The sequence below is a fragment of the Algoriella sp. genome (genome assembly GCF_036647415.1).
GTDB lineage: Bacteria > Bacteroidota > Bacteroidia > Flavobacteriales > Weeksellaceae > Empedobacter.
This window is the reverse complement of record NZ_JAVXKG010000011.1, coordinates 11,860-69,530: the sequence shown is the minus strand read 5'-3', so window position 1 is coordinate 69,530 and position 57,671 is coordinate 11,860. Positions and strand designations below refer to the sequence as shown.

Here is a 57,671-nt window from a genome sequence, read left to right as displayed (position 1 = left end):
CTCAGGCGAAGACAATAAAAACATTGATACGGTAACTAATCTTTGGCTTGCTTTGAGTGATTTGGGTGCTGATCGACACGCATTAGTTATAAATGTTGGTGGTGGCGTTTTGACAGATATGGGAGGTTTTATGGCTTCAACTTTTAAACGTGGTATTAAATTCATCAATATTCCCACAACTTTATTATCTATGGTTGACGCGTCTGCTGGTGGTAAAAACGGAATTGATTTAGAAGGAATGAAAAATATGGTTGGTACATTTAATCAACCAGAAATGGTTTTGGTTGATCCAAAATTTTTATTAACCTTAGAACAGCGTCAAGTAAAATCTGGTCTAGCAGAAATGCTAAAACATGGTTTAATCAAAAATCGTGATCATTGGGATAATTTAGTACAATTACCTTCTCATGATGCAGAAGCATTGGCGCCATTTATTATGGATTCTATTCATCTAAAAGAAAATGTGGTAGAAAATGATCCGTATGAAAAAGGTGAACGTAAAATATTAAATTTTGGTCATACAATTGGTCATGCAATAGAAAGTGAGTCATTAGAAACTGATTTTCCTCTTTTACATGGTGAAGCAATTGTTATCGGAATGATTATCGAAACTTTTTTGAGTTACGAACAAGAATTAATTTCGAAAGCCGATGTAGAAGAAGTTTGTGAAAGTTTTGCCTCTATGTATGTTTTAAATACAATTGATATGCAAATTTTCCCTAACTTAATGCAATGGATGAAACACGACAAAAAGAACCAAAATAATTCGATCAACTTTAGCTTAATCAATAAAATTGGATCATGTCGTTATGATGTAGTTTGCACCGAAGAAGAGATTAGACAAGCTTTTGATAAATATAACCAATGGATTGGGTAACAAGAAAGTGTTCATTTTTAATAAATATTGTGATTATGAGTTTTTTTCTTAACTCTTGTACATCACTTTTTAAAAAAGATGAACCTATAAAAGTAACAACAAATACAATTACAATGGATAATAACCCTAAGTTTAACGTAAACAAAAGTGACGAAGAATGGCAAAAAGAACTTTCTCCAGAACAATATTATGTGATGCGAGAAGCGGGAACAGAACGCCCATTTACAGGAAAATTTAACATGCATTTCGAAGATGGTGTTTATACTTGCGGCGCTTGTGGCGAAGAATTATTTACATCTTCATCAAAATTTGATGGACATTGTGGTTGGCCAAGTTTTGACAAAGAAATTGTAGAAGGTAAAATTGTAGAACACGTAGATACTTCACACGGAATGAAGCGTACAGAAATTCTTTGTGGAAACTGCGGAAGTCATTTAGGACACGTTTTCGACGATGGACCAACAGAAACTGGTTTACGTTATTGTGTGAACTCTTTATCATTAGATTTTAAACCAGAAGAAAAATAATCACAAGCTGTTTTATAACAGCTTTTTTTAGCATTCAGAAATAAATCTGAATAATTAATTTTAATAAAAAATAATATGAAAATCCTTCGATATCTTATCATTCTTATCCTTCTACTATTAATTTACAACGGTACATACAATTATAATTTAATGGTTAATTTTAGTACTACAGATCGCCCTGTTAACCCATTACGTTATGCTTTTTTTGGATTTTATTTTGTTTTGATTTTAATTAATCTTATCCAATTTATTCGAGGAAAATTCAATTATGGATCTTTCAAAAAAATGTTTTATTACTTGATTTTTGCAGGATATTTAGCATGTATTTTCATGTTCAAATACAATGATTATCACATTCCAGGATTACCGCTTTTAGGTTATTTCACTCTTGTAGGAATTACAATTTTCATGTTGAGTTTGATGCTTAAAAACAAACCAGCTTATAAAAGAGTTGAGAAAAAATAACATTTCATAAAATTAAAAAGTCGCTAATTAGCGACTTTTTTTTATCTTAATATCTTCTAATCCTATGGTGTAGAAACAGAAGCTTGTTGTACTTTTCCATTAAAATATTTCCAACCATTCAATCCAAAATCAACTAAATATTCAGCAATTTCATTTGGTTGTGTTGGTGCAATATAACCAGGAAACGCCTCTTCTAACATTTCTGTTTGTACGGCTCCTAAAGCAACTGCGTTAATTCTTGGTCCATTTTCTTTCAATTCTTCCGCCAACAATTCTGTTAAATTAACTGTCGCAGATTTTGATGAAGAGTAAACCGATAATCCAGGAAATTTTACTGATCCTTGTACCGCTCCCATTGTCGAAATATTAACAACATGTGAAGTTATATCAAATTTCGGCATCAAAAGTTGTATCAATCTATATGGTGCCATAAAATTTACTTGCCAAGAATTTAGTAAATCCTCTTGTAACATTTCCTCAAACGGTTTATTAATACACAAACCAGCATTATTGTACAATATATCTACTTTTTCCCAAGATTTTACTTCTTCTAATACTTTTGTAATCTCATCAAAATTTGATAAATCAATTCCTAAATATGAAAACTGGTTTTCTTTAGCAAAAGCTTCCAACTCCATCAATCTCTCTACATTACGAGAAATTGTCAATACACGGTTTCCTAATTGCAAATGTTGTTTTGCTAATTCAAAACCAATTCCTCTACTCGCTCCTGTTATAATTATATTTTTCATTTTGCTGTATAAAGTTTATAATTGCTTGTATATTTTCAAAATTTTGATTGTCAAAGATGATATTATTTTCTGTTATTTCGATATGATTTTCAGCATTATTTTCAACAGAAATTCCATTACGGATTAGTGCATTTTTTACCCAATATGCTAATTCAGAATTACCTTTAACATTAATTGATTTTATATGTTTTTGACTGATTGAAAATCGATTCGTTACATTATTATAATACAAATTTTGATCAGATAATTTTTGCATAATCTGATGTTCAAAAGCGACTTGTTCGGGAATATTTTCTACTAATTTTCCGTTTTCAATCCACCAAATTTTATCTGCATTCTCTAACGCAAAGTCAACTTCATGTGTAATCATCAAAAAAGATTTATTCGTTTTTGTTTTTAATTCATTCAATAAATTAAAAATTTTATATTGATTCGCTAAATCCAAATTTGATGTTGGTTCATCTAAAATAACCAATTTCGCATCTTGACAAAGCGCGCGCGCAATCATTACCAATTGCAGTTGACCTTCGCTAATTTCATTCGCAAATTTATTCGCCAAATCTGTAATTCCAACCAAATGTAAAACCTCATCAATCATCAATTTTTCTTCATTAGAAATAGATTTCAGAACTTTGTGATAAGGCAAACGTCCCATCGCAACTAATTCTTCAACTTTTATTTTCGGAACAATGGATAAACGTGGTAAAACAACGGCAATTTGTTGTGCTATTTCTTGAGATGATATTTTATTTAAAGATTTATTTTCGATAAAAATTTCACCTTTTATTACTTTCTGAAATCCTAAAATCGAATTAATCAACGTTGATTTTCCTGCTCCATTTTTTCCTAAAACAGCAACCAATTCATTTGTAAAAACGGATGCATTTATTTCAGAAATTATTTCTTTTGAATGATATCCAACCGAAATATTTTCTAATTTTAAAATTAAATCTTTCATCGTGCTTCGTTTTTATTATTCAACAAAATACTAATGACAATCGGCGCTCCAAACAAGGCTGTAATAATATTTATAGGTAAAGTTCCGAACGGAAAAACTTCTGTCAATATCGAAAATAAAAGCATAAAAAATATTCCCGAAACAAAAATCCAACGATATAGAACGCGCATATTTCCTGTTTTTAATAATGTTCTACAAATATGTGGAATTGCTAATCCTATAAACCCAATTGGACCAGCGAAAGCGGTTGCAGAAGCGGTTAACAGAGCGGTTGAAATTAATATGACGAAACGTAATTTTTTGATATTAATTCCTAACGATTGTGCATATTTCTCGCCCAATAATAAAGCTGTAATTCCACGTAAAGAGAACAATGAAACGATGATTCCTCCAGAAACAAATAAAGTAAAAACGCCAATTTGTTCCCACGATAATCCACTCAAAGAGCCAAATCCCCAAATCAGAAAAGATTTAATTTTATCTGATGGCGCAAAATATTGCATCATTCCGATTAAAGCGCCCGATAAACCTGCTAACATAAATCCTAAAATAACTAATGATGAAGCAGATTTTACACGAAATGAAAAGGCGACTACAATCAACAAAGCGACTACAGCACCGATAAATGAAGCGATAATTGTAATCCACGGATTATTCAAATATTGATCTAAACCTATTATTGAAAATAGAAAAATTACAATTCCTACACCCAAGCTCGCCATAGAAGTTATTCCCAAAACGGATGGATCTGCCAAAGGATTTTTAAATAATTCTTGCATTAAAAAACCGGAAATCGGCAAAGAAATTCCGACTAAAAGTGCCGTAATAGATTTTGGAAGTCTAAAATTTAGCACTAAATTATTCGTCATTTCATCAGAATTTCCTAAAAAAACATGAACTATTTCCGCGAAAGAAATCGAGACTTTTCCAACACTTAAACTTAAAATAAAAAGTAAAAATGTTAGAATTATGAGTGCAAAAAATAGTGGTTTTTCTTTCATCAAGACAAAGATAGAAAATCTAATAATTTCTTAAAGTTTATTTGCAATTCTATTTAATCTCAGAAAATAGTCTTAGTTTCGCTTTGATGAATTTTAAAAGCTTAGTATTAATCATAACTTCACTGTTCATGTTACTTTCTCCATGTAGTATGAAGGCTTCTATTCATCATATTTTGGAGGTTGAGCAAAGCCAACATCAAAGTAAAAATCAAGCAAAAACAATACATAGTAAATCGACTTCTTGCAGTGTTGTAAAATTTGAAACAGTCAAAAAGTCAATCAAACAAATTGGAGATTTTTATACAGATTTTGAACCAATCAAGTTAAATTTTATTCAATTTGCGCGTTCTTCTATTGTAGATGAACATTCGACTTCTGTTGAAATTGGTTCAACAAAAATTCCTTTTTATCTTTTATATAAGCAATTGAAATACTCGTTGTTATCTTAATTATCTCTCAACTATTTAGATAATAATTATTCAATCACTTATATCATAATTTATGCAAAAAACATCTGTTTTATCAATGGGTAATGCTGTTTTGGCATTACGTTTAGTCATTGGTTGGACGTATTTTTCGGCTTTTTGGAGACGATTAATTTTAGAAAATAAACTTGATCCTGAAGCAACAGGTTATATTGGCGAAAAATTCAATCATTTTTTACCAAACGCCCTTTTCATCAAACCTCTTATTCAATATTTAGTCGAAAATCCCGAAGCTTTACTTTGGAATATGTGGATTTTTACCATCGTAGAAGGCGTTGTAGGATTACTTTTAATGCTCGGTTACAAAACACGTATCATGAGTATTGTAGTTTTCTTTTTGGCAATGGGAATTTTACTTGGTTCGGGCTGGATTGGGACAACTTGTTTGGACGAATGGCAAATCGGCGTTCTTGGATTAGCTGGAGGTTTTACTCTATTTCAGGCTGGTTCGGGAAAAATATCGTTGGATTATTTATTCAATAAAAATCAATTTATTCAACAAGAAAACAATTGGAATTCTATTTCTTACAAAAAATTATCACCTTATTTTATCGGTTTTAGTTTTTTCATTTTATTCATTACACTTTTTACCAATCAAGTTTTTCATGGTGGTGTTTACGGAACTTTACACAACAAATCTGTAAAACCAAAGGTGGAAATATCTAATCTGAAACAACATCAAAACAAGGTTTCTTTTGACGTAATGCGTATAGAAGGCGCTGACGTTTATGGTTCTTTTTTGATTAAAATTGATTTTCATAATCATCAAAATGAAATCGTAGAATCTTTGGATATGAAAGATTTATCAAATTTAAATAAAGCTCAAATTAATAATTATTATGTAGCAAAAGTTACACCGCATAAGCACAGTTTGGTGTTACCTTTGGGTGCAAAAGCTAATTTAAATTTTGAAATTGATGACAAAATAAATAAAGTAGTTTTAACGGATATAAGCGGCTTACAATGGGAACAAACAATAACAAATTTATAACAATGATAAAAAGAAATTATTCTACAATAATTGTAGGAGCATTAGCTTTGGTTTTACTTTTTGTGCCAGAAGCAAAAGCAATGATGCAACAAGGTTTAATGAAAATAGGTTTATTTCAACCAAAATTAGAAAAAATAGATTCACTAAATAATCAACCAAAAACTGTTGCAGAGGCAAATTATAAATTCGACATGGTAGATGCTGACGGAAAAGCTGTTTCGCTGGATGATTTGAAAGGTAAAGTTGTTTTTATGAACTTTTGGGCAACTTGGTGTCCTCCTTGTATTGCAGAAATGCCTACAATACAGGTTTTATATGATAAATTTAAAGACGATAAAGATGTCGTTATTTTGACCGTAGAAGTTGAAGGAAAACGTGAAAAAGTGGCAAAATTTATGGCTCGTAAAAAATTATCGTTGCCAGTTGTTTATCCAAATTCTGATATTCCAAAAGATTTTTTTAATGGTTCTTTACCTACAACCGTAATCTTAGATAAAGAAGGAAATATTGCGCATACAACAGTAGGAATGGCAGATTATTCTGGAAAAGATGTTGAAGATTTTATCAATGAATTGAAAATTAATAAATAACAGAACAATTTTATGACAGCATTTTTAGTTAAATCTAAAAATTGCTGTCTTTTTCATATATTTGCTCTTATACAATATTATATATGAAAAACATTTTATTTTTTATTTTATTAATGACTATACCTCTATATGGTCAAGTAACATTTAGTGAAGGAACTTATATCGATAATAAAGATACTTCACATCAAGTCCTTATTAAAGATTTAGATTGGCTAAATTCTCCCTCAGAAATTATAATAAAAGTTGATAATATCGAAAAGGCTTTACCTATAAAAGATGTTAAAGAATTTAGTGTAAATGATAAAAAATATATTCGCTATACAGGAAATTTAGAAGTTTCTTCTCAAAAAATAAATAATATATCAAAAGACCCAAACTTTATTTTTGACAATAGAACTGTTTTCTTGAAAGAAGAATATGATGGAGAAGTTAAATTGTACAGCTATAAATCTGATGATTTCAATAATTACTTTTATTCTATCAACAATTCTCCATTAGAACTGTTATTATACAAAAGATATTATATTGATTCGTCTGGAAAAACTATTTATAAAAATACTTACCAAAATACACTTTCTAAGAATTTCTCATGTGGAAATTTAAAATATAGTGTTAATTATACTACAAATGAATTAACACGATTTATTGACAAATATTCTTCATGTAAAAATTTTGTCAAAAAAGACACCAAGGATAGTAAAATTAGAAATACTAAGAAATTTAGAATTACAGCTGGTATTGCAATGAACACACCTGATTTTAGTATTGAAACTAGAGATTATAATGTATCTAGCACAAACGATGGATCTTCATTTGGCGCTACTTTAGGATTAGAATATTTTTTACCTATCAATAACAATAAATGGTCATTAAACGCTGATTTAAATTATATTAATATAGAATCTCATTCAACTGGAACTGTATACAATAATGTTAATATTAAGCTTTCTGAAATACAAGTTCTTCTTAATGCCAGACATTATATGTATATAAACGATGGGTCTCGATTTTTTGTAAGTTTAGGAATTAATACTTCTATAATTAACCCTGTTTTAACAGAAGATTTTACTCAAAATTATGCCAATTATTCTGATACATACGAAAGAAATGTTGCTGCGAATTTTGTATATGGTATAGGATATAAATACAATAATTTGGGTTTTGATGTAAGGTATTTCACAAACAATAGATTCATCTCTGGTCAAAATTTAAGAGGTAATTTTAATCTTTTTAGTTTAAGATTAACGTATGATATTTTTAAATTCTAAACAATATAAATTCTAATAATATAAAATAGCATTTCTTACAGAAATGCTATTTTTGTTTTATTTAATGTTAATAAATACCTCTTTTTGACGAAGTAATTCATCTTTTTAATCAAAGTCAAACATAATTGCAATTTCTATTTGTACCTTTCCACTTTAAATAAAATGTATGTCGAAAGAAACGAAAGAAGGAATTTATAGAGGTGTAATTGAGAAGGATGAAAATGGTAATTATTTTTGTGGTCCTTATTTATTAGATTACAAATTAACTGTTGCAAAATTTAAGGTTGGCGATACAGTGCTTATCAATTCTATCATTAATAATCGTAGTGATATTAGTTTGACTCAATATCCAAAAAAGTCGATGAAATTTACACTTGTTGTAGACGAAATCTCTGAAGAAGATACTGTAAAAGAATAAATATAACGCACAAAAAAACGGATAAAAATTTATCCGTTTTTTTATTCTTAATATACTAATCGCAAACCAACACCGAATCCCATATCGCTGTCGTAATGCGTTCTGATGTGCATATTTTTATTCAGAATATAGCTCAATTCGCCCATATATTCTTTGTCTGTATTCCACATAACTCCGGCACGAACACGTTTCGAAATTGGAATATCTTCGCGCATAAACTGCAAACGAACTTTTCCTGTGTGATAAACCTCTGCTTGAAAATCGACCAACATTGGCAATTTGTACACAAAACCTGCACTAAATAAGCCTTTGTTTCTTTCGGTATCTTGTCCAAAAATATTTTTTTCGACATTTCCATGTTCATTGTCCATTTTATGCTGATTCCAATCGAAACCAATAAATGCCTGAAACCATTGATTTCTTCCGAAATAACGTCCCAAATGTGTTTCAACTTCGTAACCATGCATTGGTTTATAACCCAAACTCCACTCCGAAGTCAATGCCCAACGCGCATCTTGTACCATCAACATACCATCATTACCATTTGTTGCAAAATCATTTTCTATCATAAAATGTTTCATATTACTTTCCATTTGTAACATTTTGTAAGCATGTTTTTTATTTGGTAACAACGGATTTTTGTAATCGCCTACTTCAAAAACGCGGTTCATTCCTCCCATCATATGATACAAAATATGGCAATGAAAAAACCAATCACCTTCTGCATTTGCTTCAAATTCTATCACATTTGTTTCCATTGGCATAATATCTAACACGTTTTTCAGCGGCGAATATTCTCCATTTTTATTGATGACACGGAAATCGAAACCATGTAAATGCATCGGATGACGCATCATCGAATTATTGTACAACGTAATGCGTAAAACTTCGCCTTTTTTGACTGGAATTTTATCCGATTCTGAGAAAACTTTATTGTCCATACTCCACACATAACGACTCATATTTCCTGTCAATTCAAAACGCATTTCTTTTACAGGAGCATCTTTTGGAAGTTCTGTATTATCTGGCGATTTTAACATTCCATAATTCAATGTTACAATATCAGAAGTTGAATTTGAATGATTTGAATGATCCATTTCTTGATTATTTTCAGTAGAATCTTTCTTTGATTTGTTCGATTTCTTTTTCGATTCGCCTGTAATTTCTGGATACATCACGGTGTTCATATCCATTTGTTGCAAGCTCATTTTCATTCCCATATCATTCATCGAACCATCTAAATTCATCATATCATTCATCATTTTCATTCCTTCAAAATATTTCAATTTAGGAAGTGGCTCTATCAATTGCTTTTTTCCATTCCCAATAAATAAAGAAGCTGAAGCTGTTCTATCTTCTGGAGTTGCTTGAAATTCGTAAGAAAAACCATCTTCGGGAATTGTTACCACCACATCATACGTTTCGGAAACACCGATTATTAAACGATCAACTTCCAAAGGCTCTACATCATTTCCATCATTTGCAACAACGGTCATTTTTCCACCTGCAAAACGCAACCAAAAATAAGACGACGCACCACCATTTGAAATTCGTAAACGTACTTTATCGCCCGCTTTATATTGTTTTAATTGACTTTCATTCGCCCCATTTATCAAGAATTTATCATAATAAACATCACTCACATCCATTGCCAACATACGTTTCCATTCGTTAGTTAACTTTGTTTTAAAATGACCTTCTCGTATCGCTTCTGCATAACTTTGCGTAGAACCTTTTTTGATTCCCGCCCAATCGTTTGCATTATGCAACATTCGCTGAATATTTTCAGGTTTTAAATTCGTCCATTCGCTCAACATCACTGTTTCAAAGGGAATATCGTCTATTCCTTTTCGGAAAGTTGGATCATTTTTTCGTTTCTTAAAAATCATCGAACCATACATCCCAATCTGCTCCTGATAACCTGAATGACTGTGATACCAATGCGTACCATTTTGAATAATCGGAAAAGTATAGGTATATATTGTACCTGGTTTTATTCCCATTTGCGTTAACATCGGTACACCATCTTCCTTGTTCGGCAACCACACGCCATGCCAATGCAAAGACGTATCTTCTTTCAACTCATTATGCACACGAATCACAGCGGTATCGCCTTCTGTAAACTCTAACGTTGGCATCGGAATTTGTCCATTTACCGAAATTGCACGTTTTTCTTTACCCGCAAAATTTACAATTGTATCACGAACATACAAATCATATTCTACTCGTTTCTGAGCGAAAACAACAAATGTTGATAGTACAAATGTTAAACACAAAAATTTCCTCATCTTCAATGAATTATTGTTGATTATATTTTTTATAATTTGCTTCATTCTCAAAATAATCTACATTACCAGCCTTATCTTTCAAAACGATATATGCTTCAGATTTATCCACACTTTTACCAGAAAATGGATCTTTAGCTGTTCGTGCAGTTTCATCATTCGGAATTCTTTCTACACACATATTGCAGCAACCATAATAAGTTTTACCATCATGTGGTACTTCTAATTGGTCTTTTCCCATGTACGCATTATTCACCATGCAAACCTGTTTATTAGGAACTTTATCTCCAATATTATATACTAATTCTGATATAGAATTAATATTATTTGGTTGATTAATTTCTATGTGAGAAATTTCTTTGGTTGATTCTTTTTCTTTATTTTGACAAGAAATCAATACTAAAGATGATAAAATTGTAATTCCTAAAATCAATCTTACATTTTTCATTATTTCAATTTTTATTTTTTATTAACATCACTTTTATACTAAATCTAAATCTTTGCTCTATTCAATCGAGCGGCGTTTAAAATCACCGATACCGAACTCAAGCTCATCGCAGCGGCAGCCAACATTGGCGATAATAAAATCCCAAAGAATGGATATAATAATCCTGCTGCAACCGGAATTCCTAATACATTATAAATGAAAGCGAAAACTAAATTTTCTTTAATATTTTGCATCATTTTATGACTCAATACAATACTTTTATACACGCCAATCAAATCACCTTTCAACAAGGTAATATCAGCACTTTCTATGGCAACATCAGTTCCTGTTCCCATCGCAATCGAAACATCAGCTTGAGCCAATGCAGGCGCATCATTAATTCCATCGCCAGCCATCGCTACCACTTGTTCTTTGATTTGAAAATCTTTGATGGTATTTAGTTTATCTTGTGGTAAAACTTTCGCTTTATAATGTTCGATACCGACTTCTTTTGCAACTTTCTGAGCAGTTTGCTCGTTGTCACCTGTCAGCATTATCACATCTACTTTTTGGTCTTTAATTTTTTGAATTGCTTCTTTAGACGATGCTTTTATTTCGTCAGAAATTTCAAAAGCAGCCAACACTTTACCGTTAACACCCAAGAAAGACAAAGTATTCGTACTATCAACTTTCGGCACTTCCATTGCCGCAAACGTCATCAATCCTTCATTACCCAAATACACTTCTTTTCCATCAACTTGACCTTTTACACCTTTACCTGCAACATCTTCAAAATTTTGAATAGAATGTAAATTCAAGTTCTCTTTTTCTGCCGCATGAACAAAAGATTGTGCCAATGGATGTCCACTGTTTTGATTCATACTCGCTGCCAATAACAATACTTCATTTTTATTCGCACCTTCAAACGGAATAATGTTTACCACCGCAGGTTTTCCTTCGGTAATCGTACCTGTTTTATCAATAGTCAAAGTTGTTACTTTGTTCAAACGTTCTAAAGCTTCAGCATTTTTCACTAAAACACCATTTTTTGCACCTTTACCAACAGCCACCATTACCGACATCGGCGTAGCTAAACCAAGAGCACATGGACAAGCCACAATCAATACCGCTAAAGCATTAGCAATTGCAAAAGCTATACGATTTTCATTACCAAAAATCCACCATGCGAAGAAGGTTACCAAAGCAATAATCATTACAGTTGGAACAAATATTTTTGAAATTTTATCGACTACTTTTTGAATCGGGGCTTGACTTCTACTTGCTTGGTTCACCATATCGATGATTTGAGCCAATAAAGTTTCGCCACCTACTTTGGTTGCTTTCATCAAAAACGTTTTACTTCCGTTAATCGTTCCTGCTACCACTTCATCATCAATCGTTTTTGAGACAGGAATCGGCTCTCCCGAAATCATACTTTCGTCAATATCTGCAAAACCTTCGGCAATAATTCCATCAACAGGAACTTTATCTCCTGGTTTTACACGTAAAATATCTTCTAATTGAATTTGATCAATACTTACTTTTTCTTCTTTTCCATCAACAATTCTAAAAGCTTCATTCGGAGATAATTTAATCAACTCTTTTAAGGCAGAATTGGTTTTGGAATGCGCCTTCGCCTCCAACATTTGTCCCAACATCACCAAAGTTAAAATCACCGCTACCGACTCAAAATACAAAGCCACTTGACCGTGATGCGTTTTGAATTCTGCAGGAAATAAATCCGGAAAAAACAAACCTACTACTGAATACAAAAAACCAGCACCAGCACCCAATCCGATTAAACTAAACATGTTAAGATTCCACGTTTTGAAAGAAACCCAAGCACGTTGAAAAAATGACCAACAGGTATAAAAAACAATTGGTAAACACAGTACGAACTGAATATAAGCCGATATTTGCGGGCTTACGATTTTACCAATTGGGTTACCAGGAAGCATTTCTCCCATTGCTAAAATAAAAATGGGAACGGTTAATATTACCGAAATCCAGAACATTTTTCGGGTGTGATAATAAACATTATCCGCCGAATCGGTTTGTACAATAGGAATTAAATCCATTCCACAAATCGGACAAAAACCAGGTTGATCTTCGATGATTTCTGGGTGCATTGGACACGTATATTGATTTGTCAAACTCAGTTTTTCTTCCTTAATCAAATGCATACCACAAACTGGGCAATTGCCTGGTTCATCGTAAGTTTTGTCACCTTCGCAATGCATCGGGCAATAATATACATCGCCAGAATTCGCTTTTTTAGAAGCTGTTGCAGATACAGTTTCACTTGCATTGTGTTGCTCATGCGAACAATTCGCGTGATTGTGTTTTACTGTTTCTTTAATTTCTTGTTTTTTATGCGAACATGAAGTATGATCGTCAGTAGATTTAATTTCGGAATTTTCTTTTTTCATCAAATGCATACCACAAACTGGACAATTACCTGGTTTATCGTAAGTTTTATCTCCTTCGCAATGCATCGGACAATAGTATTCATCCGAAATAACTTCCGCTTTTTTGTGCGAACATGAAGCGTTATCATCTATTGATTTAGATTCATTAGACGACGTTTCAGAATTTGCATTTTCGGATACTTCTACCAAAAACATACCGCATTTTGGACATTTTTCTCCTTCGTCACCTATCACTTCTGGGTGCATTGGACAACTATAAACAGGAGAATGTTGGTGCATTTGATGATTTTCCATTTATGATTTTTTTATAGAATTAATTTATAATTTTTCAACAGTGCTTCCACATGTCAACATCATATTTCCATAAAATGGATTTTTAATATTTTCTTCTTTACTCAACCAATTAGAACCACCATTAAACATCGGACAATTTTGATAATAAACGGTATAATCTAACTGTGCAACTTTGGCTAATTTGTACATCGGTTCTGAAAATTTAGCAAATAATTCGCGTTGTTTTTCTATATTTTTTTCAGTAGAAATTTGTTTAGAAATTGTTTCTAAATCAGTCAAAACATTCATCCAAACTATATGAGATTCATGCGAAAGTTTTCCCATTTCTACCTTAGAAACCGAAGATGAAAAATTATTAATTTGTTTCGAAACCTCACTTTCATTTGCTTTTACAAACGCATCTTTCAAAGAAAAATAAGCATCAAAAACATGGGATAATTGGTTGACTTGTGAAGTCTTTACCGAATTGTGCTGCGAATGATCCATTCCTTGATGATTCGTTGGCATTTTTTTATCACGTGGATATTGACAATCCTTTCCCAACTTAGCATAAGTTTCGTCTGGTGCCAAATATTCAGCATTATCAAAACCTGCAAGAGCAATTTTCTTTAAAATTTCGCTTTGAGAAGTTTTGGTTTTATCATACGAAATTGTTGCAGTTTGTGAAGCTAAATTATACTCAACCTTGGAAACTCTTTTTTGATTTCCAGCCAATTCTATACTATTTTTAGCTGAATTACAATTTGCGTTTACCTGAACTTGCTGTGTTTCTTGATTTTTTATTTGTGCATTTGCAGAAAACGCAAAAAGACTTGCAAAAAAAACTAATTTATATTTTTTCATCTGTTTATGTTTTTAGATTTTATCTATTGATTTACGTGTATGGCGATTTAATTGTTTGAAAACCGATGGCGTCAAACCTGTTACTTTTTTGAACTGCGCACTAAGATGTGCCACACTAGAATAATTCATTTGAAAAGCAATTTCACTCAACGATAATTCATCATAAACCATCAATTCTTTTACTTTTTCTATCTTTTGTTGAATAAAATATTTCTCAATCGTTTGCCCTTCCATTTCCGAAAAAAGATTTGAAATATATTTATAATCCATCTTCGTTTGATTGGATAAATAATCGGACAAATTCACTTTAAGCTCGTTATTTTCTTGATGAACAATCTGAATAATCAAGGTTTTTATTTGCTCTATCAGTTTGCTACGTTTATCATCAATCAATTCAAAACCTAGCTCTTCTAGTTCATTCCTAACTATCTCTAACTGATCTGTATCAATTGGATTTTTAAGCTCAACTTCACCTAATTCGATATGATTTGTTTCGATGTTATTCATTTTCAAAATTCGTCCAACCATAATTTTACAACGATGACAAACCATATTTTTAATGAATAATTTAGCTATTTTTTCCATATATTTTGAATGAGTGAATGTAAGTTACGAATTTAATTTTCGTATATTTATGTTAACTACAAATTTCTAAAATATCAATAAAAATTAGTTATACAATTAGAAGATTGTTTGTTATAATTTACAGATTAATGGTAGATAAGTAGAATTGACAAGTAGAATTATGCCAATATTTTATTGTAAAAAAAAAATGGTTTTATTTAATTTATAGAAACAAAAAAAAGCAAATTTTTCTACTTTTAAATAATCTATCATTTTACTTATTCGCAGTTTTTAGAAAATATGACTTGACATTATTCTTCACAAAGTAAAATTATATCTCAAGGAATTAAATACGAATATAATTATTTTGGTGTAATTTAGATATTTACGAATAATATATGTCAAGAAATAAGCCATTAACGAAAGAACAGGAAACTGAATTAATCTCAATCTTAAAAAAACGTTTTGAGAAGAATAGTTCTCGTCATCCGAATTTGGATTGGAAAATTGTTGAAGAAAAATTAATTCATCAACCCGAAAAACTTTGGTCGATAAACGAAATGGAAGTTTCTGGTGGAGAACCTGATGTTGTTTATTTAGACGAAAATCTGTCTATTTATTTTGTTGATTGTTCGCCAGAAAGCCCAAAAGAAAGACGAAGTTTGGCATATGATTATGAAGGACAAACTTCTCGAAAAGAGCATCAGCCAAAAAATAATGTAATTGATCTGGCAAAATCAATGAAAATAAATTTGTTGACTGAACAAGATTATCGCGCTTTACAAAAAGTAGTTATTGTGGATCAAAAAACGTCAAGTTGGTTAGAAACACCCGAAAATATTAGAGGATTAGGTGGCGCAATTTTTGGCGATTATCGTTATGGCTCTGTTTTTATTTATCACAACGGTGCGCAATCTTATTATGCAGCGAGAGGTTTTCGAGGAAAAGTGAAACTATCAGAATTTTAGTTTGAATAATTTATAATAAAACAAAAAACCTAAGCAAAAGCCTAGGTTTTTATGTTATATAATAGATTGAGATTATTACTCTACGTTTAGAATTTGATATTTTTTGTCACCTTCTGCAGTTGGCCAATTAATAATATCTCCTGTTTTGTAACCAACAGTCGCCAATCCTTCATCCATTAAAATAGAATGTCTATTTTTTTTAGGTTTCGCTTGATCTGGTCCTACAAAATTATATTCCATTTCTTGATTTGTAGACAAATCTTTTAGTGTTACTTTTTTACCTATAGTTACTATTTCTTCTGGTAAATCTTTGCGTAAAACTTGTTTTGCATTTCTTAACTCTGTTAATAAAATTTCTTCTTGAACTTGAGTTACCTTTTTTCTTCTTAAATGATCTTTTACTAAATCGTAAACACCTGTTGTCAATAAAATATTTGTTGTCATAATGATAAATTCTTGGTTCATTCTTGAAAAAAGTTTAGCGCAGACCCAAACATTAAAATAGGTAAAAATAAATCACACTTATTTTATGTAAAACTTGTTTCAAAAAATTGAACGATTAATAAATATAAAAGTAAATGGAGTTTCCCTGTTTTGGATCGTAACAGGGATTAGTTTATAAACTCTTTAGAACTTCTTAAGAAAGTATCATCATGTAAATAAGCCAACGACAACTGCAAGCTAGATAAACTAAAAGCTAATATGATATATAATTTTGTTGTCATTAAATCTTATATGATGTAAAAATCAAATTTACAACAATGTTTTAGATAAAACAATCTTTAATCGTCAAATAACAACTTTCAAAGAATTTGCGCGCCCTTTTTGTTGTTTTTAAAATAATATTATTAACTATTTGATAAGAATTAATAAAAGGAAAGAATCAAAATCAATGATATAAAAGAAATCAAAATCCATAAGATCGTTGCGAAAGATAAAGTTCTGAAACCTGCTTGTTTTATTGCTTCAAAATTAATCATAGAACCAATCATAAATAATGAAACGACCATCAATTGTTTTGAGATAACTTGCAAGATTTTATAAACTGATTCTCCTTCTGGAAAATATGTTGCGATTAACATAGTTGCTATAAATCCAAAAATAAAATAGGGAAACTTGAATGATGAATCTTCTTGTTTACTAAAATAATTGATGATTATTGCTAAAGGAAAAATCCATAATGTTCGGCTTAATTTTACTGTAGTTGCTACATGTAAAGCCTCGTCGCCAAAGATTTTTGCAGCTCCAACAACAGAGCTTGTGTCGTGAATTGCAATGGCAGACCAAAGTCCGAATTGATATTGATTTAATTGAAAAAAATGTCCAATGTACGGAAATATAAGAAGTGCAATTGCATTTAGAATAAAAACGGCTGCTAATGCAATGGTTATTTCGTTTGATTTTGGTTTCAAGACAGATGAAATTGCGGCAATCGCGCTACCACCACAAATTGCTGTTCCTGAAGTAATCAATAATGATATATTTTTATTGGTTTTTAGTACTCTAAAAAATATAAAACCCAGTATAAAAACACTTATTACTGAGGTTAAAGTTAACATAAAACCATCTTTGCTTACCGAAACGGCTTCGTGAAGATTCAATCCTAAACCTAAACCTATTATTGCTGTATTTAATATCTTTTTCGAATATTTTTTAGAAAATTCTGCAAACGAATTTTGGAAAATTAATCCGTAAATAATTCCTAAAACTAAAGCTATAGAAGAATTAATAAAAGGAAAAAAGGTAAGTAGTAATAAGCCAAAATAAAATAGTCGTGCAATCATTATTCAAAATACACAACAAAGATATAATGGATGATTCAATTAAAGTGTAACTTTTGTTACAGAAGATGAAAAAACAACCAAAAAATCTCAATCATTACTGATTGAGATTTTGTATAAAAATTATTATTAAACCGTTGTTCATTTAGCTAATTTTAGCAATTAAACCGTCAATTCGAGTGGAATTCTGTAAGAATTTTATATCGAGAATAAGGTTTTAGAAGATAAAATTCTATTCTCGATACAATTTTTATTCATTCTTGTACTGAGTTTATCGAAGTGTCATTTCTAAAAATCACTCGAACTGACGAATTTTAATTCAAAATGCACAACGAATATTATTAATTAATTGTAATCACATTTCGATTCAGTTGTAAAAAACCTTCCTTCTCTAAGGCTTTCAACAAACGAGAAATCACCACACGCGAAGTATTTAATTCGTACGCAATTTCTTGATGTGTTTTGTTTACAACATTACCTTTGTTGATACTTGCAACATCAAGCAGATATTTTTTGAGACGCTCGTTCATATCATTAAATGCAAGATTATCTATCGCCACTAACATTTCGTCTAAACGATTGTTGTAACTATCAAAAATAAATTTGCGCCACGTAGGATATTTCGCCAGCCATTCGTCCATTTTATCTATCGGAATCATGACTAATTCGCCATCGGTTTCGGCAATTGCTTTTATTTTACTTTGCTTATTACCCAAACAACAAGCCATTGTCATGGCACAAGTATCGCCTTTTTCAAGAAAATATAACAACAATTCTCCTTCGTCAAAATCTTCGCGCATAATCTTTATTGCACCACTTAATAAAATCGGCATTCCTTTGATATATTGATTCAAATCAATTAATATATCATTAGCTTTAAATTCTACTAATGTTCCTAAATTATCAATTTCATTTAATAATTCGTCCTCAAATTCTGACGGGTATGTTGCTTCTATTTTCTCTCTTATCATATTAATGTGGTATTTTATTTTTAATAATTCCGTACAAATATGTTCCTAATAATGCACCAACAATTACAATAATCATAGGTAAAACTCCTGCTCCTAATAACACGAAAATTGGTCCTGGACAAGCACCAACTAATGCCCAACCTAATCCGAAAAATATTCCGCCAATTAGATAACGTACAATTGATTTTGTTTTTGGTTGAATAACAATTGGTTTTCCATCAACATCTTTTGCTTCTTTCTTTTTCATGATTTGTATTCCAATCAAACCAATAACCAATGCAGATCCGATAAATCCATACATGTGGAAGGATTGAAAATTGAACATTTCATAAATTCTGAACCAAGATGCCGTTTCGGCTTTGTACATTGTTACACCAAATATAACGCCTAAAAAGATATAAACTAAACTTCTCATTTTTTAAAAAATTAAAGGAAATAAAACGTGAACCATAATTAATCCACCAATAAAAAAACCGATTACTGCAATAAGTGATGGCATTTGTAAATCGCTAAGACCAGAAATCGCATGACCAGATGTACAACCGCCTGCATAGCGTGTTCCGAAACCAATCAATAATCCTCCGACTAATAGCAAAACAATGTTTTTAACAGACATTATTTCGAATATTTCTGTTGGCGAATATGCTTTTCCTGCACTTTCAAAACCTAATGTTTGTAGTTTAGTTATAGTTGCATCTGAAATTGCTGGAATTTGATTTTCTGATAAAAAATGTACTGATAGAAAACCTCCGATAACTGCGCCAACCAAAAATAATAAGTTCCATTTTTGAGATTTCCAATCATAATCAAAAAAGCTACATGTGTTTCCTGCTCCAAAAGCGGAACATATTGTTCTGAAATTAGATGAAAAACCAAAACTTTTTCCGAAATAAATCAATAATAACATCACAATTGCGATTATTGGTCCGCCAATATACCATGGCCAAGGTTGTAAGATAAATTCCATTATATATACTTTTCTAGTTTCTTTTACAAAAATGAGAATTCTATTTCATTTGCAAAGTTACTTATGTTACACATCTTATTAATAATTAAATCTATCCTTACAATTTTAACTAAAATACAAGAAAATATAACGTCAAGAACTTATACGTTTTAATTACTTTTGACCTGAAATGAAAAAAATCAATAAACAAAAATTTTTAAAACGAATGCTTTACATCCTACTTTCTATAATTTTACTACTTTCTATTGTTACATTTTTTGTATTACAAAAAGATGATTTTGGTGCCGAACCATCTGGAAAAAGATTGGAACGAATGCAACAATCAAAACTTTATAAAGATGGACAATTTCAGAATATACACCATACACCAGCAATAACAGAAGGTTATTCGATGACAAAAGTTTCAATGGATTTTTTGTTTGGTAAAAGTGATTCAAAATTAAAACCTAAAGATAGCATTCCACATCTTCAAACTGATTTAAAGAAAATTCCAAAATCAGAAAATGTTTTTATTTGGTTAGGACATTCTTCTTATTATATTCAATTAGATGGTGTTAATTTTTTGATTGATCCAGTTTTTAGTAAATACGGTTCTCCTTTACCTATTTTCAATAAAGCATTTGAAGGTTCGGATACCTATCAGCCAAAAGACTTTCCTGCAATTGATTATTTAATTATTACACATGATCATTACGATCATTTGGATTATAAGACTGTAAAAGAATTGCGAACTAAAGTAGACAAAGTTATTTTACCGTTGGGTGTTGGTGCGCATTTCGAGAAATGGAATTATAAACCAGAACAACTTATTGAAGAAGAATGGAATACCGAAGTTGAGTTGAAAAATGGTTTGAAAATAATTTATACACCAGCAAGACATTTTTCTGGACGAAAATTTAAACGAAATACGACACTTTGGACTTCTTATGTCTTAACTTCTCCTACACAAAAAATATTTTTGGGTGGTGATAGCGGATACGACACACATTTTAAAGAAATTGGAGATAAATATGGTCCATTTGATTTTGCAATTCTTGAAAATGGTCAATATAACGATGCTTGGAAATACATACACGCTTTGCCCGAAGATTTACCGAAAATAATTACAGATTTGAAAGTAAAACATATTGTTCCTGTCCATTCTGGTAAATTTGCTTTGGCAAGACATGCTTGGGACGAGCCATTAAATAAAATTATAGCCAACGGAAAGAAGGAAAATTTTGATATTTTGACACCAATGATAGGTGAACCTCTACTTTTGAAAGATTCTGTTTTCAATTTTAAAGAATGGTGGCATAAATAAAATCAATACTTTAGAATATAATTCGAAAATAACCTTTTTTAAATTAATAATATTCACATTTATTAATTTAAGATAAGTTTAAAATGAATTATCGTCAGAAAATGAATAATAATATGTAATTTCGCTAACTGAAAATTTAACTTTAAACAAAAATTTAAACAAATGGAACTGAATAGAGAACGTCTATTAGAATTGGTGCAAAAATATGGTGCGCCATTGTATGTATATGATGCGAATAAAATAAAATCGCAATATGAAAAGATGACAAATGCATTTTCTACAGTAAAACGTTTAAAGTTAAATTATGCATGTAAGGCAAACACAAATATTAATATTCTTAAATATTTCAAATCGCTTGGTGCTGGCTTAGATACGGTTTCTATACAAGAAGTAGAATTGGGATTATTAGCGGGTTTCAAACCAAAAGAGATTATTTATACGCCAAATGGTGTTTCTTATTCGGAAATAAAAAGCGCTATTGCATTAGGTGTTCGTATCAATATTGATAATTTATCGGTATTAGAAACTTTTGGACAAGATTTCCCTAAATATCCTGTTTGTGTGCGTATCAATCCACATATTATGGCTGGAGGAAATGCAAATATTTCGGTAGGACATATCGATTCTAAATTCGGAATATCTATTCATCAATTACCACATATCAAACGTGTTGTAGAAAATACAGGTTTACATTTAGACGGTGTTCACATGCATACGGGTTCTGATATTTTAGATATTGATGTTTTCTTACAAGGAGCAGAAATTTTATTTGAAGTTGCAGCAGAATTTAAAGATTTAACATACATTGATTTCGGATCTGGATTTAAAGTACCTTATTATCCTGGAGCTGATGAAACTGATCTTGATTATTTGGGAGAGCGTTTAGCAGCTCGTTTCAATGAGTTTGAAAAAGCTTATGGCAAGCCATTAACATTAATGTTTGAACCAGGTAAATATATGGTTTCTGAAGCAGGGTCTTTTTTGGCAACTGTAAATGTTATAAAACAAACAACTTCTACCGTTTTTGCTGGTATAGATACAGGTTTTAATCACTTGATTCGTCCAATGTTTTATAGTGCTCATCACGAAATAGAAAATATTTCTAACACAGAAGGACGTTCTCGTTATTATACTGTTGTTGGATATATTTGCGAAACGGATACTTTTGGTACAAATCGTAAAATAAACGAGATTAGCGAAGGAGATGTTTTATTATTCCATAACGCTGGAGCATATTGCTTCTCGATGGCTTCTAACTACAATTCTCGCCTAAAACCAGCAGAAGTTTTATTGATTGATGATAAGGATTATTTAATTCGTCGTCGCGAAAATTTACAAGATATTTTAGCTACAACAGAGGAAATAAAATTCTAAGTTAAGAATTTTCATATATTTCATAGTATTTTAAAAGCCCAATCCGTTATGGATTGAGCTTTTTTTATTTCCCTAATTTCAGTGGTTTACTCAAAAATAATTCGTGAACAACACTTCTTATAAAATTTTCTCTATTCGTCATTGTGTCATCATATCTATAAGTAATTTTTTCTTCAATAGGATTTAAAGGATAAATACTTATCGGTTGATTAACGTAATTTTTTACATAATTCTGCAACAATTCATTATTCTTTTCAAGGGATAAATCTTGTAAATATTTAGAATCAAAATAACCCGATTTCTGACCAAAATTTATCGATAATTTATTTTTTAAATTAACAAGTTGAACATCTTCTTGTGCAAAAAGAAATGTCGGAAAAAGTAAATAGATAAAAAATTTCATTTTCAATTATTTATTTAAAACTAATAAAAAAAAATCACAATTGATCTTATCTTATTTTAAAAACTTTACAATGATATTCGTTTCATTCTATTCTAAATGAAACAAATACTTTTGTACAAAAGCTGAATGATGGAAGAAAATAAAGACAAACGAAGTACAACTCAAAAATTAATAGATGACGCTTTTTTTCTATTTCTAATGATTCTTGGAGCTTTTTGTATTTTGATTATTTTACTTGTTGTATAATAATGAAATTATTCGATCCTTATTTTTGTTTCTATTTATTGAGTTGGATTTTTATCAAACTTACTCGAATTTATTCGGTAGAAATCGACTATCTTAATCATTATTTGACAGATATATTTGCAGTTCCTGCGATGACACATTTAGGAAGCTACATAATTTCGAAAATGAAATACGACAATCAAATTTACATTTATCCAACAAGTTATTTGATTATAACAGCTCTTGTTTTGAGTATTTTATTCGAGGTTATTATGCCTAAAATTTCTCCAAAATATACAGGAGATTATATCGATGTAGTATGTTATTTTTTTGGTGTGATTATTTATCAATTCTTTCACAAAAAATCAATCCTTAAAGATTTTCATTCGTCCAACCATAAAAACCATTATCAAGCCAAAACAAGCAAATAATCCGTACGAGTAGCGTAAATCAAACATTTCTGCGATATAACCAATAAGTGGTGGTCCCATTAAAAATCCTAAAAATGATATGCTCGAAACCATTGCTAAAGCAACGCCTGGATTTACTTTTTTGTTTTTTCCTGCAACACTATAAACTGTTGGTACATTGCACGCAACGCCCAAGCCAACCATCATAAATGCAAGTGTACACACTATAAGTTGTGGTACAAAAACTGATAACATTAATCCCGAAAACATCAACAATCCACTAATTTGCATTATACGTTGCTTACCAAATCTACTAATAAAATAATCGCCTACAAAGCGTCCTGTAGCCATCATTACCATAAAAGAAGCGTAACCTAGGATAACTAAATTTTGTGGCGCTTTTACAATATCTTGAAAATAAACACCGCTCCAATCAAACATTGCGCCTTCTGTTGCCATACTAAGAAAACCTATTACACCAAGTTGTACTAATGTTGTATCTGGTTTTGAAAAAATAGATTTCTTTTCTTGTTTTGGAGCTGGAAGAGATTCAACCAAATATTTTTTATTCAGAAACCAATTCAAGACAATAATTGCATAAATAATGACAAAATGATAAAAAGTAGAAATATGAATATTCATCATCAATAAACCAATCAAAGCTCCTGTAAAACCAGCAATGCTCCATGCTCCATGAAATGAAGACATAATCGATTTACCATAAATCTTCTCCACCTCTACTCCTTGCGTATTCACCGAAATATTACACATATTTCCGATAACTCCGAATAGAAATAAAACAGCACCTAATTGATAAAAATTCTGCGCCAAACCAATAAAACAAAGGATAAGCGGATAAATTAAAACTACTATTTTTAGCACGTTTTTACTTCCATATTTTGCTACTAATTTACCTGACAGAGCCATTGTACACAATTGACCTATTGGCATCATTAATAACAAGGTTCCCAACTGACCTTCGGAAATTCCTAATGCAGATTTTATAGTTGGAATTCTACTTGCCCAAGATGAAAAAGCTAAACCTTGCGAAAAGAAAAACAACGAAACTGCAATTCTTATTCTATTTTTTTGTTGAGTTGTATATTCTGAAGAATTATTCATGGCTAAAATTAATAATTTGCTTAATAATTTACAAAGTTAAGCTACTCTACTAAAACTATAAGCTTAAATGTAAAATTGGATAAGATTTTCCTTCACCATCTTTTTCAGACAATGATACGATTGCAAAACCCTGACTCAAATAAAAATCTACAGCTTGTTGATTTTGTTTATTTACATCAACAGATTTTACTTCTAATTCTTTTATTGAAAACTCTAACAATAACTTTCCTATTCCTTTTCTACGAAAATCGTTATGAATAAACAACATTTCAAGATTCTTTTCGGCTACGCCTAAAAATCCTACTAATTGATTTTGAAATTCGAAACCAAATAAAGTTACATGCGGAAAATAATTGGGTAAATTTTCTTTATAAAACTCAAAATCTTCTTGTTTTAAAAAATCATGTGTACTCTTTACAGAACTTTCCCAAATACCCTTCAAATCTTGATAATCTTTCTCTTCAATCCTTCTAATCATCATAAATCTTAATTAAATACAAAGATATAAACGACTACTTAAAAAAAACAATAAATTTATTTTACTGATAATCATTTTGTTAAAAAATATTTTAAAAATAAATGATTTTATAGTTTGGAAAAACGAAAAACCATTCTATATTTGCACTCGCAATAACGCATTAAGTGTTGTTATTGGAGAGTTGGCAGAGTGGTCGAATGCGGCAGTCTTGAAAACTGTTGAGGGTCACACCTCCGGGGGTTCGAATCCCTCACTCTCCGCTGAAAGGGATTCTATTATTTAGAATCTCTTTTTTTGTATAAATAAGTAAGTTTTCTTCCTTCATTTTCAAATGGTTACTCGAAAATAAATCCATCATTGTATGGGTTCGATAAATACCATTTTCATAGTATAAATTGCTGTCGAACACTATGTTTACAAATTCTCTTTTCTGTAAAGTATTAGCTTTAGAATAAACAAACTTCATATCTGTTAATTGATTCAGATTCTTTTCTAAGATTTTAAAAGCAACTTGTTGATCAGTACTATATCTCTCTATTGCCCCCTTTAATGTCATAATTTCATCATTGTAACTAGAAAACCAACGTTGATAAGTATCCTTACTTACTTCGTTTTTAATCCATTTTTCTTCTACCGAAAATAACTTCTCTTGAACTGCTAGTAATTGATTTTGTTTTTCAACAACCTTTTTTCTATTGTTTGACAACTCGATTTCAAGTGATTTATTCGTTTCAGACTTAATTTTATTGAGTTGAATAGATGATAAACTCATCAGCTCACAAATCTGTAAAAATTGATGATGAGCTTTTATAGCACTAATGTTGTTGTGTCGTGAATGTCTGCATTTATAATAGTAAAAATATTTTCCTGATTTCCCTCTCGACGGTGCTCCTGATAATGGTGTCCCACAATGGCATTTTAATATCCCTCGTAGAGGAAGTTCATCATCTATGACTACACGCTGTTTAGTTGGATTTTTAAATTTTTCTTGAACCATCACCCATGAAGCTTTATCGATGATTGGTTCATGGATCGCATCAAATAATCCCCCAGGATAATTTTTATAGGCTTCTACTTTTAATAATCCTGCGTAAACAGGATTTTTCAGAACACGTTCAATCGCCATATTTCCTTTGGTGATGAAACCAAGGTTTCTAGCTTCTTCTTTTATCAAATAAAGTGGCGTGTTTTTAAGAAATGCATCATAAATATGTCGAACAATTTTAGCTTCTGTTTCTTCTACAATTAGTTTTCGTTCTTTTCGTTCACCAATTTTCCTGTAGCCAAATGGAGCATTTTTAAAAACAAATCGTCCCTCTTTCGCTTTAGCAGTATAAATACCGCCTTTTACTTTTATACTTCGATTAATGTTGTCTTCTTCGGCTAGAAGTAATTGTAAACCTGCTCTGAAAAAACTACCAGGCGTGTCGTAATCGAAGATTATTCCTTCTGTAACACTTACAACTTGAATGTTGTATTTTTTCTGAAATAATTTCACCATACTCATCGCTTCACCTGCATCGCGACTAAAACGATCCAGTTGGTCGACAAGAAGATAATCAACAGTTTTGTAGTGTTTCTTAATAAAGTCTTTGAGTTTAATAAAATCTGGACGATCAAATGTGCGAGCACTTTTACCACGATCAATAAAAGTGTCTATTAATTTAACTTCATTAAATTCTAACCATTGATCAGTATAAAGTTCTTGTCGTTCTATTGAACCATTACTCTGTCCGAGCTGACTAAACCTAAGGTATCTTATTGCTCTTTTCATAGTATTCCTTTAAAGTGGTAGATAAAATGATCTCTATAATCAAATTTACAACTTTTTCTTCCTTCTTAGCTTGTCTTTTTTGATTTACATCGATATTATCTTTTTGATTATCAGATATTTTTAAATATTCATCACCTTTCTTCATCATCTTACTCTTTAATATTCATAAAGTTTTTAAACATTTGAATCGTTTAATAAAAAGTAGTTCTAAATGGTGAAGTAGCTATAAATAGGCATTTATTGGAGCTATATGTCAGGTATTGGTTTTGATTAACTTAGGAATTAATCAAGAGGTTAGTTTTGTAATTTGGAGAGGTCTTACAAAAAAATAGTAGACTAGCTAAAATGTATTTTTTGATGTATCTTCTTCGACAATCCTTCGACCTTTGTTCGACTGATGTTCGACAAAACATACTTTTTCTCGAACCATTGTCGAATGACACTCGAACAAACTCAGAGGAAATCGACTATTTTGTCTTAAAAAAAAATAGACGACAAAACAAGATTTATACCTTATTGTGTAAAAACAAAAAACTAGCTTAAAATACTTAGCGAGGTTATCACTATTATCAGTGATTGATTTTATATAACTTATTTAATATTTTTTTTTATGAAACTTTAGTTATAATGAAATTATACTTTAATTAGCATTATTTAATATTTATATTTGAATGATTTTTTTCAATATATAATATTCATTTATAAATTAAGAGCTATGATTTATTATCACTTTACTAATAATTTTCTCAATCAAATAAAATATGACGAAACGATTACAAAAGTTTTAGATAATTTTTTTGATGTAAATCAATATAAAAATAATATTAATGGTATTGGTAAAGTAGATTCTTTTACAAAAAGTATATATGTTTTCCGAAGCAAAAACCCTTTTTTTGAGGCAATTATTGAAGAAAAACAAATTGATGATAAAAATTTAAATAGAATTGTAGTATATTTTATTAGAGCATTAAAAAATCCAAAAAATACACTTCAAGATTATGTAGATATTAGGGATGGTAAATGGATTGAAAAAAATCCGTTTAACAACGAAGATTTAAATGATTTTTTACATAGTTATAATGATATTTCTAAAGTTAAAACTAAAATAGAAACCATCCCAGAAGAAATAATTGCTTGGCAAAATGATTATAAATTAAAAGTAGATTATGATATTTATGAACATTATAATTGGGTAAGTTATGCAATAAATAATACAACAAAAGAGGGTTTAAGGGTTGAAGATTCAAAAATATTTCAAAATATTTTTAAAAAGATAAGTAAAGATAATTATGGAGATATACTTCATATTACAGATGGCTCAACATATTATAAACTAGAAGATTATGAATATAACGTATTGTTATTTTATATTAATATACAGGTAAATGGTAGATCTATAATTCTAATTTTTGGAGGAGGTAATACTCATCTACAGAAAGATTATTTAGATAAAATTGAATTGGAATTTAATAGTTTATTTAATATTGATTTAAATACTATATTAAATATTAGTCAAATTAGTTTAAAAGCCTATCCAAGTTGGGTACTTAAGGATGAAGATTTATGGATGAAAATTCAAAAAAATAGTGAGTTTGGTAACCTATCTTTACTTCCTGAACAAACAGAATTTTTAGAAAAATTTAGATTTCCAAAATATATAAATGGACAAGCTGGTAGTGGTAAATCAACTATACTTTATTATTTGTTTTCAAATATCTATTATTATAAATGCGCAGGTGAAATAAAAGGAGAGTTAATTTTCCTAACTGAGAATGAAAATTTATTAACACATACGATTAATTCTATCTATGATCTAATTACAAATAATCCTGAATTTCAATTATCACAAAATGATACCGATTTAATAAATCTGAAAAAGAATTTTAACTCATTTAAAGAATTTTTAAAATCTTTTTTAGTTTATAAAGATGATTTTAGTGATGATTTGTATTTAGACTTTTCTATATTTAAGAAAAGATACGAAGACTCAGCAATTAGTTTAAATATTAAAAAGAAATTTTCAGCTGAGTTAGTTTGGTTTGTTATTACAACTTATATCTATGGATTTGATAAAGTAAATAAAATAACATCTGAAAATTTTGATCTCTTAATGCCTAAAGAAGGTAAAGAAATAATTAATATTGATGATTTTAAAACAATTGAAAATGAAATTTTAAAGCCGTTTTATGATAAATTAATCAACGAAAATGGTTATTGGACAAAATTATCATTAATTAAGTACCTTGAAAATAATGATCTAGTTAATAAAAAATATGAAGTCATCTTTTGTGATGAGGCACAAGATTTTACTAAGGTTGAATTAGAGTTTATTAATTCTATTTCCTTATATAATGATTACAATCTTGAAAATGTAGTTCAATATCCGATTGTATTTGCTGGTGATGCCTTACAAACTGTAAATCCTACAGGTTTTAAATCACAAGTTTTAACCTCAATGATTTATAAAAGTTTGACAGATCCAAAAGTAGGATTTAAATTAGATTCTTCAGATTTAGTATTCACTCCAAAATATAATTATAGATCCTCTAAGGCGATTGTTGATTTAGCAAATATCATTCAAACTTGGCGTAAAGTGAAATTAAATGAGGAAATTTCTAATTTACAAAAGTCAAAAAGAAATGACTCTTATCAAAATCAGAATTTAGTTGTTTTTGTTGATATTGATGAATTTCAAAATTCAACTGAAATAATTAACAAAGTTGAATATAAAACGATTATTGTTCCCGTAAACAATAATGAAATAGAAGAATATATTCTTAAATATCCTATTTTAAAAAAATTTAAAAATATTATTTCACCTATTGATGCTAAAGGATTAGATTTCTCAGAAGTAGTAATTTTTGGTTTTGGTGATTATACAATTGATTCTAATTTGGGTTTATATGAAGAAAAGTTTTTCTTTAATAAGTTATATGTTTCAGTAACAAGATCAAGAGATGAATTAATAATTATAGATTCTTTAAAAAGTAAAGAGGTTTTTTGGTCTTCTCTAATAAATAATTATTCTATATATATTGATAAAGAAAATAATGACCCTATAAATGCTTCATTTGATGATTATATTATTTCAAATAGTAATTCAATTATTCAAAGTAAAGAATACATAGTTGAAGAAGATGCTATTCAACAAAAAGAAATTGGTGATTTGAATAAAAATATTCCTATTTTAAGGATTGCTTCAAATCATTTTTACAAAATAGATAATTTAAAAGAATATTATTATTGTTTAGGAATTATTGAAGAAATTAGTGAAAATTATTCTAAAGCATCAGAGTATTTCTTTAATAAAGAATTAGCAAATGATGATTCAGCTAAGAAGAGAGGATTGATGTCTTTATGGAATTCAAATGAATATAACGAAATATTAGAATATAAACACTTAAAAAATAATTTTAAAAGATTAATTGATTGCATATCCTATGTAATTATTGAAAAGCAAAATTTATTTGATGAAAATGATTTAGAAATTATTGAAAAATATCAAAGAGAATTATATGAGATTAAAGATAAGTCAATTAATAAAAAAACATTAATTAATCTATTTATTTTTAACATAAAGAACAATTTTGATAATGATATAGTTGTAAGGTCATTTCAGATTTTAATCGATCAATTTAAGAGTGATGTTATTTTAGATGATATAAAAAATTTAGATAGTGTATTTTATGACAAAAAACTTTATAGCCAGGTTATTAATTTAAATTCAAATTTTAATATTGATAACCCATATTATTATTTTTCTAGAGCTGAGTTATCAAAAAGAAAGAGGAAACACGAAGATTATATAGTTAATCTAGGTAAAATTATTTATGGTGATTTTATTAAAAATAAAGGGTTTGAAAGTTTTATTAATGAGAATGATATTGCACAACAAATTTTAGATTATTATAGAGACAATGATTTAGAAGAATTAGAATATAACGATTTATATTTTAATATTTATATCGTAGTAAGTCAATTATATTGTGAAGAAACTATAGAGGATTCTACCTTAAAACTTATTGAAAATGATTTTAAAAATGAAAAAAGAGATTTAGAATTATTATCTTTTTATTACTATTTATTGTGTGAAGATTGTTTTGATAATATTATTTACAATAAAGCATTATTTCTATGGAAAAAATTATTTTTAGAATTAAATGAGAATAACTTAGATAATCTAAATATAGAATATAAAATTTTATGTGAATTAAAGAATTATCCTTACTCACCTTTTACAATAGAAGAAGATGCAAATAGTAATAATATTTTAACGGAAATCAAGGTTGAAAACTTTAAACAATTTAACAATCTAGAAATTAGGGATTTAGGTCAATTTAATTTAATTGTAGGTGACAATAATATAGGAAAGACTACAGCTTTAGAAATGTTTTTAATTAATGAAAATGAGTCTGAAACATATAATCGTTTATTGCATTCTTATATTGAAAGATCTAAATTAATACCTGATAGAATTACTGATTCAGAAAGGGATGATTATATTTTTAATGTAAATAGTGATTTCCTTAATACGTTCTACACATATAACTCAGATAGCAATCCATTAATTACCTTTTTTAAAGGTAAGTGCGTTCATAAAATAATTTTAAATATAAAGAAGACTGAAAACTTTATCACTGGATATAATCTTTATAAATTTTCTAAAGAGAAAAAATACAATTCTCAATTAGAGTTAGTGAATACTTTAAATTCTCCATTATATTCTTTCGGAAAAGGTTATGGTAATGATTTAGGGAAGGCTTTTGATAAGTATATAAAAGAAGCTAGACTTGAAAACATTTTCAAACAAAATCTTTCACTATTTATCAATGATATTGAAGATGTTTATTTAAATAGTAATGGTGAAATTAGAATTAGGATCATTAATGAAGATATTGATAAACCTTTATACAGTTTTGGTGATGGTGCGAATAAACTATTTAGAATACTAATGTTGTTAACTATACATAAAGGTAAAACTATTTTAATAGATGAGATAGATTCAGGAATTCATTTTAGTAGATTTCAAAAGTTTTGGGAAATAATTATAGAAGTAGCTTTAAAAGATAATACACAAATAATTTCTACAACTCATAATATTGAATGTTTAGAATATTTAGTTGAAGCTTTAAAAAATATTGACAACGTTAGAGAAAAGGCAAGAGTTATAAAAATTTCAAGAACAAATAGATTAAAATCAGTTACATACGATTTTAATAATTTTAATCTAGCAATTGAAGATAATATTGAAATACGAGGTTAATTATGAAAAAAATATTCTGTGAAGGTATTGGAGATCAAATTTTTATTGCTGATTTCATTGAATATCATTTTGATATTATTTTTCAAAGAGATTACAATAAAAAAAATGATAAAATAAGAGTTCATAATGCTGAAATTGAAATAATATCTATAGATGGTTGCTCAAAAATTAGAAAACAGATTTATAAAGAACAATTTATAGATAATACGGAGAAAGGTGGTGTAAATATTGTTGTTTTTGATGCAGATTATAAAAATATTGGAAATGGTAATAATGGTTTTCAAAGTTGTTGTCAGAAATTGGATGATTTAAAAAAAGAATTAACTTTTGAGTATTTTCTTTGGCCAAATCATGAAAATGATGGTTATTTAGAAGATGTTCAAAAAAATATGATACCTAAATCAAAATTACCAATTATAAATTGTATGGACTCTCATTTTAGTTGTTTAGATAGTTTGAGAGGAGAACATAATTTGCTTGAATTTGGTGATAAAGCTAAAATTTCAATATATCTACATTATTGTCAAAAGAATAGTATACCTTCTTTAGTAAGATACAACGAAGAGGAGTATTGGAATTTAAATGTAGAAGAAAATGACTCACTTTTTAGATTTAAAAATTTTTTAAATGAAAAATTAGAATTAATTAAAGAAAATGAATTAGTGTAGATTTTATTTTGATGGATGTAGTTTTTGATTCCAAAAAAGCAATTAAATTAACAAATAACTATAATTTAATTAATTAATTATAAAAAGTAGACTTATACCAAGAGGAACTACAAAAACACCTTATTAAAGGTGTTTTTATATTTTAATTTAATGTATATATATTATAAAAATTGATTAAGCTTCTTTATATATTTTTGCAAAATCTTTTAAAGCATTTATGATCTTTGGATTATTAACACTAATTGCTTTACCTGTTGAAGAATCTTTTTTTATAACTTCATAAGGCATATTTTCTTCTTTATGTAGTCTTTCAAGTTCTTTTTGTAATGCTTTTGCAAATCCTGTATCGATTCTATTTTGAGGCTCTAATAGTTCTCGATTATCTACTTGAAGTAATTCTCCAATTTTGTTTAATTTATCACTACTTGGTTGATAATTATTAGAATTCCATTGACTAACAGTTGTATAATCAACATTTACCCATAGTGACAATAAGCGAGATGAAATACCCTTTTCACTTGTAATACTCTTTATTCTATTTAGATTCTTTTTTTTAGGCATAAAAATTATAGATAAAATAGTTTGTGTTATACACAAACTTTATTTATATTTGTTTCAGTTAAAATAAAATAGCGACAAATTGATTTACTAATTTTAGTATTTCTTTAAATGATGTCACTCATGAAAGAAAACCGCAAAAATCCGAATGAGTTGATATGGGTTCGCCAATTTCTATTAGATTTTACTATTTTTGTAATATATCTAATAGGGCGGACTTCATGTTAGACTTTTTCGGAACCATAATACTCTTATGGATGGCTCTTTGCGGTGCCACTTTCAAAAGCTTTGAAGTTCGTCCTTATTATTTAGTGTAGACTTCAACTCTATAGAGAAGACATCGTTCCATAAAACCCAGCACAAAATGAGAACGAAACAATTTCCATTCCTCCGTAAAAAACCGCCAGACAAAGTCTGTTGGTATTACTAATTCTTTTAAAGAACAATACTCCGTTTTTATAACATTTTTAAAACACGGATCGTAAAGCAAAGGGCTATCCTTTCTTTACACGCTCTCTATCGCAGCCTCAGTATTGAGACTTTGACAGCATTTGTTTTATCTTTTTTATTCGCACATTAAAAGTAAAACCTTTATTGACATTTTCCAAATTTATTGGGGCTACTACCTACTTTAAGTTGTAAGCAATAAGTATAGTTGAAATGACTAAGATTCATTTTAAGTTGTGAAAACCTAAAAACTTACAATAAATCAAAACTATTATAGTAAAACCCATTATTATGCTAGAAAAAGAATTTGAATTATTAAAAAAAGGTAATTCTACTGCTTTGGAACGTATTTATATCAGATATAATAAACGAATCTTTTGGTTTGGTAAACAAATAATTAAGGATGAATTTGTAGTGGAGTGTTTGTTACAAGATGTGTTTCTGAAACTTTGGGAATATCGAGAGAAGATAGAGTCCTCTGATCATATCTTTTTCTTTTTGAGATTTGTAATGAAATACAGTTGCTATTCTCATTATGCTAAACCGAAGAATAAGTTTTTTAGAACTGTGAATTCATTAGAGAACTATGAGAATTATCAAAGTTATTTAGCTGGATATGATCCCGCTGATGTAATAGAAAATCTGAACGAACAAGAAAGGCAACAGCACTATTTTGATCAAATTATAAAAGTATTACCCTTATTAAGTACTGAAAGAAAACATTTGATAGAACTCTGTTTAAAACATGGATTTCAGTATAAAGCGATTGCTCATGTAATGGGAAGAGGAATCACCGAAACAAGTAATGAAATTAAAAGTGCTATTGAAGATCTTAAGAAGATTTTAAGTCATCAAGATAAGTTAATTATTAAAACCAAAACAGTCTCTACAGAAGAGAAGCAAGAAAAGATGACAAAAACACAATCGTTGATTTTACAACTTCGATGCGAGCATAAACAATCTTTTGCAAACATCGCAGAAGAATTAGAACTGTCTCAAAAAGAAGTACACAATGAGTTTATAGTCGCCTATAAATTTACTCAACAAAATAAAGTTCAATCCCTAAACTATTGATGATGGAGAAATCTACTTTAATACTCACTCGAAAAATACAGTTAATTGTTGATTTACCTACCCAAGAAGAACGTCAAGAGGTTTTGGAAATACTTTATAAATGGAGAAACAGGTGTTATAGAGCCGCTAATTTGATCGTTTCTCATTTGTATATACAAGGGATGGTGAAAGAGTTTTTGTATCTTTCAGAAGGGGTTATACACAAGTTGGTTGATGAAAAGAAAGATGAAGCAGGAATTTTACAACGTTCGCGAATAAATACCACTTATCGTGTGATATCAGATCGTTTTAAGGGTGAAATTCCGATGAATATATTATCGTGTTTAAATAGTAGACTCCAGAGTACTTTTAACAAAGATTATCAAGAATATTGGAGAGGAGAAGCTTCTTTAAAAAACTTCAAACGGGATATGGCATTTCCTTTTGGATTAGAAGGCATTAGCAAATTATCTTATCATCCCGAGAAAAAAAGTTTTTGTTTTCGATTGTTTCAACTTCCATTCAAAACCTATTTAGGAAGAGATTTTACAGATAACAAAAAACTATTGGAACAAGTAATAAATGATGAAGTTAAACTTTGTACGTCGCAAATAAAAATAGAAAAAGGTAAAATATTTTGGTTAGCTGTTGTAGAAATTGTAAAAGAAAACCATCAATTACAACCCGAAAGGATAGCAGAAGTGTCCTTATCATTAGAATATCCATTGGTTGTAAAAGTAGGTAAATCTAGACTTTCCATCGGAACCAAAGAAGAATTTTTATATAGAAGATTAGCGATACAAGCGTCTCGTAAACGAATGCAAGCAGGAGTAACCTATGCTAAATCGGGCAAAGGAAGAACGAGAAAACTAAAAGCTCTCGAAAAAATGAGTCAATTAGAACGTAATTACGTACATAATCGATTACATGTTTACAGTAGAAGGTTAATCGATTTTTGTATCAATAATAAAGCAGGAACACTTATATTATTGGATCAAGAAGAAAAGATGGAGCTAGCCAAAGAAGAAGAATTTGTACTGAGGAATTGGAGTTATTATGAACTGATGACCAAAATAAAATACAAAGCTGACAAAGCAGGAATTGAGCTTATTATAGCATAAATTATAATTTTTGAGGGTGATTGAGGTTGATTACGAACACTCACTAAATGTAAACAACATATACAACGGCTTACTTATCGTTCTTTCACCAATATATAATAGCAGGATACTCCCAACATGAAGGCAGGATAAAGGCAACATAGTGACAGTAGAATGTATGTTAAATATTTTGTAGTCCTGTGATCTAGAATTTTTTTATTTAAAAAGACAATTCGAAGATTTTTAAAAAAAAACTTGGCTACAACTCCTACGTTAACTTTGGAAATGAATTTAAATAAATGAATTTTGAACATTATAAAAATTTTGTTTGTCTATGTTTAACCTTGATTGGGTAAATAATAGAAATTCAAATCTTAAAACACTATAATTTTGAGGGTGATTGTACACCCATAAGGTGAGGTTTGTAATAAACACTCACTAAATGTAAATTACATATACAACGCGTGGGTTCACTTACTTTCATCAATAATTAATAGCAGATACTCTTTGATGTTAAAAGCAAGATAATGAGAACGTATATTTGTCTGAAATTCGTATTTCGGAATTGGAGTTCGTTTATAACAAAGTGAATTTGTGAGAAAACATTTTTCATCTATCTATATTCAACTTAAAATAAAAAAATTAATAGAATTTCAATCCTCAAAACACTTTAATTTTCATCCGCTATTTTCTCGGCTTATTAAAGAGTTTTTATCGGATAGGTGAAAGCATAACATCTGTCATCCTTTCAATGGCTGTCACAGCCAACTTTATTAAATATTATGGATTATTCACTTTCATAAGTGATTTGATTAAAAAGGATAGATTTTCAATCAAAAGAAATAAAAAGGCAGCTAAGTTTGAAAGGACTCCTGCGCTATAGCCAGCCAAAAGCTTACGGCATAATGAAACAGAAAAACAAAAATAAAGTTATTTTTTCTGTTTCACCCTTTGGGACTTAATCCGTTTCCTTTTGTCTCTGCACTGTCCTTTCCGATTTACTGCTTTCTTTTTCTCCTTTTTCTTTTGAAAACTAAATCTAAATAAAGATTTAGTTATTTTCAATTTCTTGTATATACATATAGTAAAATGCTTTTACATAAAAGCGTACAATTGTAATTACGTATTGATGTAAATATGTACATATTTAAACCCGTTGTGCATTTTAAATGATTTGAATTTTTAGGTTGTTAATATTTCGATTAAAGTATGTTTTATTAATGTACTGAATCACTGTTAGTGCAGTAATTTTAGCTAGAATTCTGGTTTTAAACCCCTCAAAAGTCTTTGCATAATTACGTCTAATCATAAATTGATCGCATAGTTGAGAAAATAAAGTTTCAATTCTTTTTCGATACTTTTTGAATGTATAAAACTGAGGTTTGTAATCTTTTTGATTGGATCTTTTCGGTGTTTCTAATTGTATATTAACTTCATTAAATAAGTCAATTTGAATTGTTTGCGACAAATACCCTTTGTCCCCAAGTAGCACACAATCTGATAGTTGAGATTTTATATCTTTCAAAAAATGAATATCATGAACAGATGCGGGACTAATATCAATACTCTGGAAAACACCAGTTAAAGAACAAGCAGCATGAAGTTTATAGCCATAAAAAGACATTTGCTGAGAAGCACAAAAACCTCTATTTGGTGTACTATACTGATGTTCTTTGCAAATTTTTGAGCGATTAATTCTTGCTATTTTACACACTTCCAACGGCATACTATCAACGATAAAACAATTTTCAAATTCATTAAATTCTTTCGCTAATTTGAGTCGAATACTATTAATTTGCTCTGATAATATACGTTTTCTACGATTGTAAATACTACGCTCAATTTTACAACTTAGCGCTTTAGGAAGATTTCGAAATAAATGATTTTCACTATCAATACCCATAAATTCAGCTGTTAAAACAAGACTTATGAGTTCTAAATCAAAAAGTTTAGGTCTTCTACGTTGATAAATTAAAAGTGTATCTGTTGATATTTTTCGTAGAACTTCCAATATTCTTTCGTAATTTGCAAGTAAGTTGTTCATTGTGAGTGTCTTGTGGTTAAAACAATTTACTGATTTTCAATCAAATGAACAACTTGATTCTTTATTAATCAAAATGCACAACGGGTATATTTAAGTAAACATATATCCACTTGCTACTTTAAAAGCGTATTTAACTATCTATAAACATAATTCAATAGTGTTGTATTTCTTTTATACTATATATTCTGATTTTCTAACAGATTTGCAATCTTCATTTCTAAATGGTAGCATTTGGAATTTAGTGACATAATTTGTCTTATAATCAATTCCTCATAGATACCTTACTTTGTAAAACAATCATAAAGAGCTTAATGCAGTATCCAAAAACTTATTTTTTTTTACAAAGTATTTTTTTTTAGAACGATTATTTTGTAGCGAATGGTCAAATTAAAATGTATTCATTTATACAATTATTTGGAAACATATAAATGTTTTGGAAAAAGCAAGCGGGAGTTGGGCAGAGCCCTACTCGCTTGCCTCTTTACTGCGTTACAGAGGATTTTCGTATACCAGAGGTATACTTTTGACCATATAAGCCCTTTATAATCACAAAAATGGTATACTACGAGGTATACATAAAGAAAAGATGAAGTTGATTTAGAAAATTAAGAAGATGAAGCAGAACAATACCAATAGCATTCGTTATTCAAAAGAAACAGATGAAAAATTAGAGAAGCTGGCTGAAAATTTAAGACGAAGCAAAAAAGAATTGTTTTGTCAGATGGTGGATTATTTTTATCGATGTAAAAAAGATCCTTCAGACACTGGAGATGAAATCTTGAAGAAAGAACTTTCTTCAGGAATCAGTCGTATTATAGCTTTTATTCGACAGCAAGAAAAAGATTTCTTATTGCCTTTGTTTTCTGATACTGCTATTCTAAAAAATGCTTCACATAATCAAAAAGAGTTGTTAGAAAAAATAGAACAGTATTTAGTAGAAGAAACTAAACAAACTTCAATACTTACGAAACAAAATCTACAGATCACAAATGCATTAAAATATTTAATGTCAAAACAGAAAGAAAAACAAGTTCTCAAAGAACAATTTATTCAATTATTAGATAATTATATCTACAAGCGAGAAGAAATGGGTTGGACAACTTCAGGATTAAAAAAAGAAGAGCTTGTAAATCGTATAAAACAATCACTTAAAAATCTATAAAGATGTTTATCCATATTACAGATTCTGAAACAGGTAATAATAAAGGAAGTTGTGGACTATTGGTTAAATATTTAGAAAAAGAAAATAACCTATCAGAACAAAAGAAAGACCTTGAATATTGGTTTAATCATCAAAATAAAACAATTTCCCCTCAAGAAGTTCGTGTAAATATTGACCATAATATTGCCAAATTAAGTCGTAATGATGCAAAGTTTTTTCTCATTAATATTAGCCCAAGCGAGCAAGAAATTATGCATTTAAAAGAGCGTTTTGGAAATAAAGGTACAGAAGAAAAGTTAAAAGAATATGCTAATAATATCATGGATGCTTACGCTCAAAACTTCAAACGAAATGGAATTGAAAATGCGAAAGATTTACTGTGGTATGGAAAATTAGAACATCATCGCTATTACCATCATACAGATGAAGAAGTAAAACAAGGATTAGCTAAAGTAGGAGAATCTAAAGCTGGTGAGCAAATGCATATTCAGATTATTGTCAGTCGAAAGGATCGTACAAATAAAATCAAGCTTAGTCCAATGAATACCTCACGAGGCAAAAATAAAAGTCATTCTGTTAAATTGGGACAATTTGATCGAGTAGCCTTTAAAGAATCAGGCGAACTCATTTTTGATAAAATGTTTGAATTTAATCGTTCATTAGAAGATTCACTGCACTACAAACTTATTATGAAAAATGGCAATGCAGAACAAAAAAGAACAGTTCATTTATTCAATCAACTTGAAAATAAATTAAATGATTCAGACAGACAAACTATTTTCGATACAACAAAAGACATTTACAGAAATAACACAATTGATTTTGAGAAAATAATAAACACCCTAAAAATATCAATTGGACTAATTAACCTTCTATTTACAAATAATCTTCAAGAAAATGAGAATATAGAAGAGCAATCAGTTCAAAATAAAAAGAAGAAAAGGAGGAGGCGTACTCCAAGGTTATAAAATTTATACAATTATGGCAGTATCCAAAAAACTGTGTAAACATAAAATAAAGTGGGTTTGTATAATTCACCTTATTTATTTTATTAAATTCATAAAATACAGTTTATTATGAAAAAATATCTAGCACAATTCATTCAAAAACAAAGTCATTTAGAAGGGATCAAAACCCAAGAAGACCTAAGTATATTATTAAAGGAATTACATTCTGATTTATTAGAATCTATACTACAAGGCGAACTTGAAGCGCATTTAGGTTATTCCAAAAATGAGAAGAGTGATAATCCAAATGCACGTAATGGCACTACTTCAAAACGTTTAAAAGCGAATATGGAGAATCTACGATAGAAGCTCCGCGAGATCGTGAAGGGAGTTTTGAACCAATTATTGTCCCTAAACATCAATCCAAATCAATTTCCGTTGAAAATATGGTGATTTAGCTTTATGCAAAAGGTCTGAGCGTTTCAGATATTGAACAAGAACTTCACGAATTATACGGTTACAAACTCTCTACATCAGCGATATCCATCATTACTGATAAAGTGAATGGTCAAGTGTTAGATTAGCAAAATCGCCTCTTAGAATCGGTTTATTGTATTGTTTGTTTGGATGGATGGTATTATGTTTAAGGTTCGTCAAGGCGGAAAAGTATTCAATAAATCGATTTATTTAGCTGTTGGCTTATAAACCGTGAAGGACACAAGGAAATACTTGGAATTTGGCTTAGAGAGAACGAATCTACTGCTTTTTGGCAAGGCGTAATGACCGATTTGAAAGCACGAAGTGTAGAAGATATTTTGGTTACTGTAACCGATAATTTGAACGGATTTACAGAGGCAATTAACAATATTTTTCCCTAAGCTAACACACAAATTTGTGAGGTTCACTAGATTCGAAATTCAGATCGATATGTGGTTTGGAAAGATAAAAAAGAGTTTACCTAAGATATGAAATTGATTTACAATGCAACAAATAGGGAGATGTCAGCTAATGAGTTAGACCAATTTGTCGAAAAATGGAATCAAAAATATCCCTACGCGATACAATCTTGGAGAAACAATTATCTCATGTAATTTAATTTTTTATTTGTATTCGATGAATCTTCGATTAGGGACGAATTGACTGTGTTTTTTGACTTTCCAATTGAAATCAGAAAAATTATTTACACCACCAATCTTATCGAAAATTTGAATGGAAAAATACACAAATACACCAAAAAAAAGAAGGTATTCCCAACGGGCAAAGCCTTGAAAAAGGCTGTATATCTATCATTAATACAAATTTCTAAAAAGTCGGCAGAGTCAATTCATAATTGAGGGAAAATTCTAAATCAATTTTTAACTATATTTGAAAAAAGGGTTCAACTATAAAAAGTCAAACCCATCTGAAATATCTTTACACAAAATTATGGTCAGTGTCTTTTTTGATTTATTTTTTTCTTTTATAGACATTTTCTATTTCCCTTTTTGAAACACATGTAGAGCTTTTTTTTTAAATCCCGAAGAAAATATTTTTAAATCTAAAAGTATATAGTTCCTCGACATTACTTATTTTACCGTTTCGTTTACCTTTTTTATTACTTACATTTAAATAATGTAATTTGGTTTTAAAAATTATATATTTTACACAATATCTGTCCTTTAATAATAATTGAAAATAATCCGATTAACCGTCTTATTTAAACACCTACTGTGCAACCTCTCAATTCGTTTTCGTAGAGCTGAACAACACTTGGTGTTGTACAACTAATATTAGTTCACTACAATATCTTTATTACTGAGTGCCACAGGGAAAGTAATAACGCTTGCAAAGCGAATGTCTTTTAGATAACAGATATAAGTCTACGAATAATATTTATACTTTTTCTTTTCACATTGATTTAGCTTAATATTTTCCTCATTCTTTCAGGTAACCATCGAAGTCCTCTCAATTCCTTAGTTATCAAATATCAGCTTCTTCCTACTTTCATTTTATTGAAATAAAACTTAAAACCTTTTGTTTATAATGTCTGCTGAGTGGTAATATGGTTTTGCCTTTTAAAACAATATTAGTTTCGTTAATAGACTCTACATGATTGCTATTCAGTAAGTATGATTTATGAATTTGAATAAAAAACTCAGGGAAATGAATGCTCAGTTTTTTTAAACTTTTTCTTAATACAATTTTCCTGTTTGATTTGTAAATTGTAGAATAGTTACCTTCAGCCTGAATATAAAGTATATTATTAAGATTTATAAAATGAATTTTTCCAGAATCTTCAATGGTTACCGAAGATTGATTTATTATACTAAAAGCCAGCTCCAATTGAGAATAAAGCGTTATTTTGGTGACAGGCTTCATAATATAGCCTAAAGGTTTTGTCTCTAGTGCTTTATTAAGAGTATCCTTATCTCCGTATGAGGTGAGATAGACAAAAGGAATATTTAAGGCTTTAAGATGTTTTGAAACTTCAATACCATTAATATTACCAGCTCCTAAATTGATATCTAATAAAGCCAGACTAATTTTCTGATTATATTTTTTAAGATTTTTAATTTCGGATATTTCGCTTACGATTCCAGTAACTTCATATCCTAATTCTTCCAGAGATATTGATACAGATGCCGCTATAATCATTTCATCTTCAATAATTAATATTTTTTTTTCATTGAATTATAAATTAAATACCAATTGTGTTGAGAAGAATTTTTTGTTTAATTTATAATGTTTTAATTCCCCTTTTAGCTGAATGGTTAAGATTTCGATAAGATATAGCCCTGTGGTTTTGGTTTCTTTATTTTTGAGTATCGGTTGATATCCACTGCCAGTATCATTTATTGTTAATATTATTTTGTTTTTGTTTTTACTTAATGTTATAAGGATCTGATCATCTTCTGAATGAAGCGCATATTTTATACTATTGGTTAATAGCTCATTTACGATAAGTATTAAAGGAATAGCTTTAGATATTTCCATTTCTACAGACTCTGCACGAAGAGAAATATATTGTGCTAGATGCACGGGAATTAATTCTTCCTTGGTTTTCTGTATCACATCTTGTAATACCGATTGGATGTTAATGCTGCTATAATTATTAACCTGATAGATGTATTTATGAATTGTAGAAATACTATGGATTCTATTCTCTATTTCTGTTAGTTTGTTTTTCAATAACTCATTATCCGTTTTACTTGTTTCTATTTTCATTATTCCGGCAAGCATCATTAAGTTGTTCTTCACTCTATGGTTATTTTCTTTCATAAGAACTTCATTGTAACTGAGTGAATCTCTTAATTGTTTATTATTTCTACTCAAAAGATTACTTTTAATAGAGATTAACTTTTTTTTGGTATAAAGTATGACGAGAAGTCGGACAATAATTATAGAAAACAATATAAAAAGAATTATTAATGCAATTAATATATTATTGGTTTTATTCTTTTCATTTATCAGTGCACTGATATTTGCTATTTTAATTTCATTTTGTCTATTGTCATATTTTTTTTCCAGTATAGCAATCTGACGTATGTTGTAGATGCTATCCATCCTTTTAGTGGTTAGTGATAGACTATCAGCATATAATAGTGCCATTTTATAATTATTTTTATATGAATAGAATTCTTTTAAACATTTATATAAGTCAATGCGATTAATATCTTCTTTGGAGCTTGAAAGGATTTTTATGGCTTCATGAAAATTTTTTTCATACAAATCGACTATTTTATGATCTTTATAGATCCTTGCAAGAGATCCCCGTAAGCTGGCTGCAACATATTTGTTGTTAATACTATCATGATATCTAATTGATTTTTTCTGATAATAAATTTTTTCATTAAAATCCGTTGATAAATAAGCATTTAAAAAATAAGCAGATGCAACTTCACCGGATTTATATTGAAGAGCCTTTTTTGCATAATATTTAGCCGAATCTTTTTTATTGGTCATCACCCTATAGTATGATGACATTCTTACATTCCAAAGTTGGAGAATATCTTCTTCTGTAGTTTTTGAGATATTAGCTTGGCATTGTTTCAGGCTAATTATCGTGTTCTTTTTGTCACTAATTTTTTCATATAATTTGGCATTCAGGAGATGAATCCTAGCTTTTTCATTAGACTTTAAGTTTCCATTTTTAAGAAGCTTGATAGATAGGGTAAGAGCATATTCGTTATTATTGCAAATTTCTTGAGCACGCAAATATTGTATATAAAGTCTGATGTTGTTTTTAAATTTTATTGGAGGTAGAATTTTTATTACTTCCTTGCATTGGTCTAATCTTAATAAGGAATCTGTTTTTGAAAATAAATTATCATTCTTTACCTGCGAAAAACACGAAAATGAAAAACAAATTAAAGATATAAAAGTCCATATTGTCCTTGAACAGAGATGAGTTACTTTCATTTTATTATACATTCTTTTATTTAACAAACTAACTAGTAACTATATAAGAAGAATCTTTTTTTTAAAATACCCTGTGCTCCAAATGTATTACCGCCGCCAACAAAAACGTCTACTCTATAAGTATAAGTACCCGCTTCAAGAATATCGTGATTCACAACCTTCATTGTAGTGCTTCCTGTCATATAAGCAGATGTTATAATATTCGCGTCAGTGCTTTGAAAGACATTTCCTCCTCCTGTAGTATCGTTAGTAGTTCCAATAAAATCAGCTGCTCCTATACTATTTACAGCAAGACTCCAACCTTCTTTCCAGGTACCATCTCCCCTAAGAAAGGTTGTAGCTGTTGCGCCAGCCGGTAGCTTTGCAATCGTTACTGCCTGGTCTGCTAAATCTACTGTAGAAATAGCTCCATCTAGTATTTTAGCAGAAATTACAGCATTATTTGAGATTGTTGTTTGATTACTATTGGTTACAGCTGTCACATCTCCATTTAGCGCTCCTCTTTCAAATATATTTGCACTTGAGAGTGTTACAGAGGCTGAGCCAGTGTAATTTTGTCCAGTAATTTTCACCCATTTAACACCATTATGATAATAATAATCAACTTTTGTAATATCTATAGTGTCACCACTAATATTTGTACCAGTTACCGGCGCTGTGACATAAATTAATGTTCCTTGTTGCTTGCTATCATAAAGATTGTTTTTTAAGAACAGTTCATTTCCTGTTATTTGAGGATCTATAATTCCATCTACATTAGTAAGATCGCCTGCCGATGCGGTAATGTCTAATGTTGCTTGCGGATTTTCTGTATTAATGCCGAAATGACTAAAAGCAGTACTGGAAAAAGAAACTACCACAATAATAAAATGTTTCTTCATTTTTAATTTTCCTGCAATAATAACATTATTTTGATTCTAAAAAAAAACATGTGGATGAAGTTCAAAATCATGATGACGAAATACATAAACTGCTTCATCGGATTTATATGCTGTTTATGGGAGTTTTTGATTTAGTGATCTTTTTATTGTCCATTAGTACTAAAGTGAAAAGATCTATTCTCCGTATCGCTTTGGTAATTACCAGTTTTTACTCTTATTATGCTTTTGGAGACAAAAGAAACTTGTATACTGTCGTTAGACTTTAGTCGATTAGGATTCGGAGCCACCTCTGTGGAGGCTTCTACAGAAAACCATTCTAAAAATAACAATTAGTTTACTAATGTTAAAGTAGAGTTATCTTGAAGATATATAAAGGGTTAATTTACATAATTAACCCTTTTTTTTGAATTATATATGAAGTTTTCATGTTACTCCATTGTAATGGCTGTGATATGAACACGATCAGAATTTTTACTTCCAAAAGTAACAGTTACGAAATTCTCTGCATCCCCGCCGCTTTGGTAACCACCAACACCCTCTATTAAAATAGTGTAATCTGTGTCAGGTTCTGCTATAAACGATGCGTTCAAATTATTAGTGTAAAGTAACCCCCTATTCTGAGCTCCTTCAATTGGAACTATATTTTCAGTTAAATTTAAACTACCTACTCTTAATGCTGTTCCTACCCAGGAATTTCTATTATTATTACTTAAATTATAAGATATTGTAGTACTTATCTGAAGAATAGTACGTTTTGAAAATCTAGGTAGTGTTATGCTTAATAAAGGCTTTTTTGTTCCATTAGTTCTTTCTATTAACATGTCTTGTGATGATAACGCATCAGTATTTGGTGCGTATGCATAGGTAACCGTTGACTTTGGTTGTTCCCAACTTACTCCCGTACTGTTAGATATTAATATAGATCCGTCTGCCCCTTTTTGAATTTTTGAAGGAGTCACTGCTTTGTCTGCTAAATCTACTGTAGAAACGGTGCCATCTACAATCTTTGTAGTATTTACTGAGTGGTCTGCTAATTTTAAAGCCGTTACTGCTTGGTCTGCTAAATCTACTGTAGAAATGGTGCCATCAATAATCTTTGTAGTATTTACTGAGTGGTCTGCTAAATCTACTGTAGAAACGGTACCATCGATAATCTTTGTAGTATTTACTGAGTTGTCTGCTAATTTGATAGCCGTTACCGATTGGTCTGCTAATTTTAAAGCCGATACTGCTTGGTCTGCTAAATCTGCTGTAGAAACGGTGCCATCGATAATCTTTGTAGTATTTACTGAGTGGTCTGCTAATTTTAAAGCCGTTACTGCTTGGTCTGCTAAATCTACTGTAGAAATGGTGCCATCAATAATCTTTGTAGTATTTACTGAGTGGTCTGCTAAATCTACTGTAGAAACGGTACCATCGATAATCTTTGTAGTATTTACTGAGTTGTCTGCTAATTTGATAGCCGTTACCGATTGGTCTGCTAATTTTAAAGCCGATACTGCTTGGTCTGCTAAATCTGCTGTAGTAATCTCGCCATCGATAATCTTTGTAGTATTTACTGAGTTGTCTGCTAATTTTAAAGCCGATACTGCTTGGTCTGCTAAATCTACTGTAGAAATGGTGCCATCAATAATCTTTGTAGTATTTACTGAGTGGTCTGCTAAATCTACTGTAGAAACGGTACCATCGATAATCTTTGTAGTATTTACTGAGTTGTCTGCTAATTTGATAGCCGTTACCGATTGGTCTGCTAATTTTAAAGCCGATACTGCTTGGTCTGCTAAATCTGCTGTAGAAACGGTGCCATCTACAATCTTTGTAGTATTTACTGAATGGTCTGCTAATTTTAAAGCCGTTACTGCTTGGTCTGCTAAATCTGCTGTAGTAATCTCGCCATCTACAATCTTTGTAGTGTTTACTGAGTTATCTGCTAATTTGATAGCCGTAACTGCCTGGTCTGCTAAATCTGCTGTAGTAATCTCGCCATCGATAATCTTTGTAGTGTTTACTGAGTTATCTGCTAATTTTATAGCCGTAACTGTTTGGTCTTCTAAATCTACTGTAGCAATAGTTCCATCGATAATCTTTGTACTGTTTACTGAGTTGTCTGCTAAATCTACTGTAGCAATAGTTCCATCGACAATCTTTGTAGTATTTACTGAGTTGTCTGCTAATTTGAAATCCGTAACTGCCTGGTCTGCTAAATCTACTGTAGTAACAGCTCCATCGATAATCTTTGTAGTATTTACTGAGTTATCTGCTAATTTGAAAGCTGTAACTGCCTGGTCTGCTAAATCTACTGTAGAAATAGTTCCATCTAAAATTTTTTCAGAGATTATCGCATTATTTGAGATTGTTGTTTGGTTACTATTGGCTGCAGCTGTCACATCTCCAGTTAGTGCAGCTCTTTCGAATGTGTTTGTACTTGAGAGCGCTACAGAGGCTGAGCTGGTGTAATTTTGTCCATTGATTTTCACCCATTTAACACCATTGTAATAATAATATCCAACTTCTGTAATATCTATAGTGTCTCCACTAAGATTTACATCAGTTGCTGGTGCTGTAACATAAATTAATGTTCCTTGTTGCTTGCTACCATAAAGGTTATTTTTTAAGAACAGTTCATTTCCTGTTATTCGAGGAGCTATAATTCCATCTACTCTAGTAAGGTCGCCTGCCGATGCCGTAACGTCTAATGTTGCTTGCGGATTTTCTGTATTAATGCCGACCTGACTAAAAGCAGTACCGGAAAAAAAAATTACCACAATAATAAAATGTTTCTTCATTTACTAATTTTCCTGCAAAGGAAAATTATTTTGAATTTCAAAAAAAAAACATGTGGATGAAGTTCAAAATAATGATGACAAAATGCATAAACTGCTTCATCAGATTTATACTTCTTTTAAGACAAAATAACTTTTCTTTCTAATCTTTCTATTCTGCCTACTCCAAACAAATAATATTGAGATATCCAGATAACCCGATCGCGCAAATTTGCAATATGTGCTTAAAAAGTTCATTAAAAAATATTTTTTTAGAGAATATGAGGGAAATAATACTTGGTAGTGTTTCAGATGTGCAATTATTCAGTAATAATTTGACTACAAGTAATTTAATAATAAAATAATCAAGCCCGATAACGGACATTAATCCATTATCGGGTATTTTTATGCCTTTAAAATAACTAAAATCAATTGATCTGAAAACCTTGTGTATCAAATGTGTTGGTAGCAACTTTTCGCATAAATTACATCCTACAATATATGGCAAAACCAACCTTTACTATTGAAAATCAAACAAAAATATGTTCCAATTGTTCTACTAAATTAATCAAATATGGTAGAACTAAGAATGGCAAACAACGTTATAAATGTAAATCTTGTAACCAAACCACTGTAGAAATTTATACATACAACGCCTATCTTTCAACAATCAATTCAACTATTATTCACTTAACTAAAGAAGGTTTAGGAGTAAGAATTACAGCTCGATATTTACAAATTTCAACGATTACTTTACTCAAACAGTTTCTACAAATTACTTCAAAAATAACACCATCTAAATTCAAAGAAGAAGACAAAGAATTTCAAGTAGATGAGCTCAAAACCTTTCGTAAAAAAAAGATTAAAACCACTTTGGATTACCTACACATTCTCACTTCGAACTAGACAAATTCATGTCTTTCATTTTGGTTATAGAACAATAGAACTTTTCAAAAAACTACTTATATCTATTATCAAAAGTAATCCAACGAAAACTTACACTGATAAACTCAATACCTATCTATTAGTTATTCCTTCAGAGCTTCATTCAACCAGATTTCGTTCCACGAATCATACCGAACGAAATCATTTAAATTTACGCACTCATCTTTAAAAAAAAACAATTTTTTACACTAAAAATACAGATACTTTAACCATCTATTTTTGTAGTTGAATATTTTTAAATAATACCTAACTTAAATATTATTATTGACTTAAGAAACTAAAAAGAGCTAATTTCCAAATTTAAAAATGTAGATTAATTTTAAAACCTTTTGAATTGGAACTTGTGCAAAAATGTCAAAAACGACATCAAATGTTCGACAGAAGTACCTTTCAGCCCCCAACGACAAATGGCACCTTTGGAAGACAAAGAGTGCCATTTTTTGTTATTGAAAGTTTGAGTTTTTTAATTCATCTTCACCCACTAAACACAATCTGACTTAACATTTTTTCAGATCAATTATTTTTATCATTTGGTCAAGTCATTTCTTTTTTAATATATTAGATTTTCCAATCAAAAATCAGAACTAAAAATTTACCCATAAAAGTAAAAATCAAACTCACTTTACAGATAGTACAACACATACAAAAAAAGAGTATATATTTTATTAAGCCTAATTATTTAAATAAATTGTAGTTTAAAAAGACACCAAATCGATTCTTAATTTCTACTTCTTCGGAGTTTAAATTTGATTTTATAGGTTGATAATATTCAATTCCATAATTAAAACGATTACTTTTACCCTCAATTCCTAATTTTATAAATTTAGCATCACCTTTTGATTTTGGAATTTTTTCATTAAATTGTTGATTAGCATAATAAAGTTCATTCTGGAAACCAATTTTGCCTAATAATTCAATGTTTTTATAAACAAATAAATGCTGAATTTGAATCAATTGATTCCATTGATTTCCAAATTTATATTGCTTTTTATTTTCTCCTTTCAAATTATAATCTGTCACAAATTGAACCGAAGAATTAGAATAAATTAATTGATAATTTAATGCAAATTGGGTGTCCCAACTTCCGGTTCCTAATTGAAAACTTGGGTTAGTTGTTTCTGTGTTTTGTTGATTAAATTTAGCTATAGGAATTTTAACTCCAATAGCTGTTGATAAGGATTGTTTGATAGATTGTTCTATTTCTTTTGGTTGAATAATTTTAACAATTCCCATCACGTTTAAATCTCCAATTCCCGAAATTGATGTTCTATTTAGACCATTATTCTCATGAAAATGATAAGGTAAACTTACGCTGATATCAATCTTTTTATGAATAGGAATTCTTGTCCATAATTGAATGGTATTGAAACTTTGTTTTTGAGAAAGTTGATTGGAAAAAGTATTTTCTTTGGCTTTGTAGAATTGATGAAAATAACGAACACCAATAAAGTTAGATGCTATCAAATTTTCGATTCCGTTTGATGCCGAAGTTGCAGCGCATCCACAAGCGTCACAATCTAGCTCGGTATCTATAAAGTATAATGGTAGAATTGAGTCATTATTAGATTTTGCCCAACCAAATGTTGAGAAAAATAGAAATAGGATGAAGTTGAAATATCTTGTTAACATAATTTTTAATTGAACTCTGCAAAAGCAGGATTAGTAATAAATTTTTGATCAGTCAATGTTTTTAGAAAAGTAATAATTGCTTTCTTTTCATTTTCGGTCATCGGAATTCCAATTCTATCATTTTGTTTTAAAACCGGATCAAGATTTTTTTGATTCTCTACATTTTGTTCATAAAAATTGAGAACAGCTTCTAAACTATAAAATCGACCATCGTGCATATATGGTTTTGTTAATTCAATATTGCGTAAACTTGGAACACGAAATTTCATAAAATCGATAGAGTCTAAAGTCACCCGAAAACGCCCGCCATCTTTGTATTGTGCATCATAATATTGTCCAGTATTTCGAAAAGATTCGTCGGTAAATAACACACCATTGTGACAAGAAGAACATTTTTTCTGAAATAAATTCATTCCATATTTTTCCTCATCTGTTAAATTTCCTTCCTTTTTTAGATAAGAATCGTAGCGCGAATTTGAAGAAATCATTGCTGCCATAAATTGTCCAAGTGCATTCAAAATTCGTTCACCATTTATGTTTTCATCTCCAAAAACACTTTTAAATAAAGAACGATAATTAATGTCATTTTTGAGCTTAGAAACAATTTCTTCAATCGAAGAATCCATTTCATCTTCATTAGAAATTGGCGAGATAGATTGTTGTGCCAAATCATGAATTACACCGTCCCACATAAAGCGATTTAGAAACGCTAGATTCTGAATCGAAGGTGCATTTCGAATACCTAAGCGATCGTCAATTCCATGACTAATATTGTGTCCGTGATGTGTAAAAGCATTTTCTTGAATATGACAAAATCCACACGAAATAGTATTGTTACGGGATAGACGACCATCGTAAAATAATTTTCGTCCCAATTCAATTCCATTTTTAGAAAGCGGATAGCGAATTGTATCAAAAGTTAGCGAAGGAAAATATGACGGATATTTTAACTCATATTTTTCATTAATAGGAATTCCCTTGTCAATATCATCGTTTGTGCAACTTATAAAATTGAGTGTAAAACAGACTAATAAAACAATATTTTTCATTTTTTTCTTTTAAAAAGGTTATATCTAAAGGTGTTTAGATATAACCTTTGGTTGATGATAATTAGTTCGATTGATTGTTGTGAACGTGATCTACTCTAAACATTTTTATTAGATTATCTGTTACATTTATAAGATGTTGCGAAGAGCCCATTGAGTTTTCGGTACTTGTATTTAAAGTCAATTTTTTTTCGCCGCTCAAAAATTGATTTAAATCTGCCATAATATGAATTGCAGGTTTTATTTTTGAGGTTACACGAGCCGTATTTGGTAAATTTAGAGTGATTTCTCGGTATAAATCTGCCGTATTATTTGCAATAACATTTCCCATATTTCCGGTGTGATTTTTATACGGATTTGTAGCTTCGGTTGTTCCATATAAACCTTCTAGTTTTACAAAAACATAACCAGCAGCCCACGACCATGTCATACCGTTTTCTTTGGCTTTATCCCAAAATTGAGCTTGTCCGTCATGACCCAATAAATACGCATTTTGATGAGTTCCTAAACCAAATTTTATTTTTATATACTTATTTTGAGGAACATCTTTTAGATCAACATAAATTATATTTGCAACAGCTTTTTCTTGATCAATAATAAATGCCCCTTTGTCTGCATTATTTTTATGATAAACATATTCGTTTCCCGCTTCATCAATTAATGTGATGTTACTAATTATATATTTTAGTGTTGTAAAATTATATTTCTGACCATTTGCAGAAGTTTGCGTAGTTTTATGAAGTACAATTCCCCCAAGATTTTCGAAACCATTCTCAAATTTTAGCTGAATATTTCCTGCTTTTCCTGTGTCAATTGTAGAAAAATCATCATCGTTAGTTGTGCATGACGTAAAAATTGTAAGGGTTATAAGAAGTATAGAAGTGTATATTTTATTAAATTTTTTCATTTTATTAATTGTTTGTTTTTTAAGCATAATGAGTTTTTTCGAATAAATATTCAGTTTATTCAAACAATTATTTTTAGTGTAAAAAACTAAACAATAGGCGGTTTTAACAGTGAAATTTTCCACTGAAAAAAGTAATTATTTATCCAAAAAGTGAATTGTTTTTTCACAATAGATTTACATTGTTCGTGTGTAAAAAAATCAATTTCATCGGCAATAAAAACATCACCAAACTGAATGTTTTTTTGAATATTTGATGAATGTTGATGATCTTCTACTTGATTTAATTGTTTTGCTAAAAAACATTTTCCGTTACACATTATCTCAGGTTTATCGAGATTAATACACAACGTTTCCTTAATCTTTTCCTGAAAAGTGAAATAGATTGTAAAAGGAATTAATGTACGAAAAGCAAGTGAAAAAAATAATGTAAAAATAAGTGCGTTATAACATTTCGTGTAAATTATTTTCAGCACAAAAGATTAAGCATAGATGATACATAAATTAAAAAATTAACTAAAGTATATCGCTTTAATTGGTGGTTGAATTATTTTTTGTAAATAAAATAGAGAAGAATAATCTAAAAAAGTATCTTTTATTTGATTTTTGTTTTTAGAAAAAGTAGTTGAAGAAACTTCTAAAACTTTGGTTTCAACAAATAAATCTAAGCTTTTAAAAGCAGTTGGTAATTTATCTTTTGATTGTTGCTCTTTTGCACTTTTCGAAATTTCGTCTTTTAAATAACAAATACCATTACATGTAAGTTCTGGTCGATTACGATTAATACAAAGTTCGGTTACAATTTTTTCATAATTTACGACATAATCTATTACTGCAAAAAGTGGTCTACAGCTTATAATTACAACGGTTATTATGAATAAAATATTTTTCAGACTTTTTTTTGTAAAAGTAGAAAGTCTTTGCGTGTAGAACAATGAAAAATATCAGCGAATCATTCAAAACCTTTATTTGAGTGTTAAACGTTATTTTAAAACTGAAGGTAATATTTCAAATGTGTTAGTATATATTTTTAATATAAATTAACCCAGTTAATATATAATCAAATAAATAAATTTGATACTTTTTATTTATTAAAACAAATTATACCATTTAAAAGCTAGGAAGATCCATTTTTAAAATACTAAAACATTGTAAATTACTTTTTAAAAATCTTAAAATTAAATCTCACTCAAAAATATCAAAAAAGACATCAAATGTTCAACAGAAGTACCTTTAAGTCCGCAAAGACAAATGGTACCTTTGGAAGACAAAGAGGCCATTTTTTTTTAATCAATATTTGGTTTAATAAACTATTAGTTTTCTTTATAATTAACTTATAACGGTTTAAAATTTATTATCCTAAAAGAGCATATTTATGAGATGAAGATTCGAAAATAACGAGAAATTATCATGATAAAAAGGAGCTGTTTCTAACTCCTTAATAATGTTTTTTTTGTATTTTCTTTATTTTAATTTTATATGATTTTTTTCCTTTATGAAAACTTATTAAAGTAATTACTTTTTATCAATTATCTAATCAGGTCTTCAAAGAATCATGATTCATTGCTGATTTATAGGCAAACCGTTATTTAACAATACTTCGATAACCGTTCAATTTAATTGAACAATGACAACTATACAGTTTATAAATAATAACTTATTTTAGTAATAAATATCTAAATCAATTAAGTTTATAACTTATTGTATGTTTTCTGAAATTTTGAAATTTAATATCTTGTTAATCAAATTATTGACTACTTTTTTCTGAATTATTTTTTTAAGTTAAATAACATTTGATTCTTATTTGTCCCCTTTGATGTCTCCCTAATAATTATTTTGTAAAGGTTAATTTTTGTGATTTTGTATTTACTCTTCTACTCATCATATTATAAAAAATAAAAATAATATATGAGAAAATTTTACTTCTTAATACTCTTCTTTATTGTATGGAGTAATGTATGGTCACAAAATTTACCATCCCATTTATATGCATCAGAAAACACCACAATTGTTTATGAAGGAATTCATGGTTCAAAAAGGATGTCTGAGGATGGAAACCTCGGAAATCTTGATGTAGGATATCAAGGAATTTATGGTGTACCTGTAGAGGGTCAAGTATTACTAAAGTTTAAATTACCAGTAGTTCCAGAAGGGTACGAAGTAGAAACTGCACTGCTTTATTTCCCCATAAAAGGTGGTGTTATTCAAGGAGCAGCTAGCTTTTCATTGAAAGCTTCATCTAGCTTGAACCACAACTGGACTCAAAATGAAGTGTCTAATGCTACTTTACCAACTCCTATAGCCGGATCTACAATCGCTAGGTCTGTAGCTATGAATGCCCCAACTACAAAGCCTGTTATTGGGCCTTATGATTTTACAAGTTATGTTTCCAATGAAATTTACAAGTCTAATCCTCATGCAACATTTATCTTCTCAGCATTTTCTGCTGAACAAGCAGAAGCTGCGAAGATCTTACATAATGAACATTATGTTAAAACAACTGAAACACATTTAGGTGGAACTGAGCGTCCTTATCTAGTAATTACCTATACTGAGGTGACCGAAATTGAAATAACAGGCGTAACGAATGGAAGTTTTTATAGAAATAACGTAACGCCTCATTTTAATGTTGGAACAGCAACTTTGAATGGAGCTCCTTACATTAATGGTACAACTGTTACAAATGAAGGTACATATACACTAACGGTAACTAATGGAAATAAAATACAAACTATTCAATTTACAATAGACAAAACGCGACCTACTGCAAATATTGTAATAAATAATGGGAGCTCCTTCACGAATCATGAATATGTAGATGTAAGGATTACACCAGATTTAGGCGTTAATGATATTGTTAGTATGCGGTATTCAGTAAATGAGTCTCCTATATCAACGACTCAAGCATACCAGTCACCATTTTCAGTTGGGGTAGGATCTGAAAATGGTGAGAAATCGATTAGAGTTGAATTAATAGATGCAGCGGGTAATATATCTCCGCTATATTCTTGGGATTTTGCATTAAATACCACAATACCTACAGGAAATTTAACGATTAATAACGGTGCTCTGTATACAACGGATCGAGCGGTAAATCTACTTATTGTACCTACTGCAGGTTCTAATGAAATTGTTAGTATGAGATTTTCGAATGATAATATTTATTGGTCTTCATTAGAAAGCTATAACCCGAGAAAAACATATACATTGTCGTCAGGGGATGGAAACAAAACAGTTTATGTGCAGCTTCTTGATCGTTTTGGCAACGTTGGCGTCTTGCAAAGCAGCATTTTTTTGGATATGACCCCTCCTAAAGCTTCGGTTCTCATTAATAATGGAGGTCAATACACGAATAATACGAATGTAGCTATTGAAATAACTCCGGATATAGGCGTAAACGATATCACATATATTAGATACACAATTAATGGCTTGCCACCAACAACGATTGCATATACAAACAGTTTTAGGATTAATGTAGGAAGCACGAATGGAGAGAAAGAGATTACCATTACGCTATTTGATGCTGCATGGCACTCCTCTACAATATATAGCGCAACCGTAACACTAGATACTTTACCTCCAACTGCTACAATTACTACTTCAAAAACTTCATTAAAAATAGGAGATGTTTCAACTGTTACTATAACATTTAGTGAAGCCGTAACTGGTTTTGATGATGGAGATCTTAAAGCTGAAAACGGTACTTTAAGTGGAGTATTAAGTACTGATGGAGGAATAACATGGACAGCAACATTTACACCAGATCCTGGCATTACAAATACAACAAATGTTATTACATTAGATAATACAGGAGTTACAGATTTAGCAGGTAACTCAGGAGTTGCAACAACAGATTCTAATAATTATGCAATAGATACACAACAACCAAATTCTCCATCAAATTTTCAAGCCATAGGAAAAGATAGAAAAGTTGAATTATCATGGGATAAAAATCAAGAAACTGACTTTAAACAGTATAATTTGTATAAAATAATCGATAGTGTTAAAAGTTTATTATCAACTTTACCTAAAGGGCGCTTGAGTTATATTGACCCAAATCTAACCAATGGAGAAACGTACAATTATGTGTTAGTAGCAGAAGATAATATTGGTAATTTAAGTTCGGAAACAACAATTTCTGCAAAAGCGATAGGTGAACAAAAAATTTCATTTTCTCCTTTATCTGATATAGATTATGGAGATATAATAAGCCTTGGAGCAACAGCATCTTCAGAATTAGAGGTTTCTTATTCTTCATCAGATTCTACGATAGCAGAAGTGTATCAAGATATAAATGATCAAAATAAATGGAAATTAAAAGCAAAGAAAGTTGGTTTAGTAGTTATTACAGCAAATCAAAGTGGATCTTCTAATTATTTACCAGCTATTTCTATTTCGCAAAATATTAATATCAATGTTGCACAGCTAAAAGTTACGGCAAATGCACAAAATAAAGTTTACGGAACCTTAGATCCAAGTTTAACTTTTGCTGTTACGGGGTTCAAAAATAATGATCAAGAAGCAAATGTATTATCAGGAAGTTTAGTTCGTGATGCAGGAGAAAATGTAGGAGCTTATTTAATTGGTAAAGGAAGTTTAGTTGCAAATAGTAATTATAAAATTGATTTTAAAACGGATAGTTTAACAATTACAAAAGCATCACTTTCAGGAATTACATTCAATTCATCAAGTTTTGTTTACGATGGAACTTCAAAAATAATTGAAATTTCAGGGAATTTACCTAAAGGAACATCAGTAACTTATGCTGGAAATAATCAAACAGAAACAGGCGTTCATCAAGTAATTGCAACAATAGATGGAGGTACGAATTATGTCGATCAAACATTAAATGCAGATTTAACAATTACAAAAGCATCACTTTCAGGAATTACATTCAATTCATCAAGTTTT

50 protein-coding genes, 1 tRNA gene and 1 pseudogene (1 of these 52 running past the window's edge) are annotated in these 57,671 nt (G+C 29.7%); 23 read left to right on the top strand and 29 right to left on the bottom strand.

Features of this window, described 5'->3' with window-relative positions; all coding sequences use genetic code 11:
- The 3 genes from aroB to RSC72_RS06730 all read left to right on the top strand — a co-directional run.
- A protein-coding gene (gene aroB, locus RSC72_RS06740; RefSeq protein WP_332543679.1) for a 3-dehydroquinate synthase crosses the window boundary here: on the top strand, positions 1-877 show its 3' portion. The gene continues 176 nt to the left of window position 1, outside the view; the window shows 877 of its 1,053 coding nt (coding positions 177-1,053); the start codon falls outside the window, past its left edge; it ends in the stop codon at positions 875-877.
- 113 nt (positions 878-990) lie between these two features.
- Positions 991-1,404: a peptide-methionine (R)-S-oxide reductase MsrB gene (gene msrB, locus RSC72_RS06735; protein WP_332543727.1), complete on the top strand. Its 414-nt coding sequence runs from the start codon at positions 991-993 to the stop codon at positions 1,402-1,404.
- Positions 1,405-1,479: 75 nt separating this feature from the next.
- The gene (locus RSC72_RS06730; protein WP_332578455.1) at positions 1,480-1,869 is read left to right on the top strand and encodes a hypothetical protein; all 390 of its coding nucleotides are present in this window, start codon (positions 1,480-1,482) and stop codon (positions 1,867-1,869) included.
- Between the two features lie 62 nt (positions 1,870-1,931).
- Here RSC72_RS06730 and RSC72_RS06725 read toward each other — a convergent pair whose 3' ends face one another.
- The 3 genes from RSC72_RS06725 to RSC72_RS06715 are packed head-to-tail and all read right to left on the bottom strand — an operon-like array spanning position 1,932 to position 4,580.
- Positions 1,932-2,621: an SDR family NAD(P)-dependent oxidoreductase gene (locus RSC72_RS06725; RefSeq protein WP_332543681.1), complete on the bottom strand. Its 690-nt coding sequence runs from the start codon at positions 2,619-2,621 to the stop codon at positions 1,932-1,934.
- Positions 2,590-3,579, bottom strand: a complete 990-nt coding sequence (locus tag RSC72_RS06720) for an ABC transporter ATP-binding protein (protein ID WP_332543682.1) — start codon at positions 3,577-3,579, stop codon at positions 2,590-2,592. The genes RSC72_RS06725 and RSC72_RS06720 overlap by 32 nt, the downstream gene beginning before the upstream one ends.
- Complete coding sequence (locus tag RSC72_RS06715; RefSeq protein WP_332543683.1) at positions 3,576-4,580, bottom strand: FecCD family ABC transporter permease; 1,005 nt, start codon at positions 4,578-4,580, stop codon at positions 3,576-3,578. The genes RSC72_RS06720 and RSC72_RS06715 overlap by 4 nt, the downstream gene beginning before the upstream one ends.
- A gap of 128 nt (positions 4,581-4,708) precedes the next feature.
- On the opposite strand from RSC72_RS06715, the gene RSC72_RS06710 reads away from it, so the two are divergent.
- From RSC72_RS06710 to RSC72_RS06690, 5 genes are all read left to right on the top strand, one after another.
- Positions 4,709-5,029 (top strand): hypothetical protein, encoded by a 321-nt coding sequence (locus RSC72_RS06710; RefSeq protein WP_332543684.1) that lies wholly within the window; start codon positions 4,709-4,711, stop codon positions 5,027-5,029.
- A gap of 52 nt (positions 5,030-5,081) precedes the next feature.
- Positions 5,082-6,056 carry a TQO small subunit DoxD gene (locus RSC72_RS06705; RefSeq protein WP_332543685.1) on the top strand — a complete coding sequence of 325 codons (975 nt, stop codon included), beginning with the start codon at positions 5,082-5,084 and terminating at the stop codon, positions 6,054-6,056.
- 2 nt (positions 6,057-6,058) lie between these two features.
- Complete coding sequence (locus tag RSC72_RS06700; protein WP_332543686.1) at positions 6,059-6,646, top strand: TlpA family protein disulfide reductase; 588 nt, start codon at positions 6,059-6,061, stop codon at positions 6,644-6,646.
- A gap of 83 nt (positions 6,647-6,729) precedes the next feature.
- Positions 6,730-7,914: a hypothetical protein gene (locus RSC72_RS06695; RefSeq protein WP_332543687.1), complete on the top strand. Its 1,185-nt coding sequence runs from the start codon at positions 6,730-6,732 to the stop codon at positions 7,912-7,914.
- 166 nt (positions 7,915-8,080) lie between these two features.
- The gene (locus RSC72_RS06690) at positions 8,081-8,332 is read left to right on the top strand and encodes a hypothetical protein (RefSeq protein WP_332543688.1); all 252 of its coding nucleotides are present in this window, start codon (positions 8,081-8,083) and stop codon (positions 8,330-8,332) included.
- A gap of 47 nt (positions 8,333-8,379) precedes the next feature.
- On the opposite strand, the gene RSC72_RS06685 is transcribed toward RSC72_RS06690, so the two are convergent.
- Genes RSC72_RS06685 through RSC72_RS06665 form a run of 5 tightly spaced genes read right to left on the bottom strand, consistent with a single transcriptional unit; the run spans position 8,380 to position 15,195 of the window.
- Positions 8,380-10,620, bottom strand: a complete 2,241-nt coding sequence (locus RSC72_RS06685; RefSeq protein WP_332543689.1) for a multicopper oxidase domain-containing protein — start codon at positions 10,618-10,620, stop codon at positions 8,380-8,382.
- A 10-nt stretch (positions 10,621-10,630) separates the two neighbouring features.
- On the bottom strand, positions 10,631-11,065 hold the full coding sequence (locus RSC72_RS06680) for a hypothetical protein (RefSeq protein WP_332543690.1): 435 nt from the start codon (positions 11,063-11,065) through the stop codon (positions 10,631-10,633).
- Positions 11,066-11,109: 44 nt separating this feature from the next.
- Complete coding sequence (locus RSC72_RS06675; protein ID WP_332543691.1) at positions 11,110-13,767, bottom strand: copper-transporting P-type ATPase; 2,658 nt, start codon at positions 13,765-13,767, stop codon at positions 11,110-11,112.
- A 24-nt stretch (positions 13,768-13,791) separates the two neighbouring features.
- Complete coding sequence (locus RSC72_RS06670; protein ID WP_332543692.1) at positions 13,792-14,610, bottom strand: DUF3347 domain-containing protein; 819 nt, start codon at positions 14,608-14,610, stop codon at positions 13,792-13,794.
- Positions 14,611-14,622: 12 nt separating this feature from the next.
- Positions 14,623-15,195, bottom strand: coding sequence for a helix-turn-helix domain-containing protein (locus RSC72_RS06665; protein WP_332543693.1), 573 nt, complete (start codon positions 15,193-15,195; stop codon positions 14,623-14,625).
- A 377-nt stretch (positions 15,196-15,572) separates the two neighbouring features.
- Between RSC72_RS06665 and RSC72_RS06660 the strand changes: the two genes are divergently transcribed.
- A complete protein-coding gene (locus RSC72_RS06660; RefSeq protein ID WP_332543694.1) occupies positions 15,573-16,142 on the top strand; it encodes a DUF4256 domain-containing protein in 570 nt (189 codons plus the stop codon).
- Between the two features lie 75 nt (positions 16,143-16,217).
- Here RSC72_RS06660 and RSC72_RS06655 read toward each other — a convergent pair whose 3' ends face one another.
- The 5 genes from RSC72_RS06655 to RSC72_RS06635 all read right to left on the bottom strand — a co-directional run bounded on the left by RSC72_RS06655 (position 16,218) and on the right by RSC72_RS06635 (position 19,861).
- Positions 16,218-16,586 (bottom strand): GreA/GreB family elongation factor, encoded by a 369-nt coding sequence (locus RSC72_RS06655; RefSeq protein WP_332543728.1) that lies wholly within the window; start codon positions 16,584-16,586, stop codon positions 16,218-16,220.
- A gap of 422 nt (positions 16,587-17,008) precedes the next feature.
- Positions 17,009-17,926 (bottom strand): YeiH family protein, encoded by a 918-nt coding sequence (locus tag RSC72_RS06650; RefSeq protein WP_332543695.1) that lies wholly within the window; start codon positions 17,924-17,926, stop codon positions 17,009-17,011.
- A gap of 338 nt (positions 17,927-18,264) precedes the next feature.
- Positions 18,265-18,894, bottom strand: a complete 630-nt coding sequence (locus RSC72_RS06645; RefSeq protein ID WP_332543696.1) for a Crp/Fnr family transcriptional regulator — start codon at positions 18,892-18,894, stop codon at positions 18,265-18,267.
- Between the two features lies 1 nt (position 18,895).
- Positions 18,896-19,309: a DUF6691 family protein gene (locus RSC72_RS06640; RefSeq protein WP_332543697.1), complete on the bottom strand. Its 414-nt coding sequence runs from the start codon at positions 19,307-19,309 to the stop codon at positions 18,896-18,898.
- A 3-nt stretch (positions 19,310-19,312) separates the two neighbouring features.
- The gene (locus tag RSC72_RS06635; RefSeq protein ID WP_332543698.1) at positions 19,313-19,861 is read right to left on the bottom strand and encodes a YeeE/YedE family protein; all 549 of its coding nucleotides are present in this window, start codon (positions 19,859-19,861) and stop codon (positions 19,313-19,315) included.
- Between the two features lie 169 nt (positions 19,862-20,030).
- Between RSC72_RS06635 and RSC72_RS06630 the strand changes: the two genes are divergently transcribed.
- Together RSC72_RS06630 and lysA are read left to right on the top strand one after the other, a co-directional pair.
- Positions 20,031-21,164: an MBL fold metallo-hydrolase gene (locus RSC72_RS06630; RefSeq protein WP_332543699.1), complete on the top strand. Its 1,134-nt coding sequence runs from the start codon at positions 20,031-20,033 to the stop codon at positions 21,162-21,164.
- 162 nt (positions 21,165-21,326) lie between these two features.
- Positions 21,327-22,538, top strand: coding sequence for a diaminopimelate decarboxylase (gene lysA, locus RSC72_RS06625; RefSeq protein ID WP_332578454.1), 1,212 nt, complete (start codon positions 21,327-21,329; stop codon positions 22,536-22,538).
- Between the two features lie 64 nt (positions 22,539-22,602).
- Here the strand turns inward: lysA and RSC72_RS06620 are convergent, their stop codons facing one another.
- The gene (locus RSC72_RS06620; RefSeq protein ID WP_332543701.1) at positions 22,603-22,941 is read right to left on the bottom strand and encodes a hypothetical protein; all 339 of its coding nucleotides are present in this window, start codon (positions 22,939-22,941) and stop codon (positions 22,603-22,605) included.
- Between the two features lie 248 nt (positions 22,942-23,189).
- On the opposite strand from RSC72_RS06620, the gene RSC72_RS06615 reads away from it, so the two are divergent.
- Complete coding sequence (locus tag RSC72_RS06615; protein WP_332543702.1) at positions 23,190-23,597, top strand: hypothetical protein; 408 nt, start codon at positions 23,190-23,192, stop codon at positions 23,595-23,597.
- Here the strand turns inward: RSC72_RS06615 and RSC72_RS06610 are convergent.
- Together RSC72_RS06610 and RSC72_RS06605 are read right to left on the bottom strand one after the other, a co-directional pair.
- A complete protein-coding gene (locus tag RSC72_RS06610; protein WP_332543703.1) occupies positions 23,532-24,698 on the bottom strand; it encodes an MFS transporter in 1,167 nt (388 codons plus the stop codon). The two genes, RSC72_RS06615 and RSC72_RS06610, sit on opposite strands and share 66 nt — an antisense overlap.
- A gap of 55 nt (positions 24,699-24,753) precedes the next feature.
- Positions 24,754-25,176, bottom strand: coding sequence for a GNAT family N-acetyltransferase (locus RSC72_RS06605; RefSeq protein ID WP_332543729.1), 423 nt, complete (start codon positions 25,174-25,176; stop codon positions 24,754-24,756).
- A gap of 175 nt (positions 25,177-25,351) precedes the next feature.
- Between RSC72_RS06605 and RSC72_RS06600 the strand changes: the two genes are divergently transcribed.
- Positions 25,352-25,436 (top strand) — tRNA-Ser (locus tag RSC72_RS06600).
- On the opposite strand, the gene RSC72_RS06595 is transcribed toward RSC72_RS06600, so the two are convergent.
- Positions 25,427-26,950 (bottom strand): recombinase family protein, encoded by a 1,524-nt coding sequence (locus RSC72_RS06595; protein ID WP_332543704.1) that lies wholly within the window; start codon positions 26,948-26,950, stop codon positions 25,427-25,429. The genes RSC72_RS06600 and RSC72_RS06595 overlap by 10 nt on opposite strands.
- Positions 26,925-27,098, bottom strand: a complete 174-nt coding sequence (locus RSC72_RS06590; RefSeq protein WP_019977057.1) for a hypothetical protein — start codon at positions 27,096-27,098, stop codon at positions 26,925-26,927. The genes RSC72_RS06595 and RSC72_RS06590 overlap by 26 nt, the downstream gene beginning before the upstream one ends.
- Before the next feature lie 1,209 nt (positions 27,099-28,307).
- Between RSC72_RS06590 and RSC72_RS06585 the strand changes: the two genes are divergently transcribed.
- On the top strand, positions 28,308-32,213 hold the full coding sequence (locus RSC72_RS06585; RefSeq protein ID WP_332578453.1) for an AAA family ATPase: 3,906 nt from the start codon (positions 28,308-28,310) through the stop codon (positions 32,211-32,213).
- 2 nt (positions 32,214-32,215) lie between these two features.
- A complete protein-coding gene (locus RSC72_RS06580) occupies positions 32,216-32,881 on the top strand; it encodes a DUF3226 domain-containing protein (RefSeq protein ID WP_332543706.1) in 666 nt (221 codons plus the stop codon).
- A 174-nt stretch (positions 32,882-33,055) separates the two neighbouring features.
- On the opposite strand, the gene RSC72_RS06575 is transcribed toward RSC72_RS06580, so the two are convergent.
- A complete protein-coding gene (locus RSC72_RS06575) occupies positions 33,056-33,442 on the bottom strand; it encodes a helix-turn-helix domain-containing protein (RefSeq protein WP_332543707.1) in 387 nt (128 codons plus the stop codon).
- A gap of 735 nt (positions 33,443-34,177) precedes the next feature.
- On the opposite strand from RSC72_RS06575, the gene RSC72_RS06570 reads away from it, so the two are divergent.
- Positions 34,178-34,960, top strand: a complete 783-nt coding sequence (locus RSC72_RS06570; protein ID WP_332543708.1) for an RNA polymerase sigma factor — start codon at positions 34,178-34,180, stop codon at positions 34,958-34,960.
- A 2-nt stretch (positions 34,961-34,962) separates the two neighbouring features.
- Entirely contained in the window at positions 34,963-36,060 is a 1,098-nt protein-coding gene (locus RSC72_RS06565) for a hypothetical protein (protein ID WP_332543709.1), read from the top strand.
- A gap of 1,144 nt (positions 36,061-37,204) precedes the next feature.
- Here the strand turns inward: RSC72_RS06565 and RSC72_RS06560 are convergent.
- Entirely contained in the window at positions 37,205-38,083 is an 879-nt protein-coding gene (locus tag RSC72_RS06560; RefSeq protein WP_332543710.1) for an IS982 family transposase, read from the bottom strand.
- A 613-nt stretch (positions 38,084-38,696) separates the two neighbouring features.
- Between RSC72_RS06560 and RSC72_RS06555 the strand changes: the two genes are divergently transcribed.
- From RSC72_RS06555 to RSC72_RS15835, 3 genes and pseudogenes are all read left to right on the top strand, one after another.
- Positions 38,697-39,245, top strand: a complete 549-nt coding sequence (locus tag RSC72_RS06555) for a BfmA/BtgA family mobilization protein (protein ID WP_332543711.1) — start codon at positions 38,697-38,699, stop codon at positions 39,243-39,245.
- Between the two features lie 2 nt (positions 39,246-39,247).
- Entirely contained in the window at positions 39,248-40,213 is a 966-nt protein-coding gene (locus RSC72_RS06550; RefSeq protein WP_332543712.1) for a DUF5712 family protein, read from the top strand.
- Positions 40,214-40,321: 108 nt separating this feature from the next.
- Positions 40,322-41,526, top strand: a pseudogene (locus RSC72_RS15835) (IS256 family transposase).
- A 649-nt stretch (positions 41,527-42,175) separates the two neighbouring features.
- Here the strand turns inward: RSC72_RS15835 and RSC72_RS06530 are convergent.
- From RSC72_RS06530 to RSC72_RS06515, 4 genes are all read right to left on the bottom strand, one after another.
- Positions 42,176-42,838 (bottom strand): LytR/AlgR family response regulator transcription factor, encoded by a 663-nt coding sequence (locus tag RSC72_RS06530; protein ID WP_332578456.1) that lies wholly within the window; start codon positions 42,836-42,838, stop codon positions 42,176-42,178.
- A gap of 24 nt (positions 42,839-42,862) precedes the next feature.
- The gene (locus RSC72_RS06525; RefSeq protein ID WP_332578452.1) at positions 42,863-44,590 is read right to left on the bottom strand and encodes a sensor histidine kinase; all 1,728 of its coding nucleotides are present in this window, start codon (positions 44,588-44,590) and stop codon (positions 42,863-42,865) included.
- Positions 44,591-44,622: 32 nt separating this feature from the next.
- Positions 44,623-45,471: a hypothetical protein gene (locus RSC72_RS06520; protein WP_332543715.1), complete on the bottom strand. Its 849-nt coding sequence runs from the start codon at positions 45,469-45,471 to the stop codon at positions 44,623-44,625.
- Positions 45,472-45,899: 428 nt separating this feature from the next.
- Positions 45,900-48,257 carry a beta strand repeat-containing protein gene (locus tag RSC72_RS06515; protein ID WP_332578451.1) on the bottom strand — a complete coding sequence of 786 codons (2,358 nt, stop codon included), beginning with the start codon at positions 48,255-48,257 and terminating at the stop codon, positions 45,900-45,902.
- Positions 48,258-48,734: 477 nt separating this feature from the next.
- On the opposite strand from RSC72_RS06515, the gene RSC72_RS06510 reads away from it, so the two are divergent.
- Together RSC72_RS06510 and RSC72_RS15830 are read left to right on the top strand one after the other, a co-directional pair.
- Positions 48,735-49,139: a transposase-like zinc-binding domain-containing protein gene (locus RSC72_RS06510; protein ID WP_332543717.1), complete on the top strand. Its 405-nt coding sequence runs from the start codon at positions 48,735-48,737 to the stop codon at positions 49,137-49,139.
- Complete coding sequence (locus RSC72_RS15830) at positions 49,066-49,347, top strand: IS1 family transposase (RefSeq protein WP_442879132.1); 282 nt, start codon at positions 49,066-49,068, stop codon at positions 49,345-49,347. Before RSC72_RS06510 ends, RSC72_RS15830 begins: the two co-directional genes overlap by 74 nt.
- A 506-nt stretch (positions 49,348-49,853) precedes the next feature.
- Here the strand turns inward: RSC72_RS15830 and RSC72_RS06505 are convergent.
- The 5 genes from RSC72_RS06505 to RSC72_RS06485 all read right to left on the bottom strand — a co-directional run bounded on the left by RSC72_RS06505 (position 49,854) and on the right by RSC72_RS06485 (position 53,692).
- Positions 49,854-50,807 carry a hypothetical protein gene (locus RSC72_RS06505; RefSeq protein WP_332543718.1) on the bottom strand — a complete coding sequence of 318 codons (954 nt, stop codon included), beginning with the start codon at positions 50,805-50,807 and terminating at the stop codon, positions 49,854-49,856.
- Between the two features lie 5 nt (positions 50,808-50,812).
- Positions 50,813-51,856 (bottom strand): cytochrome-c peroxidase, encoded by a 1,044-nt coding sequence (locus tag RSC72_RS06500; RefSeq protein WP_332543719.1) that lies wholly within the window; start codon positions 51,854-51,856, stop codon positions 50,813-50,815.
- A gap of 61 nt (positions 51,857-51,917) precedes the next feature.
- Positions 51,918-52,760 (bottom strand): MbnP family protein, encoded by an 843-nt coding sequence (locus RSC72_RS06495; RefSeq protein WP_332543720.1) that lies wholly within the window; start codon positions 52,758-52,760, stop codon positions 51,918-51,920.
- Between the two features lie 86 nt (positions 52,761-52,846).
- Positions 52,847-53,077, bottom strand: a complete 231-nt coding sequence (locus RSC72_RS06490) for a hypothetical protein (RefSeq protein WP_332543721.1) — start codon at positions 53,075-53,077, stop codon at positions 52,847-52,849.
- Positions 53,078-53,269: 192 nt separating this feature from the next.
- Positions 53,270-53,692 carry a hypothetical protein gene (locus RSC72_RS06485; RefSeq protein WP_332543722.1) on the bottom strand — a complete coding sequence of 141 codons (423 nt, stop codon included), beginning with the start codon at positions 53,690-53,692 and terminating at the stop codon, positions 53,270-53,272.
- Between the two features lie 973 nt (positions 53,693-54,665).
- On the opposite strand from RSC72_RS06485, the gene RSC72_RS06480 reads away from it, so the two are divergent.
- On the top strand, positions 54,666-57,671 hold a 3,006-nt coding region (locus RSC72_RS06480; protein ID WP_332543723.1), incomplete at its 3' end, for an Ig-like domain-containing protein.

Excerpts from the sequence above, each read along its gene's own strand:
- RSC72_RS06580 (WP_332543706.1), top strand. The coding sequence starts at position 32,216 with ATGAAAAAAATATTCTGTGAAGGTATTGGAGATCAAATTTTTATTGCT.
- RSC72_RS06520 (WP_332543715.1), bottom strand. The coding sequence starts at position 45,471 with ATGAAGAAACATTTTATTATTGTGGTAGTTTCTTTTTCCAGTACTGCT.
- RSC72_RS06620 (WP_332543701.1), bottom strand. The coding sequence starts at position 22,941 with ATGAAATTTTTTATCTATTTACTTTTTCCGACATTTCTTTTTGCACAA.
- RSC72_RS06665 (WP_332543693.1), bottom strand. The coding sequence starts at position 15,195 with ATGGAAAAAATAGCTAAATTATTCATTAAAAATATGGTTTGTCATCGT.
- RSC72_RS06655 (WP_332543728.1), bottom strand. The coding sequence starts at position 16,586 with ATGACAACAAATATTTTATTGACAACAGGTGTTTACGATTTAGTAAAA.
- RSC72_RS06575 (WP_332543707.1), bottom strand. The coding sequence starts at position 33,442 with ATGCCTAAAAAAAAGAATCTAAATAGAATAAAGAGTATTACAAGTGAA.
- RSC72_RS06650 (WP_332543695.1), bottom strand. The coding sequence starts at position 17,926 with ATGATTGCACGACTATTTTATTTTGGCTTATTACTACTTACCTTTTTT.
- RSC72_RS06565 (WP_332543709.1), top strand. The coding sequence starts at position 34,963 with ATGGAGAAATCTACTTTAATACTCACTCGAAAAATACAGTTAATTGTT.
- RSC72_RS06710 (WP_332543684.1), top strand. The coding sequence starts at position 4,709 with ATGTTACTTTCTCCATGTAGTATGAAGGCTTCTATTCATCATATTTTG.
- RSC72_RS06495 (WP_332543720.1), bottom strand. The coding sequence starts at position 52,760 with ATGAAAAAATTTAATAAAATATACACTTCTATACTTCTTATAACCCTT.
- RSC72_RS06660 (WP_332543694.1), top strand. The coding sequence starts at position 15,573 with ATGTCAAGAAATAAGCCATTAACGAAAGAACAGGAAACTGAATTAATC.
- lysA (WP_332578454.1), top strand. The coding sequence starts at position 21,327 with ATGGAACTGAATAGAGAACGTCTATTAGAATTGGTGCAAAAATATGGT.
- RSC72_RS06690 (WP_332543688.1), top strand. The coding sequence starts at position 8,081 with ATGTCGAAAGAAACGAAAGAAGGAATTTATAGAGGTGTAATTGAGAAG.
- RSC72_RS06630 (WP_332543699.1), top strand. The coding sequence starts at position 20,031 with ATGAAAAAAATCAATAAACAAAAATTTTTAAAACGAATGCTTTACATC.
- RSC72_RS06675 (WP_332543691.1), bottom strand. The coding sequence starts at position 13,767 with ATGGAAAATCATCAAATGCACCAACATTCTCCTGTTTATAGTTGTCCA.
- RSC72_RS06685 (WP_332543689.1), bottom strand. The coding sequence starts at position 10,620 with ATGAGGAAATTTTTGTGTTTAACATTTGTACTATCAACATTTGTTGTT.
- RSC72_RS06610 (WP_332543703.1), bottom strand. The coding sequence starts at position 24,698 with ATGAATAATTCTTCAGAATATACAACTCAACAAAAAAATAGAATAAGA.
- RSC72_RS06490 (WP_332543721.1), bottom strand. The coding sequence starts at position 53,077 with ATGTGTAACGGAAAATGTTTTTTAGCAAAACAATTAAATCAAGTAGAA.
- msrB (WP_332543727.1), top strand. The coding sequence starts at position 991 with ATGGATAATAACCCTAAGTTTAACGTAAACAAAAGTGACGAAGAATGG.
- RSC72_RS06705 (WP_332543685.1), top strand. The coding sequence starts at position 5,082 with ATGCAAAAAACATCTGTTTTATCAATGGGTAATGCTGTTTTGGCATTA.
- RSC72_RS06560 (WP_332543710.1), bottom strand. The coding sequence starts at position 38,083 with ATGAACAACTTACTTGCAAATTACGAAAGAATATTGGAAGTTCTACGA.
- RSC72_RS06715 (WP_332543683.1), bottom strand. The coding sequence starts at position 4,580 with ATGAAAGAAAAACCACTATTTTTTGCACTCATAATTCTAACATTTTTA.
- RSC72_RS06570 (WP_332543708.1), top strand. The coding sequence starts at position 34,178 with ATGCTAGAAAAAGAATTTGAATTATTAAAAAAAGGTAATTCTACTGCT.
- RSC72_RS06550 (WP_332543712.1), top strand. The coding sequence starts at position 39,248 with ATGTTTATCCATATTACAGATTCTGAAACAGGTAATAATAAAGGAAGT.
- RSC72_RS06515 (WP_332578451.1), bottom strand. The coding sequence starts at position 48,257 with ATGAAGAAACATTTTATTATTGTGGTAATTTTTTTTTCCGGTACTGCT.
- RSC72_RS06605 (WP_332543729.1), bottom strand. The coding sequence starts at position 25,176 with ATGATTAGAAGGATTGAAGAGAAAGATTATCAAGATTTGAAGGGTATT.
- RSC72_RS06505 (WP_332543718.1), bottom strand. The coding sequence starts at position 50,807 with ATGTTAACAAGATATTTCAACTTCATCCTATTTCTATTTTTCTCAACA.
- RSC72_RS06725 (WP_332543681.1), bottom strand. The coding sequence starts at position 2,621 with ATGAAAAATATAATTATAACAGGAGCGAGTAGAGGAATTGGTTTTGAA.
- RSC72_RS06700 (WP_332543686.1), top strand. The coding sequence starts at position 6,059 with ATGATAAAAAGAAATTATTCTACAATAATTGTAGGAGCATTAGCTTTG.
- RSC72_RS06525 (WP_332578452.1), bottom strand. The coding sequence starts at position 44,590 with ATGAAAGTAACTCATCTCTGTTCAAGGACAATATGGACTTTTATATCT.
- RSC72_RS06680 (WP_332543690.1), bottom strand. The coding sequence starts at position 11,065 with ATGAAAAATGTAAGATTGATTTTAGGAATTACAATTTTATCATCTTTA.
- RSC72_RS06645 (WP_332543696.1), bottom strand. The coding sequence starts at position 18,894 with ATGATAAGAGAGAAAATAGAAGCAACATACCCGTCAGAATTTGAGGAC.
- RSC72_RS06670 (WP_332543692.1), bottom strand. The coding sequence starts at position 14,610 with ATGAAAAAATATAAATTAGTTTTTTTTGCAAGTCTTTTTGCGTTTTCT.
- RSC72_RS06695 (WP_332543687.1), top strand. The coding sequence starts at position 6,730 with ATGAAAAACATTTTATTTTTTATTTTATTAATGACTATACCTCTATAT.
- RSC72_RS06635 (WP_332543698.1), bottom strand. The coding sequence starts at position 19,861 with ATGGAATTTATCTTACAACCTTGGCCATGGTATATTGGCGGACCAATA.
- RSC72_RS06615 (WP_332543702.1), top strand. The coding sequence starts at position 23,190 with ATGAAATTATTCGATCCTTATTTTTGTTTCTATTTATTGAGTTGGATT.
- RSC72_RS06595 (WP_332543704.1), bottom strand. The coding sequence starts at position 26,950 with ATGAAAAGAGCAATAAGATACCTTAGGTTTAGTCAGCTCGGACAGAGT.
- RSC72_RS06500 (WP_332543719.1), bottom strand. The coding sequence starts at position 51,856 with ATGAAAAATATTGTTTTATTAGTCTGTTTTACACTCAATTTTATAAGT.
- RSC72_RS06555 (WP_332543711.1), top strand. The coding sequence starts at position 38,697 with ATGAAGCAGAACAATACCAATAGCATTCGTTATTCAAAAGAAACAGAT.
- RSC72_RS06510 (WP_332543717.1), top strand. The coding sequence starts at position 48,735 with ATGGCAAAACCAACCTTTACTATTGAAAATCAAACAAAAATATGTTCC.
- RSC72_RS06720 (WP_332543682.1), bottom strand. The coding sequence starts at position 3,579 with ATGAAAGATTTAATTTTAAAATTAGAAAATATTTCGGTTGGATATCAT.
- RSC72_RS15830 (WP_442879132.1), top strand. The coding sequence starts at position 49,066 with ATGAGCTCAAAACCTTTCGTAAAAAAAAGATTAAAACCACTTTGGATT.
- RSC72_RS06640 (WP_332543697.1), bottom strand. The coding sequence starts at position 19,309 with ATGAGAAGTTTAGTTTATATCTTTTTAGGCGTTATATTTGGTGTAACA.
- RSC72_RS06730 (WP_332578455.1), top strand. The coding sequence starts at position 1,480 with ATGAAAATCCTTCGATATCTTATCATTCTTATCCTTCTACTATTAATT.
- RSC72_RS06590 (WP_019977057.1), bottom strand. The coding sequence starts at position 27,098 with ATGATGAAGAAAGGTGATGAATATTTAAAAATATCTGATAATCAAAAA.